The sequence below is a fragment of the Lysinibacillus sp. UBA5990 genome, assembly GCF_002429815.1.
Taxonomy (GTDB): Bacteria; Bacillota; Bacilli; order Bacillales_A; family Planococcaceae; genus Lysinibacillus; species Lysinibacillus fusiformis.
Map to the genome: position 1 here is coordinate 115,344 of NZ_DJAY01000009.1, position 57,671 is coordinate 173,014.

The window sequence follows — 57,671 nt, forward strand, 5'->3', positions numbered from 1 at the left end:
CCACTAAAATGTTCATACCTCTTGTTTCAAGTGCCGTTTTTAAGGCATAAATATTACGGTTATCATCGTCGACGATTAAAATATTTTTCCCTTGAAATACCTCTACCTCATGTTTTAAAACTTCCCTATGATCCTGCGAGGGCTCTTCTCTATGTGCCTCTTCCTCCATTGTCACAGCTACCTCATTTAAAGCAGCAAGCTTATCGCAATGATCCTCATTGACTCCATTTGGTAAGCTTGGAATCGTTAACGTAAAGCTACTACCTTGTCCCTCTTCACTTTGCAGTGTAATCCAACCACCAAGTAGTTTCGCAAACTCCTTACAAATTGAAAGACCCAGTCCTGTTCCACCATATTTTCGAACAGTAGCACCATCTGCTTGCTGGAATGACTCAAAGATTAATTGGTGTTTATCTTTTGGAATTCCTATACCAGTATCTGAAACAGTAATTTCTAGCCAATCAGCGCTAATATCTTGCATATTGCTTGAAAGCTGGTGCTGTGCAAGCTGGTTAATCGCTAAAGTTACAGTTCCATGTTCCGTAAACTTAAAGGCATTTGATAATAAGTTCTTTATTATTTGCTGGAATCTCTTTTCATCTGTATAGAATATGTCGACAACATTATCTGCCTTTGAAATATGGAAATTTATATTCTTCTTCATCGCGACAGGTGCAAAAGTATGCTCAATTTGAACAGGTACTTCGCTCACATTCACTTCATTAAAAATGATATCTAGCTTCCCTGCCTCCACTTTTGACAAATCTAAAATATCATTAATCAACGCAAGCAAATCTTCACCTGAAGAATGGATAACCTTCGCAAATTCTGCCTCCTCATCTGTTAAGTGGTCCTGACTATTTTCTGCGAGCATCTCTGACAAAATTAATATGCTATTTAAAGGCGTTCTTAGTTCATGTGACATATTCGCTAAAAACTCAGATTTGTAATTAGAATTAAGTATAAGCTGTTCTGCACTTTCCTCTAATTCCTGCTTCGCCTTCTCTAGCTCGCGTGATTTGGACTCTGCCTCTTTCGTTCGCTCCTCAAGCTGCTCATTAATCATCGTCAGCTCTTCTGTCTGCATTTGTAATTCCTCAGATTGTGTTTGAAGTTCTTCTGATTGAACTTGCAACTCCTCCGTCATTGCTCTTGATTCATTCAATAATCGAACAATTTCCATACGCCCTAATACACCGTTGACGGTTAAGCCAAAGGTTTCTGTAACCTGCTTTACTAGCTCCTGCTGTAATGCATTAAATTTAGTCATTGTAGCTAACTCAACAACGGCTATGACTTCATTTTCAAAAATTACAGGAATTAATAAAATATGCTGTGGTCTTATTTCACCTAGTCCTGTTCTAATTAAACGATACTCTTGCGGAATATTATCATAAAATAACACTCTTTTTTCTAATGCACATTGACCGATTAAACCTTGTCCTACTTTAAAGCTCTCCATACCGACACGATCATCTCCATCAGCAAAAGCAGCCTTTTTCATAAATAGTACTTGTTCCTCTGCCTCTTCCCGAACATAGAATGCTCCAAGAGATGCCTGTGTTTTCTGTGCCATTTCTGATAGGAAAGTTTCAGCCAATTTCGTAATAGCTGAAATACCTTGATATTTTGTTACGATATCAGCAATATTCGTTTGTAACCATTCTCTCTTCTCGACCGATTCCAATAATATATTAGTCGCATCGGCAAGCTCATTAATTTCATCATTTGTATTGACATGTATTCTTCTTTTGAAATCGCCCTTCGTAGCAGCAATTTCCTGAATGGTTTGTGTTACCTCTGTTATAGTTTTTACAATGGAACGGGAAATTCCACTTGCTATGACAATAGCAATTACAGAAACAAAAATTAAAATCCCAAATAGACCGCTAGTTAATTGACTATTTTGTTTGTCTAACTGAGTAGCCTTTGCTTGTGTGTAAGAATTTTCAGTTGCGCGGAATGCATCGAATAATTTCCGCATCTTCTCCATGTCTTGGCGCCCATTATCAACTTTAAAAAACTCCGTTAATGCTTTTGTATTCCCGTCCTTCTTATATTGAATAGTTGGCCCACCCGTTGTTTCAATCCAATGCTCAATCGTTTCCTCTATCTCTTTTAATTTTTCCAGCTGTGTTGGTTTATCTTTCATTTGCTGATAAAGATCATTAAAATCTATTTTCCAGTTTTCCGCTCCATTATCATATGGCTCCAGATAACTAGGTTCACCCGTAATAATAAACGCTCGCTGACTTGATTCCATATCCAATATATATTTTTCAATATCATTGGTTAATGTTTTCACATTAGAGTCGTACTTAATAATAAAATTTCTCTCCTTTTGCAAAGAAGTAATTTGATTATTTAGGATGATCACTGATGCAAGTAAGCAAAGAATAATGACGATATAACCTAATGTAATCTTGGAGCGTATACCCAGTTTTAATTTATTTAACATTTGGTTTTCCTACCTTTACCTTTCTTGAACTCTATTTTTGTTATAAATGTGACTAGAATATCAACTTAAACATTCATATAAAGAAATTTTGCAGCCTGCGCATTAATAAGTCTTAGTTTCTCACATATACATTTTATATTGAACCATTTCTAACTAAGGAGAGAATGCATGTGGACATATTCGTAAGGCCAGGAGATTCCCTTTGGCATTTCAGTGAAGTGTTTAAAATACCTCTTCCACTCATTTTAGATTCCAATACCAATATAAATCCTCAATTTTTAAGAGTCGGGCAACGCATTCATATTCCTGGATTTGTGACCATTGACTATCAAGTAAAACAAGGGGATTCCCTTTGGCAAATTGCACAGAGATATAATCTCCCACTTGTTGCCATATTACTCGCCAATCCAGGTCTTAATCCAAGTCAATTGCAAATTGGCCAGATGATTCACATACCACAACGCATTACATGGCGCTTAATTGATGGTAAGCAAAATTATACGTACAACATCATGATGAATGATATTCAAAGGCTCGTTAACGCCTATCCATTTCTTCGCAGTTCTATCATTGGTAGCTCTGTTTTAGGTAATGAATTACCAGAGCTATTAATTGGGAATGGAGCTAAACGTGTTCACTATAATGGCTCCTTCCATGCCAATGAATGGATTACTACACCTATTATTCTAACATTTTTAAATGACTATTTGCTCGCTCTCACGAACCAAAATAACATGAATGGGCTTTCTTTATTCCCTCTTTATCAGCAAACGACCCTATCCGTAGTACCAATGGTGAATCCTGATGGCGTCAATTTAGTCATACAAGGACCCCCAAATGATGAATCATTAAAAAATCAACTCATCTCATGGAATAATAATAGCTCTGATTTTTCTGGCTGGAAAGCAAACATCCATGGTGTCGATTTAAATGACCAGTTTCCTGCCAAATGGGAATTAGAAAGGGCCCGTAACCCGAAAACCCCTGGGCCTAGAGATTATGGTGGAGAAAGGCCTTTGTCTGAGCCTGAGGCCATCGCTATGGCCGATTTGACCAAGCAGCGTGATTTTGCAAGAGTGCTAGCCTTTCATACACAGGGCCGCGTTATCTATTGGGGCTTTGAAAACCTTGAACCACCTGAATCAGAGGTGCTCGTTAATGAATTTAGTCGAGTGAGTGGCTATGAACCCATTCAATCTGCTGGGAGCTATGCAGGCTATAAAGATTGGTTTATCCAAGATTGGCGTAGACCAGGCTTTACCGTTGAATTAGGGAGTGGCACAAACCCTCTACCAATAAGTCAATTTGATGATATTTACGAGGAAGCTAAGGGGATCTTTCTTGCAGGATTGTATATGTAGAACAGTATGAATGTTAACTCTATTCGCTTTGAAATGGTCCCTTTGGGCATTTTTAGCGAATGGAGTTCTTTTTTCGTGCTCTAAAAAAGAAAATAAATTACTTTGACAGGCAGAGTAATATTTGCTAATATTACTCTGACAGATAGAGCAATAAAATGAAGTAGGTGACTTATGGTTCGCAGTGACATTATCCGAGGACACTTGGATTCGATTATTTTACGGCTCATTTCAGAAAAAGACCGCTATGGCTATGAAATTTCTCAGGAAATAAGTCTCCGTACAAATAATCGATTTCAGATTAAAGAAGCAACTTTGTATGCTGTTTTTCAACGTCTTGAGAAAAAAGAAATTATTGAAGCCTATTATGGAGATGTTTCACATGGTGGCAAAAGAAAGTACTACCGTATTACCTCATTGGGTAAGGCCTATTTAAATGAGTTAGTGAAAGAATGGTCGGAAGTAAAAGAAATTATTGATTTATTTATGGAGGGCGTCGAATGAAGAGAATAAAAAACCATATTGATGAGCTGTTTAAGGATATTCCTCGCAACAACGAAACGGAAATGGTTAAACAAGAAATTATTGAAAACCTTGAAGAGAAAGTATTTTATTTGATGGACCAGGGAAAAGAGCAAGAGGATGCCATCAATAAAGCAATTGTAGAGTTTGGAGACATAGAAGATTTAAAAAAGGAACTGGGCGTTAAGGTGCCTGCTAAGAAAAATATGGCTAAATTAAATTTGGAGTTCTCTCTTTGGGGTAGTGGCTTAATTATTGCATTCTTTATTTTTATTAATCTTTATTACACACCACAAACAATTTGGGCAATCTATCCAATCTTCGCCATTCTTTGGTGGCCATTATCCATGTACTTTGTATGGTCTCGTAAGAGATGGGGTGAATAAACATGAAGAATTTTATAAGCTTTTCGCTAGCTGGGAGCATTATGACAATGATTTTTTTAGGTATCGTCAATTTCACGACATCGCCCCAAACGATGTGGTTTATCTATCCTTGCTTACTGCTGTTACTTTGGCCGATTACGATCATCTGTATGTATAAAAAAATGTATAAACAATACTCAATTATTTGTAGTACGATGATTATCGTGTTTCTTATTATAGAAAACTATATTTACACACCGGATCATCTATGGTTCATTTACGCCATTTACCCTATTCTCTGGTGGCCAATTCTGATGTACTTAGATGAAAAAGCAAAAACGCTAAAAATCGCACTGATAGGCTGTGCTTCTACTATTATTTATTATGCTTTACTAAATTTCATTTTATCACCTCAATATCCTTGGGCAATCTATCCAGCATTTTTAGTTATATGGTGGCCCCTAGCTTTATACCATGCTCAACGAAAAACATTTGTGGCTTTCTCCGTCACCGCTACATTATTAATAAGTATCTTTTTTATCATCGTAAATATTGTTTCTTCACCAGGAGTTATATGGGCAATCTACCCTATTTTTGTTACGCTTTGGTGGCCTCTGAGTATGTATTTTTATGTGTATAAAAGAAGAATGTATCAAGCGACATTCGCAAAACGCATGTAAAGAAGGAATCCGATGAAGACATATATTCATTTTATTAAAAATTTTGTAATAGTCATTGTACTTTTACTATTATTGATGCTTCTCTTTCCAACATGGACCCCCTCCATAAAAGGCTCGAACAGCATTAGCGTTTTAGAGCAAGTCGAAATCAATGACACTGGTCATGAAATAATGATCCGAGGTCAGGACAAAGATAACCCTGTTATTATTTTTGTTCATGGGGGACCTGGTTGCTCTGAAATACCCTATGCAGGAAAATATCAAAATTTACTAGAAGCTGAGTTTACTGTGGTCCACTATGATCAACGAGCTAGTGGGAAGTCCTTTCATTTTTTCGAGGACTATTCTAATCTTTCTTCAGATTTGCTTGTGGAGGATTTATTAGCACTGACTGATTATATAGCTAAACGACTAGACAAAGAAAAAGTCATCTTAATTGGTCATTCCTATGGCACATATATTGCTACACAAGCAGCCGCAAACGCCCCTGAAAAATATGAAGCTTATATTGGAATAGGACAAATGAGCAATACAATCGAAAGTGAGAACGATAGTTTAAATTTCACTATCCAACAGGCTCAACTGCAAGGTAACAAAGATGATGTTTTACATTTACAACAGTTAGCTGATGAAATTAAGGCTGGTACAATGTTTACACCTCGAAATTACGTCAAAAAGTATGGTGGTGCTACCCAATTAATTGCTAATCCTGATGGTAATATGCTAGGGATGCTGTTCAGCAAAGAATATAATTTATTAGATACTATCCGTTATAACTATGGTCTATCCTTGTCTCAAGAAGCTTTATTAAAAGAGGTCATGCAGCACCCCCTACCAGCAAAGGTCCAAAAGCTTGATTTACCCTTCTATTTTTTAATGGGCAACTATGATTATCAAACATCCTCACAAGCAGCGAAAAATTACTTCAACCAAATTAGCGCAGAGAAAAAAGAATTTATAGCTTACGAGCAATCTGCACACTATCCACAATTCGAAGAAAAGGAAAGATTCTTTGAATGGATGCAAGCAACTTTTAAACAATAAACGCTTATTTCTTTAGAGATATTGTATTCTTGGAAAGATATCTTCACTTGCTATATAATTCAATTATTAAATATTTTAACGGACGTGATTATATGGCTGACAGTCTACATAATGTAGAAATCATTATGAAAGAAATGCTAGAAATACAGCAAAAATCAAAAATGTTTGTAGACCTTTTATCTGAAGGAGAAGCGTTATCGCAAAACCAGCTCATCCTACTTCTACAACTTAAAATAAATAACGGTATGAAAGCGACAGAAATTGCAGATTTCTTTAGTGTGACACCTGGAGCTGTTACCTCTATGTGCGATAAACTGGAAAAACTAGCGCTCATACAACGGATAAGAGAAAATAATGATCGTCGTGTGGTCAAAATGGTTTTAACAAGTACTGGTGATGAAAAGGTCCAAGAAATCTTTTTAAAATTTTCCCAAGACAAACTAATAGACATGGCCACTATTTTAAGCGAAGTAAACAAGCTCATGAATAAAATCTTTTAGGATTTCAATAAACTTGAAATCCTTTTTTTATTGGTTGGTTCTTGACAAATGGAAGTCGCATATAATTTAATTAATATATATTAATTAAATTATAATGAGGTGACTTTTATGTTTCAAAACCTTCGTACTCTTACACTAACAAACGGCCGTATTAAAAATCTGGATGCTGATTACGAGCAATTAAATATTCGAGGAGCTGTAGCAATCCAACAAGAAGTACGTCTAAAAAAGGTATCTACTCATGGCCATAGTTCCTTTTATTTTCCTGTTATCGTCCAATCCTTTACTAGTACAGGTTCTTGTACTTTAAAGGATTATTGCGAAATGGAAGAGCTAATGAATGCGGGTAACATAAAAATACGGAATGGTCACATTCAAAAGATTAATAGCTCTGGTAAGTTAGTAGCTGAAGAGAAATTACATTGCGAGAAGCTAGATGCTATTGGAATTGTTAAAGCTGCAGAAATAACGGCTGAGCATTTTCACTTAAAATTGTCAGGAGAGAGTGAAATTGACCTGTTATCAGCTGAAAATATTTTGGTAGAAAAGGATAGGGTCACACTACTTTCATTTTTAAAGAAAAAATTAAGTTGCCATACTATTAACGGCAAACACTTGAAACTAGCCTATACCAAGGCAAAAGTAGTGGAAGGTGAAGTTGTTGTAGTTGGGGAAAATTGTCATATAGAAACACTTTACTATTCAGATAACTATACTATTGCTTCTAACGCAAAGGTGCAGCACATTATACGGAGGGAAAAAGAGTGCTAAAATGGCTACAAGCTTTTTTTTGCTCATTAGCATTAACTGTATTATCCGTATTGTACGCTAGCTTATTGTTAAGTGGTGTTCTTTCAATATTAGCTGGCTTTTTAAGAACATTTGGATTTCATCAAATTAAGATGAGCGTTTGGTATGGTGTAGAATTACCTGTTATATTAAGCATCCCTCTAGCATTGCTAGTAGCCATACTGCTGTTCTTTTGTGCAAGGTATGTCAAACATTCTATAGCTTTTTGCTTCTCGAAGATCAGAAATTAATATGAAAGAGCGTTAAAGGAACAGCACTTTAACGCTCTTCTACTAGCTTATTTTGTATGACTTGACCGCGTATCATGAAACAGGGAGCACGAAGGAAATTTTACTGTATTATGAGAGTTCCCCTTCAAGAAATTGAATGAGATACATTTCTGGCCTAGCAAGGAAATCTATAAAACTACTTAAATCTGCATATACCTCATGCTCCAAATCGTAACAACCTACCTGTCCCTTTGGGTTCCATACTAATTGCAAATCAGAGTACTGATCGATAGTGGCTGAAATACGGAGCAGTTTTTGACCGCCAACCTTCAGCTCAATTGTTTCCGTCAGTTTGAAAAAATCGATGTACTGAATATCATAATTATTAACTGCAAGCTTAAGATGTAATTCATTACCTGTCAGAAAATTAAGCAGCTCACTCGGTAATTTATACTTTTTTAATTCATATTTTTTATTTTCTATATAATGAAGCTCAGCAGGTTCTAACGCCTTCAAATATTGAGCTATCTCTATATTTTTTATACTTACTGCAATGTTGTACGCTCTTTCTCCATCCTTTTCTGTTAATAAAATATCTGCCCCCCGCTCAACTAAATACCTCACCATAGCTATATGACCCATACGTGTGGCAATTGTTAATGGTGTAGGCTCATACGGATAAACCGTATCGGGCTTTTGATAATTAATATCAACCCCTTGATCAAGTAAATAGGTAACCATATTTTTGTCATAATTTGATACAGCCTGACGTAATACTGCCCCACCATGCTGTTTTATATCAAGCCCTAGTTCATGAATAAGCGGGATATTTTTCTTATTACCATAGTAGGCCTGCGAGTAAGCGCCAGATCCAACGCGATTATGTCCATCTAATTTTGCCCCATGTGAAACGATATAGCGGATTATATTCTCCTTACAATATCGAACAGCTCTTAAAAAAGAAGGATTTTGATTAACATTCAAATTAACATGATAGTCGATTAATAGCTTTACAACATCCAACTTTTGAGCAATCAACGCTAGATCTAAAGGACTTAATGATATGTGCTTACTTAAAATAATATCTTCTTCAATATCCCAGCCATTCACTTTTGCAACTTGTAATGCAGCTATATCACCAGTATAAATATGCATGGCAATTTCGGGCACTTCCTGAAATGTTCCAATATCTTTTAATTTAATCATCTAATGCTAGGCTCCCTTCCTATGTTTATAAAAAGTATAGAAAATAACATCCTATTAAACAACGGAGCATAATACTTACAATTTAAAACCAAACAATAAAATCTATATTAAAAAGGGAGTTTTTATTCAAAATTTCCTTGGAAAAGATGACCATAAAAAAGCTCCCAATCGCAAATGGATTAAGAGCTTTTTAAACGTCTATATAAATGATTTTTATTTCAAACGAAGTGCTTCATCTGTTGTCGCATTAATTTCTTTCAGAAGCTCTGGGTGTTCTGCTAATGATAAACCGTAAGAAGGAATCATTTCTTTAATTTTTGCTTCCCACTCTTTAATATGTTGCGGGAAACATTTATTAATAACTTCTAGCATTACATGTACAGCTGTAGAAGCACCTGGTGAAGCTCCAAGTAAAGCTGCAATTGATCCATCGGCTGCACTTACAACCTCTGTACCAAATTGAAGCGTTCCTTTACCGCCTGCTTCTGTATCTTTAATGACTTGTACACGTTGACCAGCTACGATAATATCCCAATCATCACTCTTCGCATTTGGAATGAATTCACGTAATTCTTCCATACGTTGCTCTTTAGAAAGCATAAGTTGCTGGATTAGATATTTTGTTAATCCCATCTCTTTAACGCCTGCCGCTAATAAAGTTGTGATATTATGCGGTTTTACAGAGGCAAATAAATCCATGTTTGAACCTGTTTTTAAGAATTTCGGTGAGAAACCTGCAAATGGTCCAAATAGTAACGACTTCTTATTATCAATATAACGTGTATCTAGATGCGGAACTGACATTGGTGGTGCACCCACTTTTGCTTTTCCGTATACTTTTGCATGATGCTGTTCAGATATTTCTTGGTTATTACATGCTAGGAATAAACCGCTAATTGGGAATCCACCAATATGTTTACCTTCAGGAATACCTGATTTTTGTAGTAATTCTAGGCTTCCTCCACCAGCTCCAAGGAAGACAAATTTTGCTGAATGATATTCCATTTTACAGCCGTCTAAATCATGCACACGTACTTCCCATGAACCATCACTAGCTTGTTTTAAACTTTCAACACTATGATTGTAGTTAACATCCACGTCATTTGCTTTTAAGTGGTCAATTAACATACGTGTTAAAGCACCAAAGTTAACATCTGTACCCGTGTCAATTTTTGTTGCAGCAATGTCTTCACCAGCTGGACGATTTTCCATAATAAGTGGAATCCATTTTTTTAGTGTTTCAGGGTCATTTGAAAATTCCATTCCTTCAAATAAAGGATTTTGAATCATTGTCTCATGACGTTTTTTAAGAAACTCAACATTTTCTTTCCCCTGCACTAAACTCATATGTGGTAAAGGCATAATGAAGTCTTGTGGATTATTGATCAGCTTATTGTTTACAAGATAAGACCAAAATTGTCTTGAAACCTGGAACTGTTCATTAACATTAATCGCTTTTTTGATATCGATTGATCCGTCTTTTTTCTCTGAAGTGTAGTTCAGCTCACATAGTGCAGCATGTCCAGTCCCCGCATTGTTCAATTCGTGAGAACTTTCTTCGCCTGCTTTTTCAAGCTTCTCAAACACTGTAATTTTCCAATCAGGTGCTAATTCTTTGAGTATTGTTCCCAAAGTTGCACTCATGATTCCGGCACCAATTAAGATAACATCTGATTTTATTTGTCTGTTACTCATTTTTACCTTCCTTATATGTTAAGATTTGCAGAAAGGATGTAAGCACTCCTGCTTTAGAAGTACTGTAAGCCATGGAGCAACCTCGGAGCACACCATTTCTGTATCAATTATTACCTTATTGCAGTTTATCACAATTAGTTCAAGAATAAAATATCAACTATTTATATGAGAGTTATCAGCTTTTTTCGAGCCTTTATCATCATAATTCAAGCAAAAAACTCATTTTTCATTAGACACAAAACTAGGATATTTTAAGTTTTATGGAATAACGGGCCTAAAAATGGTTGACATTTTCATAAAAAATATATTCTCTTTTATTATTATATTTGTATAATAACATAAAAACTGAAACGCGTCTCATATCAGAATGAGGCAGATTAACCTTCTATTGGGCTTTTTACATGCCAGCCATCTATACAAAAACCACCCATTTGTTGTAACACATAACTAACTAATGTCTCCAATGATTCCAACATCTGTTCAGCCTTGTTCTCTTTCAGTGCATGCAGAAACATTTGTTTTAAGCGCTCATCAGGAAAGGCTGACTTCATATACTTTTGCAGGTAGAGAGGATCTACGAGATAGGCATGGATTTGATAAGAAGGAATCGTATACACATTTAAAAACTGTCCATTCTCCATGAGCAAAGACGCCAATGCATTATGATAAACACAGATAAAGTCTCCCCTCTTTTGCTCATAACAGTCTTTTACATTATCTAACATATCCCATAATCCGTATTTTTTTATTTCTAGCACCGTTTTATTAATTGTTTCATAATTTTTCTCTAGCCATGCATATGCCTCTATCTTTAATTCATTTATTATTCCAGTATAATCAAATAAAATATGCCCTGTTTGAAATTGTACCATCGCCATTGTCCTATGTTTATTAAAATCATCTTGGAAATAGCGCCAAATTTGACCTGATGGATTAGCAAAGTATTCAATCAGAAAGCCATCAATTATTTGATTACCTCTTTCTTGCCATGTCACATCATTTGATAAAATAATATGTACATCTATATCAGAACGTTCGGAAGGATGTCCTGTAACGTAACTCCCACAAATTAACGCGCCTACTACTTCGTCTCTGTCCTGCCATCTTTCAAAATGTTTCAAGTGCTTTTCTTCAATTTGCCAACGTCATTCACTCCTCCTCTTTATTATGTATTTTTTAGTATGTCAACAAAACCTAGCAATCCCCTGACAATTGCTTTTTAATGATTGCTGCAACTTCCGATAAATAACGAATGTACTAAATAAAATCCTTCGAGAGTGTACTTCTTGAAGGATTTTGATATGGAGTCACTATTAAAATAGATCAGATAAAAAACTTTGCATAGATGTTGGCAATAATTGATAGAATACCCCCTCATATTTGATATCGAGTATACCCGCGATAATAATTACAACCCCTACTAATAAAAAGACTTTCTTATTTTTAGAAATCCACTTCAATAGATTCCACTCCTCTAACTTTATAGTAAACATATTTAAGTATAGTTGAGGATCATACAAAATAGTAATACCTATTTATGTCTGTCACCTCAGACTGCCATGCTACATAAATTAAATAAAAGAACAAGAATGATTTTAGAAGGGAATGGCTATGGTAAATTTTAAATCATTTCGTGGTGTCATTACACAAATTAGTGATTTTCCAGTGGGGCAAAATGGTGACAGGGATGGTTGTTATAAAATGATGAGTGTGGAAGATGGTGTAGGCGGAGTCGTCAACTTTGTCATTTCTCCTTCTACTTATTTTGTGAATCATGAAGTTGTTAGAGCTGGTGAATGGGTCACTGGTTATTATGATGGAGATGCGCCTGTACCTATGATTTATCCACCACAATATCGTGCATTAATTGTAGTAAAAGAAAGTAACTTTCAAAACGTGAAGGTAGATTTTTTTAATCAACAATTGGTGAGTAGCGATGGGCAATTACAATTAAACCTTTCTCCTTCAACCGTTATGTCACTTAAAAATGGGCAACCTTTTACAAAAAGCCCTGCTAATCGAAACCTGATTGTTATGTATGGTCCTACTACTAGAAGTATACCTGCCCAAACTACTCCATATGAGATAGTCGTTTGGTGTTAAGGCAAAGTTAGACAGCTTAAGTCCATCCACTTGGACTTAAGCCGTTTTTGTTTGTTACTGTCCAGACATATTTTCTTTCATTTCATGTAGCTGCTGCTTGATCTGCTCTAGATACTCTTTATTTTGCTGCACTGTATCCAAATGTTCACCGTATTGCTCTGCATTGAGACGTGCATTTTCTGCATGTTTGATTTGATCAAAGGCATGCTCGATAGCCATTTCCTCAGGGTGTGATTTCGCATGCTTTAACATACGATCCGCCTTTTGCACCGAGTTACTAAATAATGTACTTGGATGATCCTGCTTCCAACTTGTATCTGAGTGTTTTGCCAATTTACTCTCTCCCTTCCCAAAAAAGTTTTCATTGTTCAAATGTAGTATTATGAAATTCTCAGAAAATATGTATGGAAAGTATATTAAATAACACAATATTTCCCAGGCTATAAGTGAAGAACTAAGGCATCTAACTTAGTTCTTCTCGTTGTGTTGAATAGTTGTCAAATATAAACTAGTGCCATGCCGTCCGTTCACTGACTGGTTGTTTGATACCTGTTTTTCCTTTAGGTTCAGCCAAATTATTAACCTGTGCTGAAGATGTACCAAGTTCAAATTCAGAACTAAACTCTTCCTGGAGCTTTTGTCGAGGTTGATTTGTTATGCTTGCACTTCTCGTTTCATTTGCTTTTGCATTTTTACGATTTGTATTCATATTTGACATAACCATCCTCCACTAATTATTTGAGAAGCTTTTAAACATTTATGCGTTTTAAAATCTTCTCCCTGTAAAGTTTGTCCATGTTAAAAGAAAGCATGTACAGTAAATTTTTATTTTACAAAGCATTATTGTGGATGCTCTTTCCGCGACATCTCATTGTTATTCCTTTTATGTCGCTTGCAATCTTATTTTCTTTCTGACTATAATACTTGTATACAAGTATACTGAAAATAAAAAAGGTGATATTATGAGCGAATCTAATGATTATTTATATCCTCAAAAATGGCTTTCTAAGGCTTCAACTGGCGATCGTGTAGCTTATGAGCTTAGAATGCGTATTATTTCAGGATTAATTGAAAGCGGTACCATTCTTTCTGAAAACAAATTAGCAGCCGATTTTGAAGTAAGTCGTTCACCCATTCGTGAAGCATTAAGGACATTGGCATCTGAGAACATCATCAGACTTGAGAAAATGGGCGCTGTTGTCATTGGTTTGTCAGAGAAGGAAATTGAAGAAATATATGATGTTCGTTTACTGATTGAGACATTTGTGTTTGAACGCCTCATTAAAATGGATACAACTAACCTAGCGCTGGAACTTAGCAAAACATTAGAAATGATGAAGGTTGCCATAAAATATAATGATGCAGATGAATTTTCTTATCAGGATGTTATGTTCCATGAAGCTATTATTCGCTCCATTGAACATTCCTATATCGCGATGATCTGGAATAATTTAAAACCAGTAATGGAAGGATTAATACTACTATCCATGCGTATGCGCTTTATTGAAAAATACGATGATTTCACTCGTATTGTGAAAAATCACGAGCTATATATAGATGCTATCCGAGCTAAAGATCGAGAGCTCATGATTAAATCTTTACATGACAATTTTGACGATGTTCAAGGGACTGTGGAAGACCTATGGAGGTCACAGCAAATGCTATCTAAAGGGGTTGAGTCACAGGATGACTAACTATATGTTAGGTGTGGATATAGGGACTACTAGCACAAAAGCTGTATTATTCAGCGAGCAAGGCGAAGTTATTCAACAAGAAAATATCGGGTATCCACTATATACACCTGATATTTCTACGGCGGAGCAAAATCCAGAAGAGATTTTTCAGGCAGTTCTGCAAGCAATTTCAAATATTATGAAAGTCCATTCGGGCAAACCATTATTATTTGTATCCTTTAGTAGCGCCATGCATAGTGTGATTGCGATAGATGAAAATGACCGACCGTTAACTCCTGTCATTACTTGGGCGGATAATCGTAGTGAGGCGTGGGCACATAAAATTAAGGATGAATGGAACGGGCATGAGATTTATAAAAGAACGGGGACCCCTATTCATCCAATGTCCCCACTAAGTAAAATTACATGGCTTGTAAAGGAACACCCTGAACTAGCTAGTAAAACAAAAAAATTTATCGGTATTAAAGAATATATTTTTAAAAAGTTCTTCAATGAATATGTCGTGGATTATTCATTAGCCTCCTCTATGGGGATGATGAATCTTCACACTTTAGATTGGGATGAAGAAGCATTAACGGTTGCTGGAATTACAAGTGCACAATTATCAACACTCGTACCAACAACTAAATATTTCACCAACTGTCATCCAATTATAGCTGAGCAAATCGGCATTGATCCACAAACACCTTTTGTGATCGGTGCAAGTGATGGTGTGCTTTCAAACCTAGGAGTTAACGCCATTAAAGAGGGCGAAATTGCCGTTACAATTGGGACAAGTGGTGCTATTCGTACGATTATTAATAAGCCCAAAACGGATGTAAAAGGAAGAATTTTTTGTTATGCGTTAACAGAAAACCATTGGGTTATTGGTGGCCCCGTAAATAATGGTGGCATGGTCCTTCGTTGGATTCGTGATGAGTTTGCCTCTTCTGAAATTGAAACGGCTAAAAGATTAGGCATTGATCCGTACGACGTGTTAATGAAAATTGCTGAGCGTGTAAGACCTGGCGCTGATGGATTACTCTTCCATCCATATTTATCAGGTGAGCGCGCTCCTTTATGGAATCCAGATGTACGTGGTTCATTTTTTGGTTTAACCATGTCACATAAAAAGGAGCATATGATACGAGCTGCTCTTGAAGGGGTTATCTACAATTTGTATACCGTATACCTAGCATTACTTGAATGTATGGAAAGTCCCGTTACACGTATTCAAGCAACAGGTGGTTTTTCACGATCAGAGATTTGGCGACAAATGATGGCTGATATTTTTGAATCAGAGGTAGTAGTACCTGAAAGCTATGAAAGTTCCTGCCTTGGTGCTTGTATTTTAGGCTTATATGCAATAGGCAAAATTGATTCCTTTGAAGTGGTTGCTGATATGATTGGTGACACTTATAAACATACACCTTTAGAAGAGGCAGCTAAAGAATATAGACAGCTACTTCCTATTTTCATTCGTTTATCAAGGGTATTAGCAGACGATTATGCGTCAATTGCTCAATACCAGAGGAGCTTAATAAAGCCTAACTAAAAAGGAGGAAAATATATGCCTTTAGTTATTGTAGGTATTGGTATTATTGCACTGTTAATTTTAATAATGGTCTTTAAATTAAATACGTTTATCTCTTTAATCATTGTTTCATTTGTTGTGGCTTTAGTTCTTGGAATACCTGTAGATAGTATTGTGAAAACGATTGAGGCAGGATTAGGCGGTACACTAGGTCACTTGGCGTTAATATTTGGACTTGGCGCAATGCTAGGGAAATTAATAGCCGATTCAGGGGGCGCACAGCGCATTGCTATGACCCTGGTGAACAAATTTGGAGAAAAAAATATTCAGTGGGCCGTGGTGGTGGCATCCTTTATTATCGGAATCGCCCTTTTCTTTGAGGTAGGACTAGTACTGTTAATACCTATTGTTTTCGCTATTTCGAGACAATTGAAGGTTTCTATTTTGTATCTAGGTATTCCGATGACAGCCGCTTTATCGGTCACACATGGATTTTTACCCCCACATCCAGGCCCTACGGTGATTGCAGGTGAATATGGGGCAAACATCGGCGAAGTATTGCTTTATGGTTTTATTATCGCCGTTCCAACTGTGATTCTAGCTGGGCCATTATTTACAAAGATAGCTAAAAGATTAGTGCCTGAATCATTCAATAAAACTGGGAATATTGCCTCTTTAGGAGAGCAAAAAACTTTTGAGTTGGAGGATACCCCTAGCTTTGGCATCAGCGTTTTCACTGCATTGTTACCAGTTATTTTAATGTCCATCGCTACTATAATTACACTGCTACAAAAAACAATAGGTTTCGAAGATAACAGCTTATTAGCCGGAATCCGCTTCATTGGAGAGGCTGGTACTGCCATGTTAATTTCCTTATTAGTAGCCGTTTATACGATGGGTATAGCAAGAAAAATTCCAATTAAGCAAGTAATGGAATCATGTACAACAGCAATCTCGCATATTGGCATGATGCTGTTGATTATTGGTGGTGGCGGTGCCTTCAAACAAGTATTAATCGATGGGGGCGTTGGTGATTATGTAGCTGAGCTATTCCATGGAACTACCTTATCACCTATTCTATTAGCATGGATTATTGCTGCTATTTTACGTATTTCATTGGGATCAGCTACTGTTGCCGCTTTAACAACAGCTGGGCTAGTAATCCCTATGTTAGGCCAAAATGATGTGAACCTTGCATTGGTGGTTCTTGCGACAGGCGCGGGAAGCTTAATTGCATCACATGTTAATGATGCTGGATTTTGGATGTTTAAAGAATATTTCGGATTAAGTATGAAAGAAACGTTTGCTACATGGACATTGCTAGAAACAATTGTATCTGTAGCTGGTCTAGGATTTATTTTATTACTTAGTTTATTTGTCTAAAAATGGACATGAAGGAGCGAGCATAAATGTTAAATACAATAGGCGTTATTGGTTTAGGTGTTATGGGCAGTAATATCGCCTTAAACATGGCTAATAAGGGCGAGCAAGTAGCAGTTTATAACTATACACGCGATCTAACGGACAAACTTCTACAAAAGGTCGAAGGACAAGCGCTTACTCCTTACTATGAAATAGAAGATTTTGTGCAATCTTTAGAAAAACCAAGAAAGATCTTTTTAATGGTGACTGCTGGTAAAGCCATTGATTCAGTCATTGACTCCTTAGTGCCTTTCCTTGAAACAGGTGATGTCATTATGGACGGTGGTAACTCTCACTATCAAGATACAGAGCGTAGACACGATGGACTGATGGCTCGAGGTATCGGCTATTTAGGCATTGGAATTTCAGGTGGTGAGGTTGGAGCTTTGACAGGTCCTTCTATCATGCCTGGCGGCGATCGTGAGGTCTACGAAAAAGCGGCTCCCATTCTTACGAAAATAGCAGCGCAATTTAAGGGCACTTCATGCTGTACGTATATGGGGCCTAAAGGTGCAGGCCATTTTGTCAAAATGGTCCACAATGGCATCGAGTACGCTGATATGCAGCTCATTGCCGAGGCCTATACATTTTTAAGAAAAAATGTTGGATTGTCTGTTGAGGAGATCGCTGAAATCTTTGAAACATGGAATCAAGGAGAATTAAAAAGCTATTTAATTGAAATTACAGCTGAAATTTTACGCAAAAAAGATGATGTCACAGGCTTACCTCTGATCGATATGATTCTTGATAAAGCTGGTCAAAAAGGAACTGGCAAATGGACGAGTATGCAATCTATCGATAATGGCATCCCAACTTCGATTATTACAGAGGCTTTATTCGCTCGCTATATTTCATCATTAAAAGAAGAACGAGTTCGTGCAGAAGTAGTATTAGCAGGTCCAAGCAGTACTCAGCCAAATCTCGATAAAGAAATGTGGGTAGAATATGTCAGACAAGCCCTCTATATGGGGAAAATCTGTGCCTATGCACAAGGCTTTACGCAATATAAAATGACTTCAGAGCTCTATAATTGGAACTTACCATTAAAGGATATTGCGCTCATTTTCCGTAGTGGCTGCATTATACGTGCAGAGTTTTTAAATGTTATAAGCGATGCTTATGAAAAACAACCTACACTCGCTAACCTATTAATCGATCCTTACTTTGCAGAAAAAACAAAGGACTATCAAAGTGGATTGAGAAAAATTGTGTGCGAAGGTATACAGGCAGGTAATGCATTCCCATGCTTAAGTGCATCGCTCACATATTATGATAGTTATCGAACTGGTTCATCTAATGCTAATTTGCTACAGGCACAGCGCGATTATTTTGGTGCTCATACGTATGAGCGAACTGATTTAGCAGGTGTTTTTCACACAGATTGGTAAGGAAAAAGCTAAAATATACATCATTGTTCAATGATTGTATATTTTAGCTTTTTCATAATCTCTATACACATGTACTCGATTACGTCCTGCTTGTTTTGCTGAGTACAGAGCTTTATCTGCTTTGTTCAAGAGTTGATATAAGGTATCTTCCCCATTTGTCCCTTCAGCTACCCCACAGCTAATCGTAGTCGTAATGATTCCCTCTGTAGTCTTAAGCGGTTCTAGCTCTACACTCTGACAAAGCTTATTTGCTAAAGCCTCTCCCTCTACTGATGTGCATCCTCGTAACGCAAGAACAAATTCCTCACCGCCATATCTTGCAAAAAGCTCACCATGTTTTAATTCATCCTGACAAGCCTTAACGACATGTACAAGTACTTGATCACCCACTGCATGACCATACGTATCGTTGACATGTTTAAAATGATCAATATCCATTAGCACCACTGTAAATGAGGAAGAAGTCCCTTTCGCCTCAACGTAAGCTTGATTACATTGTTGAAAAAATGCACGGCGATTATAAATTTGTGTAAGCTCATCATAATAAGCCTGTTTTTCTAACATTTTCTGGAGATCTTTCACCTCCGTAATATCGGTGAAAATTAGTAATAGTCCACTACCGTGATTCACATGCTGCAGTGCTGTAATACGCACTTGATACGTACAATTAGTAAGATCCAGCTCAAATTCCTGCGCCTTCACCACGCTCTCCCATGTAAAGGGAATCGACTGCCCCGTTACCTCAAGCCATACCTTCGCAAAGTCCATGCCGAACATCGATCTCGTTAATGGTGGCATCATCTTATAACAGGCTTGATTAAATTCTATTAATCGAAAACTCTCATCTAATACGATAACGCCATCATTGATACTATGAAAGATAGCATCTTTAGCGACCGGCATTACTCTAAACAAGCGCGATGAATGTATAGACCATAAATATAACAGTGAGGAAGCCCATAAAACCATTGGGACTGGATCCATTCCTTTTGGTGTTAAGCCCAGCAAGTAGACAAATGCTGTTATAATGGGAATCAACTGCCCACACATTAATGCAATTAATTGTGGTCGATAGGACTTAGCTGTTTTCTTCCAATGGGTCAGCACTAATAAAAATGCTACAAACATGCTAGAAAATGTGAATATGCCGTGAATGATATACCATAAACCAATTTCCTGATGAATATAAGGCGCCCCTAAAACAGGGTCAATTTCAAATATTCGATAATGCAAATGATGGATATCATTTGTAGCAACCAACACTATACTAATAGCAGGAATAACAAGAATTCCAATGAGGGTTTTTTTTGATAATTTAAAGCCTAAATACTGCATGATAAACAATAAGCCTAATGGTGCAGAAGTTGCCATACCAACATATAGAATAGTTGTCCAAATCTTTATAGCCTCAAGCGATGTAGCTATTATGCAAAACGCAGAAGCAAAACAGTACACCGTTATGAAAGCTGTATAACTAATAAACAATTGAGCAATTTTTGTATAATTAAAACGTTGTAGAAAGACATATAAACATAAATACAAATTTAGTACACCTGATGTACAGCAAAGAGTAATAAAAGCGGTCAATTGCGAATTCATGTCTATGTACCTCTTTAAACTTTTATTTTAATGTAGCATACATGCAAAACTTTGTGGATGTATTTATCAATACTAGCAGGCAAAAATCGAAGGAGTTTCAGGAGGGCAATATGACTACTAAAGACAGCCTAGACATCATTTTTTCAGATCCAACCAAAAGCCTTCCCCACCCCTTTTATCATAAGCAAATTGTGTTTACAGGCGCTCTTTCCACGATGACTCGTTCAGAAGCAGCCAAACAAGTAAAGGCTTGCGGTGGATTTTTACAAGGCACCGTCACACAACAAACGGATTTTGTCATCCTTGGAGACAAACGTCGTGGCATCAGTACTAAACAACGCAAAGCCGAGCAACTAATGAACTTTGGTCATGATATTCAAATACTTATAGAGGACGATTTTTTATGGCTGATTTCGATACCAAAGGAAGTTGAAGGATAAGGGAATGTACGAGGTTATCGGCAAATATAAAAGGCTAAATCCTAATTGATTTAGCCTTTTTAACGTCTATTAATTTTTAGGAATTATTTATTTACTTTAGGTGCCGGGTAATCAAAGCCCTTCGTGTCCACTTCTACTTTTTTCATTTGCTGATCTTTTAATGGTTTATCTGTAGCATCTCGCTCAGCAGCAACAATTGCATCTACAGTTTCCATACCTTCAATGACTTTCCCAAAAGCAGCGTACTCTCCATCAAGATGTGTCGCTTCTTTTACCATAATGAAAAATTGTGATCCTGCCGAATTTGGATCTTGCGAGCGTGCCATTGAAATAACGCCACGTTCATGTTTCAGGCTATTGTCCCAACCGTTTGAGGAAAACTCGCCATCAATTGAATAGTCAGGTCCACCTGTACCATTACCTGAAGGGTCTCCACCTTGAATCATAAAATCAGGAATGACGCGATGGAATATAAGACCATCATAAAATCCTTCTTTCACTAATGAAACAAAGTTAGCTACAGTATTTGGTGCTACAGTAGGCTCTAATTCTATGACAATTTTTTCGTCATTGCTCATCGTAATTGTTACAATCGGATTTTCTTTCACCTTGGATGCGTAATTTTCTTCTGATTCCTTTGTTGTACTTCCCTCTGTTTTCTTACTGTCATTCGCTGTACCACAGCCCGTCAATACGAAAATAAGTGCTAGCAATGATAACATTGCATAAAAACCTTTGTTACGTGTGAACATCTTTTCAACTCCTCTTATTTACCATCTATTCATTATAAAGCTATTCCATGGTTGACCACAATCAATCACACATCGTGTCAGGGTGATTTCTTGTTTCATAAATTAAAATACATTTTGGATATATAACATTAAATAATCAGAATATTTAACCAACAAAGAGGTGAATGCTCATTTAGAGAGAGGAATTTTTAATGCACTGTAGAATAAAATTAGGAAGCTCTCTTATATTGAATACATTTCCATGTTTGTAAATTTAATTTTAAGCCATTGGAAAAAGGCATGGGTATTTATTCAGATAGATGGAGGTCAAATAAATATTAATAATATTTTAATATTTTTCCATTAAAGAAGAGCAAACCCAGTTTTGAACTGCCCTTTATTTTCCCGTGAAAATGTTACAAAGTTCACGTACAAGTTGTTTGCATTTTTTTGGTGAACATTTACTTTTCATTCCTAGTAAAAACCTAATAGATCATTATTGCCACTGTAGAATGTAATTAATTTTATTCAAAGGATTCTAGTCCTACATAAAAAGGGTATTGGCTAAAATCGAAAGATTCTCTTAAGAGATTTTAACTAATTTCTACATTTTTTTACCTACCTGATTATTACTACTGTAAAATAAAATAATAAGACATTCGATACGAATAAAGCAAAAATTTAACATTTTTTCTACAGGACAATGACAAAAAATTGGGGGTTCATTTACATGTCTATAGAACAAACGAGATATTCTCGACTGGCCAATATAACGAAAATGATAAACATGAAGCTTGATTTACGTGAAGTATTGGAACAGGTAACAATTGCAATATCTGAAGAAATCGTCAACTGTGATTCAGTGGGAATTTATTTGCCACAAGAAGATGGAACATTCAGAGGATATGTAGGAAAACCAGAAGTAATTAACGGTTGGACATTGAATATGCATGTCATTGAGACTGAAATAGATTTACTGGCAAAGGAAGTAATTGAAACAAAGAAAACAATTTATATTCCTGATACTTCAAGAGACAATCGCCCTGACCCTAGAGCCGTTGAAGGATTTCATATTAAATCTTTATTAGTACTTCCTATTTCCTTTGAACAAGAGTTATTTGGACTTGTTTTTTTATTTGATTATGGAATTCCAATGAACTTAACAGAGGAAGAAATTCAAACGGTTGAGGCCTATGTAAATATGGCTGCGGTTGCGATTCAAAACGCAAACAACTTAACTTATAAAGAGCATCTTATAAATGAAAAGCAGTTACTGCTTGATGTCACACGCGACTTATCCATGTGCTCTTCACTACAGGAAAGCCTTGATAAATGCTTTTTCTACTTAGAAAAGGTTTTAGATAATAAAAATATAGGTGTTCACTTATTAGATCCTTTAGCAGAAAAAAGTATTAAACCGGCTAAGTTGAGTAAGGATAGCGATTGGACCGAAGAGAATTGGCTTAAAACGCATAACAAAATAAAAATTGATGAGAGCAATGATCCTGTCATGCAGGAAGTTTTTGAAACGAAAAAAGCCATTCTTATTCCAAATGTATTTGAGGATGACAGGCCAAATCATGAAGTTTGTCGTAATTTCGGCATAAATGGTTTAGTTATGTTTCCTTTGATTTCAATGGGTGAAATTTTAGGACAAATTTCTATTGTTAATCTTGAAAATAAACCTTTTTTCTATTCCGACACTCAATTACAGTTAGCTCAATCCATTGTTGATACTACTGCATCTGCCTTATCAAACCAGTTATATATGGAAAAACAAGAGATTATTATTGAGGAGAGAACATCGGAAGTAAGAGACAAAAATAAAGAGCTAGAACGTGTTGTCGCGGAGTTGCAGCAACTTAGCCGTGAAAAAGAGTTAATTCTCAATTCGGCAGGTGAAGGAATTTTTGGATTAGATCTTGACCGTAACATTACATTTTGCAATCCAGCAGGTGCGCTCATGTTGGGGTATGAAACAGATAGAGAATTGATTGGACAATCAGTTGAAATTATTATGAGTGGTTGTGAAGCAGAGGACAACACTACTGTTTCCCCCTTCTTAAATACAAATTTTAACAGCTATGAAGTTTTTTTTAGAAAAGATCATTCCAACTTCCCCGTTGAATACGTCACTTCTTTAATAAAAGAAGGAGATAAAGTCGTAGGCGAAGTTATTACATTTAAAGATATAACGCAAAGAAAGCAATTAGAAGAAAAAATTAAATACCACGCCTATTTCGATAGTTTAACGGATTTGCCCAATAGAGTTCTTTTATTAGACAGACTAACGCAAGGACTGAAGTATGCGAAAGTAAATGGTGAAAAATTAGCTGTGCTCTACTTGGATTTAGATCGTTTCAAGTTGGTGAATGATTCGCTAGGTCATAGTTATGGAGATTTATTACTTCAAAGTGTTGCCAAACGTTTAAGTGCCTGCGTCCCAGAAGATGCAACTGTATCAAGGCAAGGTGGAGATGAGTTTACAATCTACTTACCTAATATTAAGTGTGAGAATGACATTTTAAAAGTTATTAATTGTATCAATGCTTCTTTCTCTCAACCTTTTAATTTAATAGACAATGAAATATATATTAAAACAAGTATTGGTATCAGTTTATTTCCTGAAAACGGCGATACTACAGAAACGTTAATCAAAAATGCCGACACAGCCATGTACAAATCAAAGGAAACGCCAGGTACTAGCTACCATTTCTTTAGTGAAGGAATGGATACAAGAACTTTTGAGAGTATCAAACTTGAAAATGATTTATATAAGGCTTTAGAGCGAGATGAATTGATTATCTTCTATCAGCCACAAATAAATTATAAAACAAATAAAATTAAAGGTGTGGAAGCTTTATTAAGATGGAATCATCGAGAACATGGCATGATAACGCCTGATAAGTTTATTCCACTTGCTGAAGAAACAGGGTTAATCGTCCCGATAGGTGAGTGGGTTCTTAAGGAAGCATGCAAGCAATTAAAAGAATGGCATAATCAAGGATGCCCTCTAATTAGTATGTCTGTGAATTTATCTGTTCATCAGTTCGAACAGAATAATTTATTTTCTATTATTGAAAGTGTCTTACATGAAACAGATTTGTCTCCTGAATATTTACAGCTAGAGCTCACAGAAAATCTAATTGTAAAAAATACAGAGGTAACATTAAAGACGATGACACAATTGAAGGGACTTGGGGTCAATTTAGCTATTGATGATTTCGGTACCGGTTATTCATCTTTAGGTTATTTAAAAAATTTGCCGATTTCCACATTAAAAATTGATAAATCCTTTGTACAAGAAATGTTAACGGATGATGCAGCAGCTATTACTAATACAATCATTACCCTAGCTCAAAATTTGAAATTGGAGGTTATTGCTGAAGGAGTCGAAACAAAAGAGCAAGCAGACTATTTATTGGCACAAAATTGTCATTTCATGCAAGGATATTTCTTCAGTAAACCTATGAAAGCTGGAGAAATTATGAAAAAATATTTCTGTTAGCCTACTAAATGAATATGCAAAGGAGAAATGATGATGAAAGCAGCTCGCGCAGTCTTAGAGTATTTAAAAAATAGTGGTGTGCAATATATTTTTGGTATTCCAGCAGGCTCAGTCAATGCATTTTTTGATGAACTCAATGATATGAGTGAATTAACACCTATTGTCACAAAACATGAAGGAGCAGCATCTTATATGGCTGCGGCTTACGCAAAATACGCCAATCATCTAAGTGTTTGTATTGGTTGTAGTGGACCTGGTGGAACAAACCTAGTAACAGGTGCCGCAAATGCTATGCGGGAGCATTTACCGGTTTTATTTTTAACGGGTGCTGTTCCTGTTAACACGATCGGTTTAAATGCCTCTCAAGAGTTAGATGCTGAACCAATCTTCCGACCAGTTACCAAATATAGCGTAACGGTTAAAGAATCGAAGGATTTACTAAAAGAAATTGTAAAAGCCTCAGAAATCGCTCTATCTGGCGTGCCAGGTCCTGTACATATCGCTATACCAATAGATGTTCAACATGAAACCGTTCCAAACCTCGAAATACCAGCTCCACCAAAAGGAACAGCTATTATTCCTGAACTAGATACCATTAAAAGTGTAGCTGAAGAGCTATTAGCAAGAAGAAGTGGCTATATTTTAGTAGGACAAGGTGTAAGAAACTCTGTTGATCAATTATTAGAGTTAGCAGAAATTTTAAATTGGCCAATTATTACAACACCACAAGCTAAAGGTTATATTCCAGAGGATCATCCTCTCCTAGTTGGTGTGTTCGGCTTTGCTGGCCACGAGGCTGCCTCCCAATTAATAGCTGATGGCGACGGGCAAGTTTTATTCATTGTTGGTTCAAGTTTAGGAGAAACAGCCACAAATAATTACAACTTAAACCTTACTAAAAATCGTTTTTCAATACAGATGGACTTTGATCAATCCGTGTTCAACCGAAAATATGACATTGATTTACCGGTGCTAGGTGACATCCATATTAGTTTAATATTGCTTATTGAAGAACTAAGAGCTAAAGGTCTAGCAAGAACTTCGTTTAAGGTTACAGAAAATAAAGAGATTTATGAAGCAAACACAGGGGAATATAACACGAAAAATGTATTGTTAACTATTCAAAAATATTTACCTGCCTCTACAAGATACGCTATTGATATTGGTGAATTTATGTCCTATGTCATTCATCATATGAAAGTAGTAGAGTATGATACATTTAATATAAATGTCCATTTTGGAGCTATGGGAAGTGGAATTGGATCTGCTATTGGTTCAAAGTTAGCTGAACCTGAACGTCCTGTTGCATGTATTACAGGAGATGGTTGCTTTTTCATGCATGGGATGGAGATTTTAACAGCAAAAGAATATCATCTACCCATTTTATTTATTGTCATGAATAATGCTCGTTTAGGGATGGTATACCATGGACATGCTTTACAGTTTAAGCGTACGCATCCATCCTTTGAGCAACATCCGATTAATATTAGTGCTATGGCCTCAGCGATGGATATACCAAGCTTCCAAGTAACAGAGCTGCAAGACCTTAACCAAGATATGCTTCATAACTTGATGAATTTAAATGGTCCAGCTGTATTGGAAGTAGTTTTAACAGACAATAATACACCTCCCATGGGAGATCGAGTTAAATTTTTATCCTCTTTTGGAAAGTAAAATTTATTGCTAATGATGAAAAGGTCATATAGATGGGGTGAATAACCCCTCTATATGACCTTTTTAATTTATAAATGCGAAAATGATTGTTGAATGACCCCTAGTATAGTACCTATTGTTTTTCCTTTAAAAGTATCTGAAACAGCTTCACTCGTGGGATTTGAGTAATAGTAACTATCCATTGTATCATCGAAGTAATATCCGATACTTGCTAGTTTATGCCGTAAATTAGTTGGTAATTCTTTAAGCCCAGTTTGTTCAAAGAAATAATTTGTAGGATAAACCTTCACATCTATATCCCCTGCTCCTGTATGTACGACAAATAAATCCTTTTCATGTTGAACAATCCATTGACCCTTTGAATATAAAGATAGCCTTGCTCCCTCTAGTGAGGAAATGGCATCCAAATTAACACCAAACATTTCATTTAGAATACTCCGTGCCTTTGTCCCTGTTATATTTCCCTCATATTGTTGTAGAAAGGAATCTATTGCCTCTCTTCCTGATAATGAAGAAATTCCTTCTATCTCTTTATTTACAATAGGAGCTTCATCTAAATTAATTTTATAAATTAAATTTACAACATGCCAAATCTCCGTACTACTAATCTTTTCTTCATACGTCTCTAAATGCTGATCCATCATTTCTGCCTTCTTCATCTTCGGCCCTCCCATAAAACCATTCTAAGAACCCACATTTCAAATTTTTTAAATTGCACATGACGTTAATAAACCATAATTCCCTTGTCTAGAGCAGATTGATTTTGTACCGGATTTCCTAAAATATATAGCTTTTTCAAATTCGGTAGATTTACTAAAGGCTCTATATTTGAAATAGCGTTGTTTTCCAAGTGAAGCACCTCAATTTGTTGCCAACTCTCCAAAAAACTTAACGATTGTAATGAACTATCTTGTAATGTGAATGAACGTAGAGCTGAAAAACCAGCAAAGAAAGGCATCACCTTATCAACCTCATGCACCCAATCACCATTACCTACTCGCATCGATACATCATTTAAAGTTAAATGCAACAGCACATTGTTCGTTAATGGATGCTCACTAGTAAATTGGAAATTACATTTAGAACAATTTAATGTTTTTACATGTTTTAGATTGAATAGCTCACTCGTTTCTTCATCAAAAAATGTCTCGTCTAAATATATTGTTTGCAAATTGGGTAGGTCATTTAAAGAACTAATCTCTGTAAAAATCCCATACTCCTTCGCTGTAAGTTGTTCGAGCTTTGGGTATTTCCGTAATTGAGCACCATTTAATGTCGAATCCGAACCACTTATATCCACAGTCAAATCTTCTAAACTAGGTGCCTCTAGCTTCGATATAAAAGAACCTGTTATTTCTGCCTTTTTCAAATGGGGTGCTACTATCGGTGAAGTGTCGCCAGAGTAACCCGTTAGCGTTAACTCCGTGAGTGATGTTAGACTGTTCACAATATCAAGTAATTCCAATTGACCTGGAGAAGATAAACGTAGCTTTGTTAAAGACGACTTATTTCTTAATTTTTCTAAATTAGCAATGTTCATATATTCAAGATCAAGTGATTGAAGATTAGGCATGTTTTGTATAAAATCAAGTGTTTTTAAATTTCTTACCGATGAAAGCTTCAATTCCTGTAATTGATTCAATGAATAAAAAGAGCTAAAATCTGTCGCATCACTATTATCGATCGTTAATGATTCTAAATTTGTTAAAGTAGACAGCCATTTAAAATCATTGGTAAACTTTAAAGACAATGATTTTAGCGGCAATTTATTTAGAAGCTGGAAATCTGTGACCTCTTCCGCCAAATAAGATATTTCTAGTGATTGGAGATTGGGAAACTCTAATAATAAAGCAAGCTCATTATTGCTTCGAATTTGGATAGAGAGTTCTGAAACCGTAGATTTATCAGTAAAGTATTCAGCAATTTTACTAAAAGATTCATTAAAGCTTCCTGTATAGCTTTTTAAGTTTTTCAAATGTCGAAAGCTTACATTTTCACTTTGCGATATTTCATAATCATTCATCAGCTTCAATACGGTCAATCCTGTAAATGCCTCGAAGTCCTTTTGTTCAATTTTTTGTGTATTTAATAGCTTATCCTTCATAATATAGGTCACAATTTCTGCTTCCTTATTTGTAAACGGATCATCCAGACTGTAATCAAAATGCCATTGATCCTCAAAAAAATACGCAGCCAAATAACGGATGCTTGCAAGTTCTTCTTTACTTGGCATTACATTCCCCTTTTCAAAAATATCTTTTAAAAAGAGTAGTAAAACCTCGCTTTCTGGTATTGTTCGTACAGATGTCTCTTCATAATTCCCTTCTTCTTTTTGATTGTTGCTTAACAGCAAATATCCAAAAAATACACATAGAAAGACAAACGGTATGAATAGAAGTACTTTTAAATTCGATTTTGGACGTGTCGCTGTATGAGGAGCAGTTGTACCATAATAATTATTAATCGTTTGATCTACATAGTAGACTTTATTTTCTTTTAACATTATTTCAGTATCACAAAATGGACATTTGAATGAATGCTCCTCTTTAAATTCAATGTTTCCATTACAATTAGGACATTTTAATGTAACAAATTCCACTGGCAATCCCCCTCCCTGTCTATTTCCAATTAAGCTTAGTGGTCTGAAAAATAAATGTCAATATTTCTAATAAATACTAATCGTATCCTCCCCTAGATCGACAATAAAAATGCTGTGAAGACCTATATTCAATCCCCATTAATTTTAAGAAGAATATCTTTGAACTTTCTTCTAGGTGGCTAAGCCTATTAGTTGTGAAGTAATAAAGGAAATATGGTATCTTTTTGCAAGGTAGTATTTTGGAAAGAGAGGATATTCATCAATGAATCAAAATAATTTCTGGCTTGATTTACCACGGCCATTTTTCATTTTAGCACCTATGGAGGATGTGACAGATATTGTATTTCGTCATGTCATTAGCGAGGCAGGTCGTCCCGACGTATTTTTCACGGAATTCACCAATACAACAAGCTATTGTCATCCAGACGGCATGGATAGCGTGCGTAACCGCTTAGCTTTCACAGAAGATGAACAGCCGATTGTTGCCCATATTTGGGGAGACAACCCTGAACATTTCCGTCAAATGAGTATCGGTATGAAAGAGCTGGGCTTTAAAGGGATCGATATTAATATGGGTTGCCCAGTCGATAATGTAGCTGAACGTGGTAAAGGAGCTGGCTTAATTCTTCATCCTGAACTAGCATCAGAGATTATCCAAGCCGCTAAAGCTGGTGGTTTACCTGTTAGCGTAAAAACAAGACTTGGCTTTACAGATGTAGCAGAGTGGCGTGAGTGGCTCACTCATATTTTAAAACAAAACATCGCTAACCTTTCTATTCATCTACGTACACGAGAAGAAATGAGTAAGGTCCCCGCACATTGGGAATTGATTGCAGATATAAAAAAACTACGGGATGAAATAGCTCCTGATACATTGCTAACGATCAACGGAGATATTCCTGACCGAGTGACAGGTTTAAAATTAGCTGAACAATACGGTATCGATGGAGTAATGATTGGGAGAGGCGTGTTTTCAAACCCATATGCCTTTGAGCAAGAGCCGAAGGAGCATAGTGCAGAGGAATACCTGAGCTTGCTATCCCTTCACCTTCATCTTCATGATCATTATTCTAAGGAATTTGATACTCGTTCATTTAAAGCATTACAACGTTTCTTTAAAATATATGTGCGTGGCTTCAAGGGAGCTAATCAATTACGCATTCAATTAATAAATGCCCATTCAACCGATGAAGTACGTGAACTACTTGCAGCGTTTACTAGAAACCAATTAACAAAGTAAGCTTTCATAATAAAGGAGACTGGCTATTGCAAGCCAATCTCCTTTTTGGTTGCTTTGTCATACATTTCGATGCATTTTGAAGACTACAATTTCTCTTCTGAATTTTCTTTATAGATCATCTCTTTATTGTCAGAATGAATGCTTTTCATTCCATGAAAAAATGAATATTCACTCCTTAAATAATTTTCTAACTCTCCTTTATCGTGTGGAAGCTGAGTTAAGTAATACTTTGAGCTATCAATTCTTTTTTGAATTTCTTGTTGATTTTGGGTCGTCATTCCGTGACCGGGTATATGGGTTGTGATGGCATGATTATGTAAAATCTTTTCCGCCTTATTCATCGTATTCACATAATCCTTATAGCTGCTAAAGATGAACGGAAATTCAATATCGGACAAGTAATCGCCCGAAAGAAATAACCCGTATGGCTCTATCACTGTAAATAAACCATCATCTGTATGGCCAGGGGCTTGGTAAAAGGTCATCGTAATGGAATCTAACTCTACTGTATATCCATCCTCTGAAACGACAATATCAACTGTAGGATATACAGGGGAATAACTCCTATGTAAATAATATTTCTGATCAAATTGATGAACTTTTTGAATGCTTTCTGCTTTATTCGAATTGTCATCAAATCGTTTAGAGGCAATTACCTTGGCCTCTGGAAACGCTCCTGAACCAATGATATGGTCAAAATCACTATGGGTATAAATAATATATAGTTGTTTGTCACCCTGAATGTTATTTATAAAATCTTGAATTTCTTGAATTTCGCTAGGTAACCAATTAGGATCTGTCATAATGATTGCTTCATTCGTTTGAATGATTGCCGAGGTAGTCATATATAATGCACTTTGAAAAACTGTAATAGTATTATTTTGGAATTGAATCATCAGGAATCTTCCCTTTCCTTTTTTAAAGGTAGTTAGTACGGCAGATTTTGAACAAGATTTCTTCATGTAAAATTTCGATCAAACTTAGTAAATTCCTCCTTCAAGAAAAAATGTTAGGAAGTAGGAATGACGTATAGCCATATTTGATGTAGCTATTAAAACTAGTAGCCTTATCGATAGTGGAAATCCAATAACCCCGTGCAACCTAGAAATATTTCTCTTGTGAAAATATTTTATGATATGATGTTTAGGTTGTTTATCTGCTCTGTGACACATTTATATTCATCTAAGAAAGAGGTATTTATGCACCACACACAATTATCCAAGCGACATTGGTTACTTATTTTAACACTTACTTCATTAACATTCGTGCTGGGGACAAGTGAATTTGTCATAGTCGGAATCTTAACTGATATTTCTTCAAGTCTACAAATGACAAACGCAAAAGCAGGCACACTCGTTTCTGCATTTGCCATTACATTTGCCATTGCTACACCACTTGTGATGTCCGCAACAAGTCACTTTCCTAAGCGAAAATGGATGTTGTTTTTGATAGCAGCTTTCATAATCTTTAATGCTTTGTGTATCATTTCCACGAACTACATTATGCTGCTGCTACTTCGTATTATGACAGCGGTTGTAACAGGCGTTTTAATTTCTCTAGCCATGATTGTTGCAAGCGAAACCATGCCTAGTAACAAACGTGGACTTGCCATTTCATTCGTTTTCGGCGGTTTCACACTGGCAAATGTCGTGGGGGTACCAATTGGTATTGTAATTTCTAACTCGTATGGATGGAATGCCTCTTTCATGTTAACCACTTTACTAGGAGGGGTTGCGTTTTGGGCATCCTTCTTCGTCTTGCCAAAGGGGCTCAGTCAAGTACGTAGCTCCATACGGGATCAGTTTTCTCTCATAATCAAGCCACGTATTTTAATGGCCTTTTTCATTCCTGCTCTAGGATTTGGTGCAACTTACGCGGTCTTTACGTACCTTGTTCCTATTTTGAAGGGAATGGGGGCTCCAAATAATTCTATTAGTCTTATCCTTTTTGGATATGGGTTTATTTCGATATTCAGCAATATTCTCGCTGGTAAAATTGCCAATCACAATGCTATCGGTCGCCTCCGTTTTGTTTTTCTCGTGCAGGCAATTGTTCTAATTTGTTTATTTTGGACTACCAATCATTTTATTTTAGGACTAGTAAACATCGGATTAATGTCTTTAATGGCAATCCTGTTAACAACATCCACTCAGCTATATTTAATTGATCTTGCTGAAATTTACCAGCCAAGCGCTAAAGGATTGGCCGCTTCACTTATGCCAGTTGCGAGTAACGTAGGTATTGCTTTTGGATCTGCATTAGGCGGAATTGTTTATCATCAAGGGAACTTAATGAATGTAACATGGGTCGGTGGACTCGTTGCGATCTGTGCAAGCCTACTAACATTTTTTAGTCATCACTTAGATCAAAAACAATCTGCATAAAAAACGAAAGGCATTTACTGTTGAGATGGTTTACAAACACTATTAGCTGGCGATTTTTTAACAAATCGCCAGTTATTTTTATTTCCAAAACCACACTCTAAAATGTTTCCCCTCCAATAATGGCCTCTTTCCTCTTCTATAAGCTACTACTCGACTGGCTATATCTATATCGGCTGTTTTGATAGGATTAAAGGGAAAAATTCGGATATTTATTTCCAATTCAAAAGTTCTGTTTTTATATTCTATTACTAGGAAAATAGATTTAATCTATACTTCATAAATTGATACTAATTATCAATATTTCATAATATTTAAATATTCCGATACTCGAACTAATTCAATTGTGATAAATTGGAAATATCACACTAAACTGAAAAGTGTGACAATTAGAGGCAGAGGAGGAAATGAGATTTGAAAAATTTTAAGTTTATGAAGTTTTTTAGTAGTATTCTAGTTTTCGTAATGGTGCTTTCTCTATTAGTTCCATTGTCGAGTGCTAGTGCTGAAGAATCGAAACCCTTCAAGCAGGATAGTCAAAGTGAAAGTATTATTCAACTAAAGGCAGCTATTGCTGAACAGCTAAGCTTGTCTAAAGATGGTCCAACTCTCCACGAAAGCTTACAAAATGTATCAGGCAATCAAGAGGTTGCAGTCATTGTTCATTTATCTGAAAAGCCTGTTGCACTAGAGCAAGGGATAAGCCAAATCAACGGCAAGAGATTCTCTAATGCGCAAGAAAGTGAAGCTCGTTCAAATGTAAAAGAACAACAAGCACAAGTAAAAGAAGAGTTAGTCACTAAAAATGTTCAGATGACTCAAGGATACACATTCGATACTGTTTTAAATGGCTTTGCAGCCACTGTGAAAGCAAACGATCTCCCAAAACTGCTTACAGTAGAAGGAATAACATTAATAGAACCTGATGTCATTGTTCATGCATCAGAAGATGATACGACGAAATCATCAAAACTTTTAAAAGAAGATCAATTAGAAGCTCAAATGAATACAAGTAATTCTTTCCTTGGCATCGAAGAGCTTTGGAAGGAAGGACTTGAAGGACAAGGAATAAAAGTAGCTGTATTAGATACTGGTATTGATGTAGATCACCCTGAATTCGCTGGAATTTATAAAGGTGGAAAAAACTTTATTCCAAATTCTTCAACTTACACGAAGCCTCGGGCAGATAATGATGCATCGGAAACATTGCCTTCAGAGCGTCCAGCTGGGACACCTGAATTTAATGAAAAAGGAAGCTCATTCTATACTTCTCACGGTACACATGTTGCTGGAACAATTGCAGCAATTGGTGCTAACGAATACGGCATTAAAGGGATTGCTCCAAAAGTAGACCTTTATGCTTACCGTGTGCTTGGAGCATATGGAAGTGGCGCTACATCGGGTATTGTTAAGGCAATTGAAACTGCGGTCATTGAAAAAATGGACATTATCAACCTTTCACTTGGTGGGGGAGCTAATACTGAAACGGATGCTGGTTCATTTGCTATAAATAATGCAATGATAGCTGGAACAATCGGAGTAGTTGCAACAGGGAACTCTGGTCCAAATCGCGGAACAATGGGGACGCCTGCAACCGCTCGTTTAGGAATTGCTGTTGGTAACACAACAAATCCTGAAACCATGTACAACGGAGAAGTAAATGTTACGGTTGGCGACTATAACTTAACTAAACAGCTCCCATTAATGGGGACTACTTTCGGGAAAAATGTTGCAACACAGCTTCAAGGAGAATTTGATCTAGTTGCTGTTCCTGGAAATGGCGAAGTAAAAGACTTTGAAGGAATTGATGTAGACGGTAAAGTGGCACTGATTTCGCGTGGCGGCATCGCCTTTGTTGATAAAATTGCGAATGCAAAGGCAAATGGAGCTGTCGCAACCATAATTCATAACTTTGCAGGCGGATCAAACGCACCAGATATTTCAGGTACATTCCTTGGTGATGCATTCGAATATCTACCAACATTCGATATGTCCCAAACGGATGGTAATGCCATTCGTGCTGCATTAGCAGGCGGAACTGGCAAAGTAAGTTTTAGTAAATTTGCTTCCACTAAGACACTGGGGGATGATGTAAACTCTTCTAGTTCACGTGGACCATCTACTCCAAACTTTGATATTAAACCAGATGTAAGTGCACCTGGAACAAATATTATGTCAACGATTCCAATGTATAAAAAGGATTTTCCTGATGCAGATTATGCGGAAGCTTATGGTCGAAAAACAGGAACATCAATGGCAACACCGCATATTGCAGGTATTGTGGCATTAGTTAAGCAAGCCAATCCTAATTGGAATGCGTTTGATGTAAAAGTGGCGCTTTCCAATACGGCACAGGTTTTAGATAAAACAAAATACGATGTGTTTTCTCAGGGTGCTGGGCGTGTAAATGCATATGCTGCAGCTCATCCAGAAATTCTTGCTTATGCACTTGATAGCGCAATTTTAGATGGAACGGGTGCAGTTACTGAAAACTTGAAAGGTACAGTTACTTTCGGTCCACAATCACTTAAGGACCAGAATATTTCTGTAACGAAACAAGTTCTAATAAAAGACATGAAAGGAAACGGAGGCAATTATAGCGTTTCAGTTGATGTGACAAAATCATTTGGTGATGCAACTGTTACAGTAGATCAGCCGACATTTAATTTAAACGGTGAGCAATTGTTAAACATTACATTAACTGCTTCACAAGCTACGGCACCAAATGGCTCTGAATTACTAGGGTATATTTACATCAATGGAGGATCTACAGAAATTTCATTACCATTCGCAGCTGACCTTGGTGGCGAAGCAGTAACAGAAATTAAGGATTATAAGATTACAGAGACAGACCTATCCTTTAACGGAGATGGCGTGAAAGACTCAGCTGTCCTTTCATTCACATTAACAGGAGATGTAACAACTAACTATATCGAACTTTGGGATATTATGAATCCTGAAGGCGGAGAATACGGAGATGGCTACATTGGTTATCTACATGCAGGTACAGCGCTAGGAAAAGGCTCTTATACATTGAATGTTGGTGGGCAGTATAAACCTTGGGGATCAGAACCTGCCACAAAGATTCCAGATGGTCTCTATACAATTGACTTTACAGGTCTTGCATCATCAGGAGTAGTTTCCGGTTATGTTGGACCAATTATTGTAAAAACAACTAAACCAGAAATTACTGGTTCAGTAACTGAAGGTGTCGCTACAGGACAAGTAACAGATAAATATATCGACTACAATGAAGAGTTAGTTTTATACGATTTAAATTACAATTTAAATGATAAATTAAAAGCTTCCTATATTTCTACGGTAAATGGACAAGAACAAGCGCCTGTTGCTTTTGAATTAAATCAAGATGGTAGTTTCACATTCCCAGTAACAGCGGAAACTAATGCTGTAACAGTAAAAATTACTGACGCCGCCGGGAATGTTGGTGAAGCGAAAATATATGAAAAAGAAATAGGTGAACCAGTAGTAACACTTTCTGTAAATCCAACTGAGCTAGACCTAACAGCTGGGGAGACTGCACAGCTTAAAGTAACAGAAACGTCAACACCTTCAGAAGGTGAGGCAACAGAGGAAGACGTTACATCAAAAGCGACGTATGCGGTTGGAGATGAAAATATTGCAACAGTAGTAAATGGATTAGTCACTGCAGTAGGTGAGGGTACGACTACCATTACTAGCTCACACGGGGCTAATACTGTTACGGTAAATGTTACAGTTAAAGCACCTGTTGTTGAAGAACCAAAAGTAACACTAGAAATTGACCAAGCTCAGGTTGAAACTAGAATCGGTAAAGAAGTTACAGTTAAGATTACCGAAGTAACTTCTTTGAATGGTGAAACAACAGAAACAGATGTTACAAAGCTTGCAACCTATGAAGTAGCAAATGATAAAATAGCTACTGTTAATGCAGGGGTTGTAAAAGGTAAAGGTCAAGGTACTACGACGATTACGGTAACATATGGTGACCACACACTAACATTTGATGTGTCGGTTGAAAAGCCAGGTAATGGCAATGGCAATGGCAATGGTAATGGCAACGGTAATGGCAACGGTAATGGCAATGGCAATGGCAATGGCAACGGCAACGGTAATGGCAACGGCAACGGTAATGGCAATGGCAATGGCAACGGTAATGGCAACGGTAATGGCAACGGCAACGGTAATGGCAACGGCAACGGCAACGGTAATGGCAACGGCAACGGTAATGGCAACGGCAACGGTAATGGCAACGGTAATGGCAACGGCAACGGTAATGGTAATGAAGTTACCAAGATTGAGGCATAATTTACCTCTGTTCAAGCAAAAAGAGAAATTGCTCTGTGCAATTTCTCTTTTTAACTTTTCTTATACGGTCATTCTTACTATGACCTATTCGTATTGATATTCTCGCTATCCTCTTTATCTTTCATAAATAAACTATGAAGAAGGATCTTCGTAACGCGGCCAGCGTGGTTTTACATTTATTCAATAATTCCTAATAACATCGTTGATGCTAAAGTTTACATTAATGGCATGGCACATATAGAAAAATTTTTGCTTTTATTAAGCATCTAATGTTTTATAAATCTTTTTGACTCTTTTTAATTGTGGTGCTGTTAGGTATTTTTCTCTTTTTCGTAACACTTTCAATAATTCCTCTTTATTTTCATCTGTTACGGCTAATAGCGTACTTTCCGAGTGCTGAGGAATTTCTTTTGGTCGACAATTCTCAAGGTGATGAAGTAATATTGGAAAAATCACATCATTATTTTCCTTACTGACAGCCGCTAGTTTCGCAAGAGTTAGGACGCCTTTATCAATTGTAATAACTGACCCCTCTTTCATAGCACTTTTTAATATATTTAGATGAGCCATAATGGTTACTGATGTTACCTCGGCAATGGTTGCTAATGCCATCATTCCGCCCCAGACCAAACGATTATTAGGGCTCCTTAACAATTCTATAAAAGTCAGGACATACTTACTGATCAGTTCTGGTTTAACTTGCCCAATTTCGTACGCTACTTTAATACAATCGTATTGAATCTTTTTATCTTTGCAAGTTAGGTTTTCAATTATTTCTTCTATGCCCGTATAATTTTCTTCATGAACTAATTTATGTGCCAGCTCAATATTTGACTCTTCATCATTTCGACTTAGTTGAGAAGCTAACAGGTCCACAACTGACATGATTATCCCCCATTTAAGAAATTTATTTAATGTAGAAACATTATCACATTTAGCCCTTAACAAATCAGGTATCTTTATCACGGAAATAGTAGCATTTAATAATAGAAATATTATTGCAATATAAATGCCATGGACGAAATCAAATTAACACCTCCTTGTTCTTTTTCTCAAAAAAATCTGTGTTACGATGATTTTACATTAACAACTAAGAACCCACATGGAGGATTAATAAATGCTTAAAAAAATAATTTCGATTGTACCAGTTGCAATGCTCTCGGCAACTTTAGGTGCTAATGCTCAAGCTGCAACAATTAACGTACAAAAAGGTGATACTCTTTGGGATTTATCTCGTGCACATCATACATCTGTAGAAAATATTAAAACATTGAATCATATTACTACTAACCTTATTCATCCTGGTGATGTCCTTACCATTGCACAACAATATACAGTTAAGTATGGTGATACATTATGGGACATAGCCCTAGATCATCAAGTCTCTGTTTCGCAAATTAAAGAATGGAACCAATTACATACGGACCTGATTCATCCGGGTTTACATCTAACTATTATTGATGGTACCAAAACGAGTACGGCTGTAACTGACAAATCAATAAAACCTGCAGCTCATGCAGCAAAGGAAACAACAACTTCAGTAACAAATAATACAACTGCAACGGAAAGTAAACCTGAAGAAACTGTTTCATCAACAAGTAAAACAGCTCTAAAAGACAGCGTATCTGAAGCAACTGCTCCTTCAACAAGCAATACTGCTTCAAAGCAGAATGCACCTGAAGCAAATGCTTCTTCGACAAATAAAACTGCTTCAAAGGAAATTATAGTGGAAGCTTCAGCTTATACGGCTTCATGTGAGGGGTGTTCCGGTATTACCGCTACTGGAATTAACCTTAAAACAAACCCAAATGCGAAGGTCATCTCAGTTGACCCAACTGTCATTCCACTGGGTAGTAAAGTTTATGTGGAAGGCTATGGTGAAGCAATTGCAGGGGATACTGGCGGTGCCATTAAAGGAAAACGAATCGATGTCTTTTTCCCTTCTCAACAAGATGCCATTAATTTTGGAGTAAAACAACTAAAGGTCACAATATTAGACTAACTTAACCAGCCTAATAAACGACGGTGTAATTAATATGGCTACCGAGTCACAAGTCACAGCGAATGTTAAATTGTCAGAAGATGAAAAGATGGGTATAAGTTATCCATTAACTTACAGATTAATTGTAAAAATACAGAATTAACAAATTGAAACATTAAGCCACTAGAGAAGTGGACCCTGAAGTATTGTTCTACAGGGTCTATATTTCGTTCATTTGTACATATCATCAAATAAAAAATGTAAAAGTTTAATACATTCCCCTTAAAACATAAGCCGCTCTATAAAAACATAATACATATGACTTTTAACTATTTAATAGGTTTATATCTGCATATTGATAAAAAAATGAATGGAGTTGATAGCTTGGTAAAGTTCGACCCAGAAAAACTATTCGTTCAATACATACATGGGATAACTACAATGAAACCTGTCATTCCAAGACGTTATACACTTACTCACTCAGATGATACTGGCGATCTATTTTTAACGATAGGAAATGAGTATGCTTGGGATAAAGTGAATACTAAGATGAGAGATGAGGTCTTAGGTGAATGGATTACTAATGGGGAATGCTTTTATTTATATTTATATATAGAACAAGGAGAATACAATCAAAATACATCTGTAAAACGCAATAAAATATTTAGGCGTGAGTTACCCCTTGCACTAACAGCCATTCGATATGGCGATAGATCACTATTTAATCAATACCCTAAACTGGATAGCGCTAATATTATCGTGAACTTTATATCCACTTATCCTCAATTTGCTAGGCAAGAGAATTGGGGTACATTCAGTAGTTATAGCAATCATTGAAGAAAATTCGCTATATTGATTTCAACATGTCAGGTGGAAAAGTATCTAAACCTCGTATTATGAAACTGATAAGGAGATCCATTTCCACCAGCACAAGAAAAAGGACATAAATGCGAAAAACAATGATAAATAAAATTAAACCACCTAAAACGCTGACATCCCAACGCTCTAGGTGGTCTTTTCAAAACCGCACTTACTTATGATACGGTTCATCGTAACAAGGATAAGTGAGGTTTTTATTTGAGTTACAACTTGTCTTTATTTTTGCCCTCATTCAGACATAAACAACTCCGATCATCAGCAATAGCAAAGAGTTTCCGATTAAACTGTTAGTACAGATCCATCTATTCAATCTACTACACTACTTGCTCTATGTGATTCATTAATAATATCAGTTACTGCTAAATATAAATTTTCTGGTTGTTCTGCAATTCGATGACAAAGGTACAAATACCACTCACTTCCATACGTTAAATAGACTCTACAACGGTATTCCTTCGTTCTTAATTCATTGAGTAACTCTGGACGTACACCATACAACATCTCTAATTCAACATTCGATTTATCAAGATATTGACGTCGCTCTATCTCTTGAATAAGCATTTCATCATGCGTGGCGATTGATATCGGGTGATTTGCATTCACTAACTGTTCAACATACTCAAGATAACGGCTATTCAGTTCTTCTGATCTGATCATGGCTATATCAACAGGCTCTTGAAAAGCCCCTTTTACAAGTCTTATTTTTCCTGGATATTGAATAAGTTCTTGTAAATCTACCTCTGTACGATAAAGATGAGCTTGTATTGTTATTCCAATATTTGTATGGTTTTTTGCTATTTTTTTATAAAGAGTGAGAATATCACTTGTCTTAGAGGATTCTTCCATACTTATCATTAAAGTTATTCCATACCACTGAGCTTTTTGTGCAAGCTCTTCAAGGTACTGATAAGCAATCTCATCATTAATAGAAAGGCCTATATGAGATAAATCAAATGATACAGTCTGCTTTAAAGACAATATCCCCATTTCCTCAATTACTTGTAGAATCTCATCCTTTGCCCTTTCACATTCCCATAAATCGGTTGTATTTTCCCCAATATATTCTATGGAGATATTATAATTATCCTCGAGATATTCACGTGCAACCGTGATGACATCCTCTCTCTTTTCTCCTGTTACATATCTTTTTGCTGCTTTCCATAATAACGGATAGAGCTCTGTTGATTGTTGCACAGCATATTTCAAGTGCTCATCTCGTGCTGCGCTTTTTAAGGCTTGAATCACTAATTCTTCTACTTTTTTCATATTTATTCCTCCTCTTGGATATTGATAAATACTTTATCATGATATAATTGGTTACTGTAGAACCACTTTAAGGAGATTTTAAAGGTACCACTTTCATATCGGAGGGATGAAAAATGTTATGGATACCTATTGATCGAGCATTAGATATTCCTTTAAATCGTCAAATCTATCAACAAATACGCGAAAAAATTTTACGTGGACACCTCCATGCAGGAGAAAAACTAGCATCAACACGCGAGCTTTCAGTAGAATTAAAAGTATCAAGGAATGTCATTTTAGAAGCTTATGATCAGTTACTGGCCGAAGGCTTTTTAATTGCACGAAGAGGAGCCGGTACATTTGTTGCAGAGGGGGCGTTATTAACACAACAGACAAAGCCTTTTATTACAAATAAAGTAGGAGATTTGATAGCAGGGAAAGAAGTTATAAATTTTCGCTCGGGTATCCCTGCACTCAACTTGTTTCCTCGTAAAACATGGGCTAAGATAAGTCATCAACTTTGGCACGATAGTGAACCCTCCACTTTGGGATATGGAGTACCAGAGGGGCGCATAGAATTAAGGCAAACCCTTGCCTATTACTTATTAAAAACAAGAGGCGTTGAATGTCATCCAGAGCAAATTATCATTACATCTGGTGCTACACAAGCAATGATGCTTGTATCGAGATTGCTGTTATCACCTAATGATATAGCTATTATGGAAGATCCTATTACGAATGATATTCAAACCATCTTTAAGAACTCTGGTGCCACAATCTATCCAATACCAGTAGATGAATTGGGAATGAAAACAACCCTATTACCAGACAATATTGACCCTAAACTAGTGTTTTTAACACCCTCTCACCAATTTCCATTAGGAAGTACATTACCAATTCAACGTAGAATTCAATTAATTGAGTATGCTAGAAAGAATCATTGCTTTTTAATTGAGGATGATTATGACAGTGAGTTTCGCTACGAAGGCCCACCTGTTAGCTCTTTGCAGGGCCTTGATCCAGAGCTTGTTCTCTACATCGGCTCTTTTAGTAAAATTCTCTCTCCAGCACTACGAATAGGATACATTGTCCTTCCAACACAGCTTATCGAAAAATGTCGCCAATTGAAATGGTTTACAGACTTACACACACCTTCCTTGGATCAACTTACCCTTTCTCGTTTTATCCAGGAGGGCTACATGGAAAGACATATCACAAAAATGAAAAAGTTTTATAAAAGTCAACGTGATTTTCTTATACAATGCTTACAATTAACTTTTTCACATAAAGTAAAGATATTCGGCTACTCTACAGGTATGCATTTAATTGCAGAGTTTGAGAAGATAGAATTTACGCAAAACTTATTACTGAAAATTGAACAATTTGGTGTAAAGGTTTACCCTGTAGAGGATCATACAATTAAGAAGGGAATTTATAATAACAGATTAATTATTGGCTACGGTCATTTACAAAAAAATGAAATTGAACTAGGCGTCACTAGACTATTTCAAGCAATCAATAATTAGGAGAATATCTATGTTAGCTTCTATTGAAAAACCATCCAATCGCCATATCATATCCACTGCCCCTTTCAGTAGATGCCTTAGATGATTCTCCCATTCCGCTGTAAATTATATTCATTTCAAAGAAAAAAAGCTTAAGCTGAAATATCAGCTTAAGCAAAAACCGCCTTAACTTATTATGATATAAGGTTCTCCGTAACCAGTCTAAGTGCGGTTTTAACTAGTAACCTACTTTACACGGAAACGGTCAACACTCTGTTTCAATTCATCCGCCAACCCATAAAGCATAGCTGCAAAACTGGCTACCTCTTGCATGGCTGCAAGTTGTTCTTCTGATGAAGCGGCGATGTGAGCGGAATCGGCTGAAGAAGAATCTGCGATACCCTCCAGCACTGTTAATGAAGCCGCAACTAACTCACTTCCTGATGACAGTTGTTCCGAAGCAGCAGATACTTCGTCAATCTGATCGGACACTTTCTGAATCGACTCCACGATCGAACTAAATGTTTGCCCTGCCTTATTCGCAATGTGTGTACCTGCCTGGGCCTCTGTCATTGATTTATCCAAAGAAACCACTGTTTTACTCGTGTGATCGCTGATACCTTGGAGGATGCCAGTTATTTTCTCCGAAGAGATTTTGGACTGTTCAGCGAGTATACGAATTTCTTGAGCCACAACGGCAAAACCTTTACCATGCTCACCAGCTCGTGATGCCTCAATCGATGCGTTAAGTGCAAGCAAATTGGTCTGATTAGCAATGCTACCTATTAATGTAACCATTTCACTAACTTGTTCGCTTAATTTCTTCAGTCCATGGATTGCTTCGACCGATGTTTTCAAGTTTTGTTCAATTGTGCTCATTTGAGCAACTGTTGTTTCTATATCCTTCATTCCTGCATTTGCGCTATCTGCTGTAACCGAAGCCAATTCTGAGACGACGGAGGATGCATCTACGATTCTATGAATACCCATTCCCATTTCCTTCATTGCTTGTTGACACTCATTAGTGTGACGAAGTTGTTCATCGAGCCCAACAGCAATGTTTTGAATGGCATCTGTGATTTCTTGTGTAGCTGTTTCGGTCTGGGCAGCGCTTTCTTGTAATTGAGAAGAAGATACAGCAACTTCATTCGAAGATTTTTGTATGTTATGGGTCAATACCCGAAGTCCACTAATCATCTGATTAAATGAACTTGCAGCCTTACCAATCTCATTATGGTTCAGTACAGGAATTTCAACGGTTAAATCGCCTTTCGAAGCATGTTCAGACACTTCAGCTAAACGTGCAAGCGGGCGCAACATTTTACGAAGAGTGAATACAACCAACCCAATTAACATAAGTACAAAAAAAATACCAACCGTGATATTCGTCCATAGAATCCGTTGAAGTTCCTTTTTAACAATCCCGTAATCGAAATCGACACCGAACAACGCAACTGGTTTCCCACTTTCGTCATTAATCGGTGCTAAATACGAGATGAAAGTTCCACCTTCATCAGTGTAAACATCAGTTAATGTGCTACCGTTTCTCATTGCATCTTCGTAATTTTTAAGAAATTCCGAATCTATTTCATATAACGTACCTAACTCTTCAGCATATTCACCTGGATCTCGACCATACTCTGAGTTATATAAGTATTCTTTGCCATCCTTCCTGATAATGTCCGGTGTTAATAAATAGACATCCACTACCATTTGATTAGATTTCATGGAGTTCAAACTATTAGGGAGTTCCTCGAATGGTTTTCCCTCCAATGGTTGATGCTCAAGAATTGTCTTCGTTGCTTCGGCAACAAGAGGTTCATTTTGTTGAGTTATAGATTTGAATACTTTTCCATATTCATCAAATTGGCGAAAGTACGCTCCACGTTGATCGCGTATGGACAGGGAAATCATTAATCCGATAACGATAATTATGAGGGCGGAGAGAAATAACGAGCTCGTCAATACTAAACTTCTAGATTTTGCTTTTTTAGAGAACTTAGTGTTCCTCCTGGTATTTAATAATTTTTTTCTTCCAATAAAGGGAAAACCCATTTTCATTACACCTTCTATTTTAGCTTTTATCTATAATAATACACATAGTTGAGATTAGATCCCCGCTTCACGCAAATATGTAATCCTTTTTATTGTGATGGAGGGCTTAATATTCATAGTAATACACTGTTTCAAATCAACCAGTTATACATAAGTTATACATAAATTATACAATTATAAAATATTTGGAGCAAAGTTTATTTTAGTTCCTCTTTATCCCCTGTTCATCAAAGTTAGCAGCAAAGTTATTGAGCTATATTATAAAATAATTTAAATTTTCTTTACTTGAATTTTAGCTGTCAGGAAAGAACCAGGGTTTTCTATAACAATTACAATCCGATAAAATTTAATAATAATGGAGAATGTATTTTCATAATCTCTATGTGTCATAGCATTATACTTAGTAAAAGAAAATAAAAACAGCCCAACTAATCTCTTAGTTAGACTGTCATCTCACAGCTATTTTCAACTTTATTAATAATTAATCTTCAGTAACGTAGAAAACCGCACTTACTTATGATACGGTTCTCCGTACCTAATGTAAGTGCGGTTTTATTATTTTAACTTCATATAGAAAATAAAAAAGTGAATTATGATTTCTCAAACCTAACCAAAACTTATAACTTATGTGCTTATGAAATCAAGAACTGAAATTATTGAGTTTTAAAATGGTAAGGATTTAAGTTCTTTCATGCACTCATCTTCTTTATACCCCATCTTTTTAAGTATTTTGTACTGTGCAATTTTACGAAGTCCGCCAACGTATCTACACAACACCATCTCTTGACGAGAAGACACTCCAACATTTGACAAACATTCCTTAACAATTTTCAACTTGGTTATTGCCTCATCATTATCTATACAACCAACATAATTCCATGATGCACTAGTAATGTTACTGTCTCTTAATGCTTTTCTATACGCCTCATTTCTAAATACCTTGTCTTTTTCTATAATATTACCAAGGATCCTCTCAGCTAAAATGGACTCTTCTACCAACATAGTTCTTGCTGGTTTTTCTTCCCAAGGATGTGTTCCTACACCTAGCCCTCGATCTGCTCTAACACTTATAATCAGTTTTCTATATATATATTTAATTAAAATTTGTTGCCACTCTTCTGGATATTCAGCTGCTGTAAAAGTAGAAAAATACTTATCTAAAATACTACTCTCTTTTGAATATGCCTTATCCAAATCATTGTGAAGTCTATAATTATCTTTAGTCATAACTCTATCATGCTGACCAGCAATTACTTGATCGAGAGAATATTCATTTTCTCCCTTACCAAATTCATGTACAGGAATATTCCTCATAATATCTAATGTAAACGTATTAGCCTTTATCCCAAGCTCTGAAATCATTTTTTCAAACTCTTCATCTTTACGACTTTCATTTTCTGGTTTGAATGCTTCCAATAATTTCACTTTCACTTCTTCCAGAAACAGCTCTTCAGGAAGTGTGATTTCATCTCGATCCATTGTTGGAAAAAGAATGCAGTGGCTTGCTGGATCCAAAACATCTAATTCTGTAGAAATGATGTTCCCTTTAAGGTCCTTAAATAATTCACTGTAAGCCTCCATATCTTTACGTACTGCTATTCTCGCGTCCTCATATTTTTTATGTGTAAAAAAGAAGCCTTCCTTTTTATATAAAAAGGCTACTTTACTTGTTGCAACATCTGCCTTTATCTGTGTCACAATTTTTCGTAATGTCTGAGATTCATCACCATTATCAGGCTTTACTAAAAATAGATAAATATCAGATTTGGCAATCTTAGCTGCCTCAACATTACCTGAAACACCTGGTGTATCTACTATTTCAATGCTTCCAAGACCACACTCTCTAAGAAGCTCCTTACAAAATACACTAGGTCTTTGGAATGTATCAATATAGGTATTACTATTCTTCCTATTAGGATAAAGCTCTTCTATAGATCTAATTTCTCTAATGACACCTTCGATTTCAACCATTTTTTGGACTTCATCCTGCAAGTATGATTTATCTACCAATTCTGATATTCGGTTCTTTAATTTCTTAAGTTCGTCATTTTCATCTTCTACCCTATAAATACTATTAAAATCTGTATGAAACACAAAACTCTCTAATGTTACATACTCAGATATTTTTATAAATATAGGACATGCAGTTTTATCACTGTTATTTCCACAAAACAAATTAACAAATCCATTACGATCAAACACAAATCTTGAATTAACAAAAGATTTCCCACCACGTGCACGTCCAATTATAGCCATACGTTTTGATGATATTTTCCCTGTTGAAATCACATCATATTCATCTTTAAATTTTCTCTTAAGATATTCAACAATATCTTCTGCCTTCCATATCGGACCAGCAGATGTATCAGTATATGGTGTCGGAAATTTTGAATCACGTGATCTCCAATTAGAAATATTACTATTACTAGTGCCGCATAATTTTGCCACATCGCTTAATCCTAATAATTCCTTTTCAATAATCATAAATACGCCTCCGTTAACATTATTCACAGCATTTGTGAATAATGTTAACAAATACTGTAATTTTATTATATGTAATATTCAATTAATTAACAACCTTAAAATAAAATTGAATTAAAAAAGCTATGGCAACAAGAAATATTCTTGCAGCCACAGCTCCTATCATTAAAGTTATAAAGTTTCCCCTATAATTACAAATTGCTTAATAATGAATACTGGATAATTTTGGTCAAATTCTAGGATACAGTCTTTTTATTTAACCACATAAGTATCTGAATACTTATAATAAACTTGCCTTGAATTTTCATAAATCTTACCTGAATAAGAATCTACTCGATAAAGATCTATTCTGCTCCCATCTGGTGAAAATTCAATAGTTTGAACATCCCATTGCTTTTTATCACTATCCGTATTAATATCTGAAATTTCAATGGTATCGAAATTAGTTATTTTATAATCCCTTACTAACCCATTAATTGTACCGTTGAAGGAATCGGTTACAAACTTATTCTCAGTAAAATAGACCAAATCAGAATAATCACTATTCATCATATCTTCCTCGCCTACCCAAGAGCCTACAATCATTTCTTTGACTTCTTCAGTTGTAAACAGTAGTGTAGTATCTAATGTGCTGTATCCAATGAAGTCTATTGGACTGCTAAAATTACTACTTGTAAAGTAAACGCTATTTGTTATATTTTCGTTTATGACTGTATCATAAACCAACTCAAAGAATTCCCCACTCTCTGAAATCCCCTCTTTTGTTGGTTTACCAAGCTTTTCTCTAACATTATCTAAAGTATCGCCAATCTTAATTCCATTAAATAAATAATCGCTACTGCTTATCTCTAGGCTTTCTAACTTTTGAGAGCTATTTAAAGAAATAGATAAACCATCATAGCTTAAACTTTGACCATCTTCCCATTCATACAAATCTTGAGGGTGTCCAAGTAAAGCTATCATTCCTTCTTTGTCAAATGAAACTATTTCAAGTAAATCTAAGTTGTTACTTCCTTTTGGTTCTTCATTTTTAGATGTAGCTTCTTCAACTGCTACTTCATTTTTATTTTCATGAGATACTTCATCAGTAATTTCCCCATTTGCGTCGTTGGCTTCATTATTAGCATTGCTACAGCCAGAAATAATGAAAGCAAAAGTAATCGGTAATAACATTTTTCTAAAAAACTTCAAGTAAATCCATCCCTTCATATACGGTTTATAAATTCAATCATCTTAGAGTTTTTAGTGATCGTATTAAATTAAAAAGCGTGCAATCAAAGCCTGACCTTGATATCACAGCTTTATATAAATTGGTAATCTACTTAGAACATTTTTTACATATCTGTCCCTTGAAACATGTATTGCAGGTGAAATGATCACATGCTGGGCAGGTTCTTAACTCAGAAACAAATTTCTTTTTTAGACAGCATCTGCATTTGCCATATCCACTTTCATTGAGCTCATTAGAATTGACCATCGCTCTTCCCCCCACAATTAATAGCCACGTTGTTTTAATACCATTCTTGCAGCTGTTCTTCTGTTTTTGGCAGTTGTTGAATTGCCAGCAGATGTATCAGTAGCTATCCTTTTCAGCTCTTCATCAGAATAAAATTCTAACCTCTCCACCTCAGCTTTCATGCTGTCCTGCATATCTCTAAGGTTGTTAAAACCTTTGTTCATCATCTCTCCGAAAAACGACATATAACTTCCCCCCAATTTTATTTTTCACTGCATAACCTACTAAAAGGCATTATCGTATTGTGTCTTTATACGAGTTTCTTTTTAGTATTTTCATAACCCAACTATAAGAATAGTCATATTTCCGCGCTAACTCTTTAGCGTTTGTCCCATCAAATTCTTTAATGATTTGCTCGTGCAAAAAATCTTCTGATAACAAACGCTTAGGAAAGGTAACATATTGACCAGCGAAATAGTTATATACGCTTAACGTATTTTTATAGCCAATTAACTCAACAAAATCTTTATATGCTCCGTTGAAGCAAGAGCTATCTAGTTTACTACTATCGATCACTTTCCCCTCCTTATTAGTTATTTTCAATATGCCATTTCATCATTTGATAATCACTTCGATTATCAAATGGATTATCCTAACTAAAATCCACGTTTAGCTATACTTGTACAATCAAACTAAATAGCAATTAAAACCAAAAAGGGAGCAGATAAGTCATCTGCTGATGACCTATCCGCTCCTTGCTCTGTTAAATAATCTAACACCGTATTATTAAATTGAATTTGAATGCTATCAACCTCACGCTTATCATTCAGTGTTATATTTTTAATGATTAACGTAACCAAATGCTTCTGCTGTTCTTGCGTTATTGCCTTTTTGAATACTTTCTGGAAATTTGCCATGACCTCTTGAATGGTTGTTTCATCGATCGTGTGTACTTTCAATGATTGCAGTTGTAGCTTGATTGGCTGAAGTCGTAGCTCTAGTTGCTCGATTAGCTCATTCACCGTGGCAAGCCTTTGTTGCAAGTCCACTTTCTTGATGATGTCCTCCTCGTAGAGCTCCATCGCTTTATCCTTTTTACGTTTAGCATGCTCTAGTTCCTTTAGGAGAGCTTGATGTTCCTGTTGCAGTTGCTCATCTTGGTTCAATCGCTTACCATTTACTCGCTCCGCAACTTCTTTGATGAGCTGCTTGTTTGTCGCAAGCTCTTGGAGTTTCTCAAAGATGTAACTTTCAGCTTTATCTGCACGTACCGAATTTGACCGACAAACTGCTGTCCCTTTGTTTTTCCAAGCTCCGCAAGCGTAGTATTCAAGTGTTTTACGTGTTCCGTCCTTTAGCTTATTAACTGTACGCATGACAACCATTCCAGCACCACATTGAGGACACTTCATGACACCAGTGAAAGGAAATGTCCCTCCATGTACTCGGTTAGGCTTATTTGATCTCTCCTTTAGGATATGTTGTGCCTTCTCCCAATCTAACTGCGAGATGATTGGCTCATGCTGACCTTGCTGTAACACTGGATTAGGATTTATATCCCCTCTACGTTTATCTGTCCAATTACGCCGCACATCATAACGAATCATGCCTACATATACTGGATTTTCAAGAATTGTTTTGATTGTACTAATTGAAAATGCCTTACCTCTTTTACCACGATGACCTTCTTGATTAACACGATTAGCAATCGCTTTATACCCATTACCAGCTAAATATAACTCAAAGATACGTTTAACTGTTTTAGCTTCTTTTTCGTTTATCACAAGCCTTGTATGTTTACGCTTATCACCTTCATTTGAAACATCCTCAAGGTCATAACCTAACACACGACCGCCATTCCACTTACCTTCTCTAGCACGAGCTAACATCCCCATCTTTACATTTTCTGAAATTGTATTACGCTCAAACTCTGCAATAGCTGCTAGCATATGAAACTGAAGTTTACCTGGAGCAGTCTCTGTTTCATGATTTTCAGTGTATGAACGAAAACTAATATAGTTTTGGTCAAACATCTTTTCGATTTTTAGTAAATCTAAAATATTACGTGCTAAACGATTAGTTTTCCACACAAGTACAACATCAAACTTTTTATTTTGTGCATCTTCTAGAAGCTTAACTAGTGCAGGTCGTTTCTTAATAGATTTACCACTAATACCTCGATCAGCGTATACTTCATACACAATGTAACCATTCTTTTCACACCATTCAGTTAGCAAGCGTTGTTGCTCATCAATTGAGTAACCTTCCACTGCTTGTTCAGTTGTAGAAACGCGAGCGTAAATTGCTACTCGTTTAACTGATGCTGTAACTATTTTATGCTTTTTCTCATTCAGAAATTGATCGAGTTCATGCTGCATCATTGCACACATTTGCTTGTTCCTCCGATTCTAATGTTTGTATTAAGTAGTTTTCGCACATTTCCGCTAACATATCTATAATTGTCATAACTTTATCATCCTTTTATGTTAATAGAGGCGAACAGTAATTAATTTCCTATTCACCCTTAAGTATCTCTCAAACGGTACTATCCAGTTTAAAAAATGAATCTCTCCTCGAGTTTAATTTCTTTATTCGATCCAAAACTCGCTTGATTAAACTTCGGAGAATAACTGATTACATTTTCAGATATCCCCTCAATCGAGGTAGTATGATTGGTAAAATAAAATGCATAGTGCATTTGAATATCAAAAAATGGAGATTGAATTTTACGTAAGAACATTTTAAAATCCATTACCAATTGAATATATTCTGCTTTACTTGAAGCAATTTGATAACCATTTGATTTCCAGTAAATTTCAATATATCCTACCTCATAAACACAAACTTCTACTGGTCTAATAGAAAGCTCCGATAAGTAATTTATAATGTATTCTAATTCAGCTGAATCCATAACGTTATCTACACTCTTTTTCAAGTGAATTTCAGCTGTAAAATACTTTATAGCGTGTTCCCCATCATAAGTAGTTGGATCTAACTCTTCCATCATTAACTCGGATGTTTCTTTCACTAAGTCCATTTCAGCATTTATATATTTCATTATTTATCCCTCATTTTTTATTAATTAATATTGATGAATAATTACATATGACTAATCTCATGATTATCAACAAAATAACTCATCTTCTATTTCAACTAAATCTTTAGCAGTCGCTCGTTTTCGAGGCAACCTACTAATTTCTTCGGAAGTTAGTGTTGTTGGAATAAACATTCCGTCAAATTTAATTCCATAAGTCATGACACCATTTTTAGTACCTTCATATCCCTTAATTACTCTGCGAATATGGTATTTATTTTGTTGACTGTCCTTTTCTTTTTCAAGAACCCCCAACTTATCAAGCTCACGTAACACTACTTTTGTGTCACTAAATCCAGCTAAACTTACCATCTTTTTAAATTCATTCGCCAAGACAAATACAGTAGTAGTATTTCCTTTATTAATATCTATTCGCCCGTATATTAATTGTGATTCATTAATGCCTTGCCCTTTAATATAGAAATGCTTTTGATGCTTCAGAACCCATTCTCGAATATATTCAAGTGCTTTTGGTCCAATTAAACGCTCTTCTAAAGAAGCCATTTCCTGCTGTATTAACATTTGGCGTACACCTTCAACATCCAAATTAAAATCAAATGTTTCGTTAAGCAATTTCGTTGTCATTATAACCAACGCAAATTTCTTACTAATTCGATTTATAAACTTGGAATTAGGGAGATGATTTTCCATCGTTTTAATCTCATACTCCCAAGCAACTTGAAAATGTCCTTTACTATATTTGAGCAGATTCTCAATAAACAATTTCACACCATGTCCGTAATTAGCTGAAAAGATATGATTTAATTTCGTTGCTTGTTCCTTATCTTTTGTCCATTGAATGCCTTCAAATTCAAATACTCTTGCTCGAATACCTTCATTTTGATTGGTTTGCCCAATTATTGAAGATTCACCTGTCGTAATGATTGTCGTACCCCAAGCTGCTCGTTCGCGTACTTCTGCATTACGATTCTGACGAGCTTTCTCAACATTTTTTGCCCATTTGTAAAGAAAGCTCGTTAGTTTATCAGGTTTCATCGAGGTCATCGTAGTTTCATCAAATGTAATTGGAACACCGTAATTTTTTGTAATCAATGATACTAATGCATTATCTGTACCATCAAAACTTTGAATCAAACTATTCGGACCCTCTTTTGGATCTCCGTAGCCCGAAACGGCAACCATTGCAGCTGTACTTTTACCTGTCGTACTATTACCGCTTAGATGAAATAACAAAGAATCTTGAGGGATACCTAATATTTGATTAATGTAGCCTACTAACGTAGCTGAAAATCCTAAACACAATGCTAATTCTAAAGGTGTGTGTCCTTTAATATATTTTTCGATGGTTTGTTCCCAAACAAATAAACTACCTTTTGGTTGAATATTAAACATACCCTTGTACTCTGCATTAGTTTTATCACCAAGACTTAAGCTAGCATGTTTAAACAGGAGTTTTTTCTTGTATGTTCCCCATCCCAAATAATTATATTGGTAAGAAATTGGCGTATGTCTTTCAGATTTCACTAAATAATCAATTACTACTTTATGCTTCCAAAGCGTAACATCAGCACCTTTTCTTTGAAGCATGCTGAAATCATTTTGAGTTAGCTTGGAACGATGGATGGAATCGGTGAACCACCCATCGTTGCATAAAAATGAAATTTCCCAAATAAGCTCTTCACTTTCTAATACTCGAATTACTTTAGAAAGGTAGATAGGACTGCTAATCCAGTGCCATTCATACTTATCTTTTTTTTCATTAAAAATTGATTGATATAAGCCCGTTTCATCACAATAATAATTATCTACCTCTTTTAAAAACGCCATAAGCGTTACCTAAATTAATTCAAAGTAGAAAAGAATTCTACCGTGATTTTTAGTTCGGTATCGATGAAATGACAAGCTCGTACATTTAGAAAAATCCAAATCAAATTGACTTGCAATTGTTTTTATTAATCTGCTATTGTAAACTATCGCTTTGCCACTACGAGAAGAACATCTAACAGACTGTACCGATAAATTATCAGCATTGGTTATAACTAAACCTGTCGGATTCGTTCCAATATACAACGAGCTAGGATTGTTCAACATTTTTGTCAGCTCTCTAGATAGCTCTAAGCGTACGCTTGTATCAGCAACTACAATTTTCAGTGGTGCTGCATAGCCTCGCCCTGCTGAAATTGCTGTTGATTGTTGGTTTAAAATTTCTTCTAATGTACGGTCTAGTTCCTCTTTTTCATTTTGAAGAATTACTAATCCTACATTATTACGACTTTGACTCATTCGACGTCTACCTCTACTTGGGCTGTGGATTGACTCGTCCTTTCTATTCTGTTCCAAGTCGTCTTCTGTCAGCTCTTCCTCTTCGTCTAGCTCAAAGTCGTCTTCTGTTAGCTCGTCTTCTTCATCTAGCTCAAGGTCGTCTTTTGTTAGCTCGTCCTCTTCGTCTAGCTCAAGGTCGTCTTTTGTTAGCTCGTCCTCTTCGTCTAGCTCAAAGTCGTCTTCTGTTAGCTCATCTTCTTCGTCTAGCTCAAGGTCGTCTTTTGTTAGCTCGTCCTCTTCGTCTAGCTCAAAGTCGTCTTCTGTTAGCTCGTCTCGTTGATCCTCCATCACTTCTAAATATTCATCTTTATCGTAACTCTCTTTTTTCATTACAATCCACTCCTAAAGTTTATTTAAACATGTGAATGTTTAATGACCTCAGTCTAAATGAATAAAGTAAAAAGCAATCCCCATCTTTGTATACCGAATACAAAAGGGGGATTGCTTTTAAAGTAACGATTTAATTTTATCTTCGATGCTATTTATATAGGTCTCTAAATCTATATGTAAATCATTAAAAATATCTACTCGTTGTTCTATTGTTAAATGTGGGTATTTTTTTTCATTAAAGATGGCACTGAAACGTTGTTGAATCGGAACTCGTGAATGAAGCATCTCGTTTATAATCTTTTCTGCTTTTAATTCATTAATTCCTAACTCAGAAGTAATTGACATAGCAATTTTCTGTCCTTGTATATTGTTAAATTGATAACCAATTAATTTATTTATAATTTTCCTAAGTCTAAGTATTTCATTTTGTTGCCTACCATTAAATCCATTTCTTTTTAATTCTTTTTTGTTTAATTTATGAATAGGTGTCTTCTTTAGATTGAAATCTAATATTTTTACAACTAAGTCTTTCGATTGCACTGGAAATAAAAACTGTTTACTTTCTTTAAAAATACTAGGTTCAATACCATATGCTTTTATTATTTTTTTGAATTTATTTTGTTCTCTTTCTATCGTTTTTTCATAATTATTTATATTATTTGTATCTCCGTCTTTTAATATTGATTCAATATAATGATTTCCTATTCTTTCTTGAATAATCGCTCTTAATGTTATTTTTTCCACTGTTCATTACACACTCCCTTAAGTACAATAATTCCCCCTTTCCCCCTACTTTTCAAGTATCAAAAAAAGAATGTGCACTTAGTACACATCCCTTATCTGTATCAACTCGACAAAATACACAATCAATCACACGTACTGATACTATTAATTTTAACGATTTTCATTAATGATTTCTTTTGCTACTTCTGTTGCAACTGCAACAACTACCGCACCAATTACTTTATCCCACATATTAACCCCTCCTTGTTTTATAGCTGCTGGAACATAGATTTAGTTACTCATCCCAATCTAAAGGCGTGTAATTAATGAACCAACGCACATATTTGTCGTACGCTAATGTTTCGGTATCTTGTACTGCTATTCGCATATATTCATCTCCATGCTCGTCTGTATATACCACTGTCGATGCTACAACTAATTCATCCAATGTTTCTAAAACATCTATTGGGATTAGCATTTCATCTATTTCATCTTTATAAAGGGAAATTGTTTCATAGCCAATTTCATTTAGGCTAATCTCGATGCCTTTTTGCTGTTTGAACACTATTTGAAACTTTACAATCGGACCCATTCGCTCGTCCCCTTCCTTGTTACACACTCATTTCTACATATTCATACGGAACCAAATTCCACTCATTTTTAACCGCTGGATACAATGGATGAAAGCCTCTCCTACCTCTTGGACATTCGAGTTCAAGTAAATTTGCTTTTTTATCAAGTAGAATGGCTACCATCATCTTTAGGCGACTAACTGCAAGCTTATTTGATTCTATACCTGTACCCACAGCAATAATGACATCATCTACTTTTGTCATTTCCTCTTGCAGATACTTTAAATTTTCAACTGCTGATTCATTGGAATTTGCACCTATAATTGTAGGAAATAAATTCATAATGATTACAGAACCATAGTCTAACCTTGCTAAATTATTCGTCACGTACATTGTCGTATGATCTTGTTCAACTTCATTTGTTTCGCCAGCACTTTTCATAATGACAAGTGCAGCCTTTTTACTTTTGTTCCATTCCTTCCGCACAATATACTTATTTGCTAAAGCATCATCAAAGACAATTTCTGTTTTTAGCGTACTTTTAAAAACCTTCATCTGCACTAATCCTTTCATTGCAAATTAAAAAGCCCTAACACCGATGACCGATGTTAGAGCCTATTTAAATTCCTTATTCATATTAGAAATATCCTTTCTCTTTTAATGAAATGAATTTACCATCACCAATAATAATGTGGTCTAATAATTCAATTCCAACAATCTTACCGACTTCTGCAAGTCGCTCTGTCACATCAATATCCTCTGGACTTGGTGTTGGATCTCCTGATGGATGTGGATGGCAGCAAATGATTGAAGCTGCGTTGCTGAGGATGGCAGTTTTCATGACCTCGCGTGGATGGACGATGCTGGTATTGAGGCTGCCGATATGGACCGTAGAAATATTTGTTGGTTGGTTCTTTGTGTCAAGGCATGCTACGACAAAATGCTCTCGGTCTACTTCTCCAATGTAGTCTCGGAAAAGTTCATAGCTATCTTGTGGACTACGGACTCTGCGTTGTTTGTAGAGCATGCTTGCTTCTTTTACTAATTTTACTGATACAATGTTAACCCGTTTTGCTGATAATTCTTTTAGTCCCATTTCATTCATTCGAAGCCCTCCTTAAAATAAATCAACCATAGCTCTTTTATAAAAGGCTATGGTTGATCAATATCAAAATGATAATATATACTTCAGTTATCATTCATTACGTAAATAATTAAAGTAATTTGCTAAAACAGTTGAGCAACTAATTCATTCAAGATTACCAATTCATCCTCTACTTTTTTTCTAACCGTCTTACGACGAGATGTAAGTTTCTTTTCAATATCTAAATCGTCTGAAGTAAATGAATCACAAATTTTATTTTCAATTTTCTCTACTTGTTTTACAATTTCTAACTGTAACTCAGTTCGCTGGAACTCTGGAATAAACATGAGTGGTAGTTTATGAACATGTCGTTCTGTAAATCCACCTTCAGCCTGGAAATCTTTTATCACTTTATTTATATAATCGGAATTAATTAACCCCACCACATATCGAGCCTCTTCCATTGTACTAAATGCTGCTACGTATGTTGTTTGGTCAGCGATAAATTTCATTTCATGACTAGTATTATTTTGCTGAAT

The 57,671-nt window shown here is 35.9% G+C and carries 50 protein-coding genes (2 of these 50 cut by a window edge); 22 read left to right on the top strand and 28 right to left on the bottom strand.

Annotated features, from left to right (window positions below; genetic code table 11):
• On the bottom strand, positions 1–2,458 hold the 5' portion of the coding sequence (locus B3D94_RS06155; RefSeq protein ID WP_291755747.1) for an ATP-binding protein. The gene continues 290 nt to the left of window position 1, outside the view; 2,458 of the gene's 2,748 nt are visible here — the first part of the coding sequence; the start codon lies at positions 2,456–2,458; the stop codon falls past the left edge of the window.
• A 170-nt stretch (positions 2,459–2,628) separates the two neighbouring features.
• Between B3D94_RS06155 and B3D94_RS06160 the strand changes: the two genes are divergently transcribed.
• From B3D94_RS06160 to B3D94_RS06195, 8 genes are all read left to right on the top strand, one after another.
• Positions 2,629–3,819, top strand: coding sequence for a M14 family metallopeptidase (locus tag B3D94_RS06160; protein WP_291755749.1), 1,191 nt, complete (start codon positions 2,629–2,631; stop codon positions 3,817–3,819).
• A gap of 171 nt (positions 3,820–3,990) precedes the next feature.
• A complete protein-coding gene (locus B3D94_RS06165) occupies positions 3,991–4,320 on the top strand; it encodes a PadR family transcriptional regulator (protein ID WP_008177869.1) in 330 nt (109 codons plus the stop codon).
• A complete protein-coding gene (locus B3D94_RS06170; RefSeq protein ID WP_036165121.1) occupies positions 4,317–4,724 on the top strand; it encodes a permease prefix domain 1-containing protein in 408 nt (135 codons plus the stop codon). The genes B3D94_RS06165 and B3D94_RS06170 overlap by 4 nt, the downstream gene beginning before the upstream one ends.
• Positions 4,725–4,726: 2 nt before the next feature.
• Entirely contained in the window at positions 4,727–5,383 is a 657-nt protein-coding gene (locus B3D94_RS06175) for a hypothetical protein (protein ID WP_069483160.1), read from the top strand.
• Positions 5,384–5,395: 12 nt separating this feature from the next.
• The gene (locus tag B3D94_RS06180) at positions 5,396–6,427 is read left to right on the top strand and encodes an alpha/beta hydrolase family protein (RefSeq protein ID WP_291755758.1); all 1,032 of its coding nucleotides are present in this window, start codon (positions 5,396–5,398) and stop codon (positions 6,425–6,427) included.
• A 92-nt stretch (positions 6,428–6,519) separates the two neighbouring features.
• Positions 6,520–6,927: a MarR family transcriptional regulator gene (locus tag B3D94_RS06185; RefSeq protein ID WP_291755760.1), complete on the top strand. Its 408-nt coding sequence runs from the start codon at positions 6,520–6,522 to the stop codon at positions 6,925–6,927.
• Between the two features lie 108 nt (positions 6,928–7,035).
• Positions 7,036–7,698 carry a hypothetical protein gene (locus B3D94_RS06190; protein ID WP_291755762.1) on the top strand — a complete coding sequence of 221 codons (663 nt, stop codon included), beginning with the start codon at positions 7,036–7,038 and terminating at the stop codon, positions 7,696–7,698.
• On the top strand, positions 7,692–7,967 hold the full coding sequence (locus tag B3D94_RS06195; RefSeq protein WP_291755764.1) for a hypothetical protein: 276 nt from the start codon (positions 7,692–7,694) through the stop codon (positions 7,965–7,967). The genes B3D94_RS06190 and B3D94_RS06195 overlap by 7 nt, the downstream gene beginning before the upstream one ends.
• A 108-nt stretch (positions 7,968–8,075) precedes the next feature.
• On the opposite strand, the gene B3D94_RS06200 is transcribed toward B3D94_RS06195, so the two are convergent.
• The 4 genes from B3D94_RS06200 to B3D94_RS06215 form a co-directional block, all read right to left on the bottom strand.
• Positions 8,076–9,152: an ankyrin repeat domain-containing protein gene (locus B3D94_RS06200; protein ID WP_291755767.1), complete on the bottom strand. Its 1,077-nt coding sequence runs from the start codon at positions 9,150–9,152 to the stop codon at positions 8,076–8,078.
• A gap of 213 nt (positions 9,153–9,365) precedes the next feature.
• The gene (gene mqo, locus B3D94_RS06205; protein WP_069483154.1) at positions 9,366–10,847 is read right to left on the bottom strand and encodes a malate dehydrogenase (quinone); all 1,482 of its coding nucleotides are present in this window, start codon (positions 10,845–10,847) and stop codon (positions 9,366–9,368) included.
• A 377-nt stretch (positions 10,848–11,224) separates the two neighbouring features.
• Positions 11,225–11,968: a nucleotidyltransferase domain-containing protein gene (locus tag B3D94_RS06210; protein WP_291755770.1), complete on the bottom strand. Its 744-nt coding sequence runs from the start codon at positions 11,966–11,968 to the stop codon at positions 11,225–11,227.
• A 192-nt stretch (positions 11,969–12,160) separates the two neighbouring features.
• Positions 12,161–12,307, bottom strand: coding sequence for a hypothetical protein (locus B3D94_RS06215; protein ID WP_291755773.1), 147 nt, complete (start codon positions 12,305–12,307; stop codon positions 12,161–12,163).
• A gap of 151 nt (positions 12,308–12,458) precedes the next feature.
• Here B3D94_RS06215 and B3D94_RS06220 point away from each other — a divergent pair, with 151 nt between their 5' ends.
• Positions 12,459–12,950, top strand: a complete 492-nt coding sequence (locus B3D94_RS06220) for a hypothetical protein (RefSeq protein ID WP_069483153.1) — start codon at positions 12,459–12,461, stop codon at positions 12,948–12,950.
• Positions 12,951–13,004: 54 nt separating this feature from the next.
• Here B3D94_RS06220 and B3D94_RS06225 read toward each other — a convergent pair whose 3' ends face one another.
• On the bottom strand, positions 13,005–13,283 hold the full coding sequence (locus B3D94_RS06225) for a hypothetical protein (RefSeq protein WP_089986434.1): 279 nt from the start codon (positions 13,281–13,283) through the stop codon (positions 13,005–13,007).
• Between the two features lie 175 nt (positions 13,284–13,458).
• Positions 13,459–13,668: a hypothetical protein gene (locus tag B3D94_RS06230; RefSeq protein ID WP_069483151.1), complete on the bottom strand. Its 210-nt coding sequence runs from the start codon at positions 13,666–13,668 to the stop codon at positions 13,459–13,461.
• Positions 13,669–13,912: 244 nt separating this feature from the next.
• Here B3D94_RS06230 and B3D94_RS06235 point away from each other — a divergent pair, with 244 nt between their 5' ends.
• From B3D94_RS06235 to gnd, 4 genes are read left to right on the top strand one after another with little or no spacing between them, the layout of a single operon-like run.
• Positions 13,913–14,644: a GntR family transcriptional regulator gene (locus B3D94_RS06235; protein WP_069483150.1), complete on the top strand. Its 732-nt coding sequence runs from the start codon at positions 13,913–13,915 to the stop codon at positions 14,642–14,644.
• On the top strand, positions 14,637–16,178 hold the full coding sequence (gene gntK, locus B3D94_RS06240) for a gluconokinase (RefSeq protein ID WP_291755783.1): 1,542 nt from the start codon (positions 14,637–14,639) through the stop codon (positions 16,176–16,178). Before B3D94_RS06235 ends, gntK begins: the two co-directional genes overlap by 8 nt.
• Positions 16,179–16,193: 15 nt before the next feature.
• On the top strand, positions 16,194–17,540 hold the full coding sequence (locus B3D94_RS06245) for a GntP family permease (RefSeq protein ID WP_069483148.1): 1,347 nt from the start codon (positions 16,194–16,196) through the stop codon (positions 17,538–17,540).
• A 26-nt stretch (positions 17,541–17,566) separates the two neighbouring features.
• On the top strand, positions 17,567–18,967 hold the full coding sequence (gene gnd, locus B3D94_RS06250; RefSeq protein WP_291755786.1) for a decarboxylating NADP(+)-dependent phosphogluconate dehydrogenase: 1,401 nt from the start codon (positions 17,567–17,569) through the stop codon (positions 18,965–18,967).
• 27 nt (positions 18,968–18,994) lie between these two features.
• On the opposite strand, the gene B3D94_RS06255 is transcribed toward gnd, so the two are convergent.
• Positions 18,995–20,566, bottom strand: coding sequence for a histidine kinase N-terminal 7TM domain-containing diguanylate cyclase (locus B3D94_RS06255; RefSeq protein ID WP_291755787.1), 1,572 nt, complete (start codon positions 20,564–20,566; stop codon positions 18,995–18,997).
• Positions 20,567–20,676: 110 nt separating this feature from the next.
• Here B3D94_RS06255 and B3D94_RS06260 point away from each other — a divergent pair, with 110 nt between their 5' ends.
• The gene (locus tag B3D94_RS06260; protein ID WP_291755789.1) at positions 20,677–21,006 is read left to right on the top strand and encodes a BRCT domain-containing protein; all 330 of its coding nucleotides are present in this window, start codon (positions 20,677–20,679) and stop codon (positions 21,004–21,006) included.
• An 83-nt stretch (positions 21,007–21,089) separates the two neighbouring features.
• On the opposite strand, the gene B3D94_RS06265 is transcribed toward B3D94_RS06260, so the two are convergent.
• The gene (locus tag B3D94_RS06265) at positions 21,090–21,758 is read right to left on the bottom strand and encodes a peptidylprolyl isomerase (RefSeq protein ID WP_291755792.1); all 669 of its coding nucleotides are present in this window, start codon (positions 21,756–21,758) and stop codon (positions 21,090–21,092) included.
• Between the two features lie 709 nt (positions 21,759–22,467).
• On the opposite strand from B3D94_RS06265, the gene B3D94_RS06270 reads away from it, so the two are divergent.
• Positions 22,468–25,245: a bifunctional diguanylate cyclase/phosphodiesterase gene (locus B3D94_RS06270; RefSeq protein WP_291755795.1), complete on the top strand. Its 2,778-nt coding sequence runs from the start codon at positions 22,468–22,470 to the stop codon at positions 25,243–25,245.
• A gap of 33 nt (positions 25,246–25,278) precedes the next feature.
• On the top strand, positions 25,279–26,919 hold the full coding sequence (locus tag B3D94_RS06275; RefSeq protein ID WP_291755906.1) for a thiamine pyrophosphate-binding protein: 1,641 nt from the start codon (positions 25,279–25,281) through the stop codon (positions 26,917–26,919).
• 68 nt (positions 26,920–26,987) lie between these two features.
• Here the strand turns inward: B3D94_RS06275 and B3D94_RS06280 are convergent, their stop codons facing one another.
• Complete coding sequence (locus tag B3D94_RS06280; RefSeq protein WP_291755797.1) at positions 26,988–27,578, bottom strand: hypothetical protein; 591 nt, start codon at positions 27,576–27,578, stop codon at positions 26,988–26,990.
• 65 nt (positions 27,579–27,643) lie between these two features.
• Complete coding sequence (locus B3D94_RS06285) at positions 27,644–29,518, bottom strand: leucine-rich repeat domain-containing protein (protein ID WP_291755799.1); 1,875 nt, start codon at positions 29,516–29,518, stop codon at positions 27,644–27,646.
• 262 nt (positions 29,519–29,780) lie between these two features.
• Here B3D94_RS06285 and B3D94_RS06290 point away from each other — a divergent pair, with 262 nt between their 5' ends.
• A complete protein-coding gene (locus B3D94_RS06290; protein ID WP_291755801.1) occupies positions 29,781–30,758 on the top strand; it encodes a tRNA dihydrouridine synthase in 978 nt (325 codons plus the stop codon).
• Between the two features lie 83 nt (positions 30,759–30,841).
• Here B3D94_RS06290 and B3D94_RS06295 read toward each other — a convergent pair whose 3' ends face one another.
• A complete protein-coding gene (locus B3D94_RS06295) occupies positions 30,842–31,654 on the bottom strand; it encodes an MBL fold metallo-hydrolase (RefSeq protein WP_069483453.1) in 813 nt (270 codons plus the stop codon).
• 303 nt (positions 31,655–31,957) lie between these two features.
• Between B3D94_RS06295 and B3D94_RS06300 the strand changes: the two genes are divergently transcribed.
• Both B3D94_RS06300 and B3D94_RS06305 read left to right on the top strand, forming a co-directional pair.
• A complete protein-coding gene (locus B3D94_RS06300; protein ID WP_069483138.1) occupies positions 31,958–33,142 on the top strand; it encodes an MFS transporter in 1,185 nt (394 codons plus the stop codon).
• 411 nt (positions 33,143–33,553) lie between these two features.
• Positions 33,554–37,444, top strand: a complete 3,891-nt coding sequence (locus B3D94_RS06305; RefSeq protein WP_291755804.1) for a S8 family serine peptidase — start codon at positions 33,554–33,556, stop codon at positions 37,442–37,444.
• Positions 37,445–37,702: 258 nt separating this feature from the next.
• Here B3D94_RS06305 and B3D94_RS06310 read toward each other — a convergent pair whose 3' ends face one another.
• On the bottom strand, positions 37,703–38,329 hold the full coding sequence (locus B3D94_RS06310; protein WP_069483136.1) for a hypothetical protein: 627 nt from the start codon (positions 38,327–38,329) through the stop codon (positions 37,703–37,705).
• Positions 38,330–38,561: 232 nt separating this feature from the next.
• Here B3D94_RS06310 and B3D94_RS06315 point away from each other — a divergent pair, with 232 nt between their 5' ends.
• Together B3D94_RS06315 and B3D94_RS06320 are read left to right on the top strand one after the other, a co-directional pair.
• A complete protein-coding gene (locus B3D94_RS06315; protein ID WP_069483135.1) occupies positions 38,562–39,446 on the top strand; it encodes a 3D domain-containing protein in 885 nt (294 codons plus the stop codon).
• Positions 39,447–39,809: 363 nt separating this feature from the next.
• Positions 39,810–40,262: a staygreen family protein gene (locus tag B3D94_RS06320; protein ID WP_069483134.1), complete on the top strand. Its 453-nt coding sequence runs from the start codon at positions 39,810–39,812 to the stop codon at positions 40,260–40,262.
• A gap of 348 nt (positions 40,263–40,610) precedes the next feature.
• Here B3D94_RS06320 and B3D94_RS06325 read toward each other — a convergent pair whose 3' ends face one another.
• Positions 40,611–41,570: a proline dehydrogenase family protein gene (locus tag B3D94_RS06325; RefSeq protein WP_069483133.1), complete on the bottom strand. Its 960-nt coding sequence runs from the start codon at positions 41,568–41,570 to the stop codon at positions 40,611–40,613.
• Between the two features lie 113 nt (positions 41,571–41,683).
• On the opposite strand from B3D94_RS06325, the gene B3D94_RS06330 reads away from it, so the two are divergent.
• Positions 41,684–43,075: a PLP-dependent aminotransferase family protein gene (locus tag B3D94_RS06330; protein ID WP_069483132.1), complete on the top strand. Its 1,392-nt coding sequence runs from the start codon at positions 41,684–41,686 to the stop codon at positions 43,073–43,075.
• A gap of 225 nt (positions 43,076–43,300) precedes the next feature.
• Here B3D94_RS06330 and B3D94_RS06335 read toward each other — a convergent pair whose 3' ends face one another.
• From B3D94_RS06335 to B3D94_RS06400, 14 genes are all read right to left on the bottom strand, one after another.
• Positions 43,301–45,019, bottom strand: a complete 1,719-nt coding sequence (locus B3D94_RS06335) for a methyl-accepting chemotaxis protein (protein ID WP_291755809.1) — start codon at positions 45,017–45,019, stop codon at positions 43,301–43,303.
• A gap of 753 nt (positions 45,020–45,772) precedes the next feature.
• Positions 45,773–47,593: a hypothetical protein gene (locus tag B3D94_RS06340; protein ID WP_069483130.1), complete on the bottom strand. Its 1,821-nt coding sequence runs from the start codon at positions 47,591–47,593 to the stop codon at positions 45,773–45,775.
• A 249-nt stretch (positions 47,594–47,842) separates the two neighbouring features.
• A complete protein-coding gene (locus tag B3D94_RS06345) occupies positions 47,843–48,781 on the bottom strand; it encodes a hypothetical protein (protein WP_291755812.1) in 939 nt (312 codons plus the stop codon).
• 303 nt (positions 48,782–49,084) lie between these two features.
• Positions 49,085–49,291 (bottom strand): hypothetical protein, encoded by a 207-nt coding sequence (locus B3D94_RS06350; protein ID WP_069483128.1) that lies wholly within the window; start codon positions 49,289–49,291, stop codon positions 49,085–49,087.
• A 49-nt stretch (positions 49,292–49,340) separates the two neighbouring features.
• Positions 49,341–49,622, bottom strand: a complete 282-nt coding sequence (locus tag B3D94_RS06355) for a Mor transcription activator family protein (protein ID WP_069483127.1) — start codon at positions 49,620–49,622, stop codon at positions 49,341–49,343.
• 116 nt (positions 49,623–49,738) lie between these two features.
• Positions 49,739–51,436, bottom strand: a complete 1,698-nt coding sequence (locus B3D94_RS06360) for a recombinase family protein (RefSeq protein WP_291755815.1) — start codon at positions 51,434–51,436, stop codon at positions 49,739–49,741.
• 164 nt (positions 51,437–51,600) lie between these two features.
• Complete coding sequence (locus tag B3D94_RS06365; protein WP_069483126.1) at positions 51,601–52,104, bottom strand: hypothetical protein; 504 nt, start codon at positions 52,102–52,104, stop codon at positions 51,601–51,603.
• A 66-nt stretch (positions 52,105–52,170) separates the two neighbouring features.
• Positions 52,171–53,928, bottom strand: coding sequence for a DUF927 domain-containing protein (locus B3D94_RS06370; protein WP_291755819.1), 1,758 nt, complete (start codon positions 53,926–53,928; stop codon positions 52,171–52,173).
• 9 nt (positions 53,929–53,937) lie between these two features.
• Entirely contained in the window at positions 53,938–54,753 is an 816-nt protein-coding gene (locus B3D94_RS06375; protein ID WP_291755820.1) for a hypothetical protein, read from the bottom strand.
• Positions 54,754–54,870: 117 nt separating this feature from the next.
• The gene (locus B3D94_RS06380; protein ID WP_069483123.1) at positions 54,871–55,497 is read right to left on the bottom strand and encodes a hypothetical protein; all 627 of its coding nucleotides are present in this window, start codon (positions 55,495–55,497) and stop codon (positions 54,871–54,873) included.
• 274 nt (positions 55,498–55,771) lie between these two features.
• Complete coding sequence (locus B3D94_RS06385) at positions 55,772–56,068, bottom strand: hypothetical protein (RefSeq protein ID WP_069483122.1); 297 nt, start codon at positions 56,066–56,068, stop codon at positions 55,772–55,774.
• 19 nt (positions 56,069–56,087) lie between these two features.
• A complete protein-coding gene (locus B3D94_RS06390; RefSeq protein WP_069483121.1) occupies positions 56,088–56,603 on the bottom strand; it encodes a DUF1643 domain-containing protein in 516 nt (171 codons plus the stop codon).
• A gap of 82 nt (positions 56,604–56,685) precedes the next feature.
• Positions 56,686–57,153: a JAB domain-containing protein gene (locus B3D94_RS06395; RefSeq protein ID WP_069483120.1), complete on the bottom strand. Its 468-nt coding sequence runs from the start codon at positions 57,151–57,153 to the stop codon at positions 56,686–56,688.
• 122 nt (positions 57,154–57,275) lie between these two features.
• Positions 57,276–57,671 carry the final stretch of an Eco57I restriction-modification methylase domain-containing protein gene (locus B3D94_RS06400; protein ID WP_069483119.1) on the bottom strand. 2,754 nt of this gene lie beyond the right edge of the window, so only the last 396 of its 3,150 coding nucleotides appear in the window; the start codon falls outside the window, past its right edge; its stop codon occupies positions 57,276–57,278.

What these genes read in the sequence shown, in the direction of transcription:
- B3D94_RS06340 (WP_069483130.1), bottom strand. Translation starts at nt 47,593, where the DNA reads ATGATTATTGAAAAGGAATTATTAGGATTAAGCGATGTGGCAAAATTA.
- B3D94_RS06190 (WP_291755762.1), top strand. Translation starts at nt 7,036, where the DNA reads ATGTTTCAAAACCTTCGTACTCTTACACTAACAAACGGCCGTATTAAA.
- mqo (WP_069483154.1), bottom strand. Translation starts at nt 10,847, where the DNA reads ATGAGTAACAGACAAATAAAATCAGATGTTATCTTAATTGGTGCCGGA.
- gntK (WP_291755783.1), top strand. Translation starts at nt 14,637, where the DNA reads ATGACTAACTATATGTTAGGTGTGGATATAGGGACTACTAGCACAAAA.
- B3D94_RS06325 (WP_069483133.1), bottom strand. Translation starts at nt 41,570, where the DNA reads ATGAAAAAAGTAGAAGAATTAGTGATTCAAGCCTTAAAAAGCGCAGCA.
- B3D94_RS06275 (WP_291755906.1), top strand. Translation starts at nt 25,279, where the DNA reads ATGAAAGCAGCTCGCGCAGTCTTAGAGTATTTAAAAAATAGTGGTGTG.
- B3D94_RS06235 (WP_069483150.1), top strand. Translation starts at nt 13,913, where the DNA reads ATGAGCGAATCTAATGATTATTTATATCCTCAAAAATGGCTTTCTAAG.
- B3D94_RS06385 (WP_069483122.1), bottom strand. Translation starts at nt 56,068, where the DNA reads ATGGGTCCGATTGTAAAGTTTCAAATAGTGTTCAAACAGCAAAAAGGC.
- B3D94_RS06280 (WP_291755797.1), bottom strand. Translation starts at nt 27,578, where the DNA reads ATGAAGAAGGCAGAAATGATGGATCAGCATTTAGAGACGTATGAAGAA.
- B3D94_RS06315 (WP_069483135.1), top strand. Translation starts at nt 38,562, where the DNA reads ATGCTTAAAAAAATAATTTCGATTGTACCAGTTGCAATGCTCTCGGCA.
- B3D94_RS06200 (WP_291755767.1), bottom strand. Translation starts at nt 9,152, where the DNA reads ATGATTAAATTAAAAGATATTGGAACATTTCAGGAAGTGCCCGAAATT.
- B3D94_RS06270 (WP_291755795.1), top strand. Translation starts at nt 22,468, where the DNA reads ATGTCTATAGAACAAACGAGATATTCTCGACTGGCCAATATAACGAAA.
- B3D94_RS06395 (WP_069483120.1), bottom strand. Translation starts at nt 57,153, where the DNA reads ATGAATGAAATGGGACTAAAAGAATTATCAGCAAAACGGGTTAACATT.
- B3D94_RS06175 (WP_069483160.1), top strand. Translation starts at nt 4,727, where the DNA reads ATGAAGAATTTTATAAGCTTTTCGCTAGCTGGGAGCATTATGACAATG.
- B3D94_RS06365 (WP_069483126.1), bottom strand. Translation starts at nt 52,104, where the DNA reads ATGAAATATATAAATGCTGAAATGGACTTAGTGAAAGAAACATCCGAG.
- B3D94_RS06230 (WP_069483151.1), bottom strand. Translation starts at nt 13,668, where the DNA reads ATGTCAAATATGAATACAAATCGTAAAAATGCAAAAGCAAATGAAACG.
- B3D94_RS06310 (WP_069483136.1), bottom strand. Translation starts at nt 38,329, where the DNA reads ATGTCAGTTGTGGACCTGTTAGCTTCTCAACTAAGTCGAAATGATGAA.
- B3D94_RS06350 (WP_069483128.1), bottom strand. Translation starts at nt 49,291, where the DNA reads ATGTCGTTTTTCGGAGAGATGATGAACAAAGGTTTTAACAACCTTAGA.
- B3D94_RS06165 (WP_008177869.1), top strand. Translation starts at nt 3,991, where the DNA reads ATGGTTCGCAGTGACATTATCCGAGGACACTTGGATTCGATTATTTTA.
- B3D94_RS06360 (WP_291755815.1), bottom strand. Translation starts at nt 51,436, where the DNA reads ATGTGTGCAATGATGCAGCATGAACTCGATCAATTTCTGAATGAGAAA.
- B3D94_RS06220 (WP_069483153.1), top strand. Translation starts at nt 12,459, where the DNA reads ATGGTAAATTTTAAATCATTTCGTGGTGTCATTACACAAATTAGTGAT.
- B3D94_RS06265 (WP_291755792.1), bottom strand. Translation starts at nt 21,758, where the DNA reads ATGTTCACACGTAACAAAGGTTTTTATGCAATGTTATCATTGCTAGCA.
- B3D94_RS06370 (WP_291755819.1), bottom strand. Translation starts at nt 53,928, where the DNA reads ATGGCGTTTTTAAAAGAGGTAGATAATTATTATTGTGATGAAACGGGC.
- B3D94_RS06245 (WP_069483148.1), top strand. Translation starts at nt 16,194, where the DNA reads ATGCCTTTAGTTATTGTAGGTATTGGTATTATTGCACTGTTAATTTTA.
- B3D94_RS06170 (WP_036165121.1), top strand. Translation starts at nt 4,317, where the DNA reads ATGAAGAGAATAAAAAACCATATTGATGAGCTGTTTAAGGATATTCCT.
- B3D94_RS06290 (WP_291755801.1), top strand. Translation starts at nt 29,781, where the DNA reads ATGAATCAAAATAATTTCTGGCTTGATTTACCACGGCCATTTTTCATT.
- B3D94_RS06185 (WP_291755760.1), top strand. Translation starts at nt 6,520, where the DNA reads ATGGCTGACAGTCTACATAATGTAGAAATCATTATGAAAGAAATGCTA.
- B3D94_RS06295 (WP_069483453.1), bottom strand. Translation starts at nt 31,654, where the DNA reads ATGATTCAATTCCAAAATAATACTATTACAGTTTTTCAAAGTGCATTA.
- B3D94_RS06180 (WP_291755758.1), top strand. Translation starts at nt 5,396, where the DNA reads ATGAAGACATATATTCATTTTATTAAAAATTTTGTAATAGTCATTGTA.
- gnd (WP_291755786.1), top strand. Translation starts at nt 17,567, where the DNA reads ATGTTAAATACAATAGGCGTTATTGGTTTAGGTGTTATGGGCAGTAAT.
- B3D94_RS06330 (WP_069483132.1), top strand. Translation starts at nt 41,684, where the DNA reads ATGTTATGGATACCTATTGATCGAGCATTAGATATTCCTTTAAATCGT.
- B3D94_RS06260 (WP_291755789.1), top strand. Translation starts at nt 20,677, where the DNA reads ATGACTACTAAAGACAGCCTAGACATCATTTTTTCAGATCCAACCAAA.
- B3D94_RS06255 (WP_291755787.1), bottom strand. Translation starts at nt 20,566, where the DNA reads ATGAATTCGCAATTGACCGCTTTTATTACTCTTTGCTGTACATCAGGT.
- B3D94_RS06390 (WP_069483121.1), bottom strand. Translation starts at nt 56,603, where the DNA reads ATGAAGGTTTTTAAAAGTACGCTAAAAACAGAAATTGTCTTTGATGAT.
- B3D94_RS06375 (WP_291755820.1), bottom strand. Translation starts at nt 54,753, where the DNA reads ATGAAAAAAGAGAGTTACGATAAAGATGAATATTTAGAAGTGATGGAG.
- B3D94_RS06300 (WP_069483138.1), top strand. Translation starts at nt 31,958, where the DNA reads ATGCACCACACACAATTATCCAAGCGACATTGGTTACTTATTTTAACA.